This window comes from Vibrio rhizosphaerae, from assembly GCF_024347095.1.
GTDB lineage: Bacteria > Pseudomonadota > Gammaproteobacteria > Enterobacterales > Vibrionaceae > Vibrio > Vibrio rhizosphaerae.
Window position 1 is genome coordinate 980,416 of the sequence record NZ_AP024904.1, and the last position, 57,671, is coordinate 1,038,086.

The following is a 57,671-nucleotide window of genomic DNA, read 5'->3' on the forward strand; positions in this document are numbered from 1 at the left end:
GAAAACCATGTTTATTTCAGAGTCCTTCTGTGAGTCCTTCCAACAGAATCAGTTTTTTTTTAGTAACTATTGAGCAGAAAAACTCAATGTCATCAATAATTAAATTAGATGTGCTCGCTCTGATAGCAGCACGTCTCTTTAAAATGATGAAGATACGGACTGAAAGCAGGGCCTGACACATATGCCATCAAAGACTGAAAAGCCAATACTCGACGCAGATCATGAAACGGAAGAAATGAAATCCATTCACCCATTACGGAGCCGTCTGGGACGAAGAATCATTTTTATTTTGGTATTACTCAGTGGCACAATCACTTTTTTGGCGACCTTGGCACAACTCTATTTCGATTACAGCAAACAATTCAGCAATGTTGATCGACGCCATCAGGAAATCCGAAATATCCACACGCACCTGCTGGCTTCATCACTATGGAATTTTGATCTCACTATATTACAACAGCGGGTCAATGGACTGATTAATCTGCCTCATATCGATTATCTGGAAATACAGTCTGACAACTATAAAATCAGCGCAGGGAAACCGGTGACCGGCAAAGCCGTCAGCCATATCTATCCGCTGACATTTCAAGATCCAATCACCGGGAAATCAGAACAAATCGGGACGATTCGCGTTGAGTCGGATATTCAGCAAATCTATAACTCACTGTTGAATGACTTTCTGGTGATTCTGTCAATTAATACCATTAAGACAGCACTGGTCTGCTATTTGATTCTGATCGTGTTTCACCACAGTATCAATCAGCGAATTTACGCGATTGTCCGCTACCTGAGACAGTATAACCCCAGACACAGAGCGCATCCCCTGCGCGTCTACAACTATCCGGTGATTACGCAAAAAAATGACGAGCTATCACTTTTATGTAATGAAACCAATAAATTAACGAGAAATCTGACGGTTTTGTATCAGAATATTCGCTTCGAACAGACCCGTTTGGCGGATTTTGCCCACGTCTCTTCTGACTGGCTGTGGGAAACCGATTCAGCTTTGAAACTGGTGTATTGCTCAGAAGCCATGCTGACTGCACTTCACTTACCAGAAAACCATCGTTTGGCATTCCATGAAATTGAGCAATTTCAAACAGCGACTCAGTTACAGCAATTCTTAAACGGCAAGCAAAACTTCCACCATTGTGAAGTCGTTCTCAACCTGAACGGACATAAGATGTGGTTAATGTTTCAGGCCCAAGCGCGCTATGACAATGAATATAACAATTTCTTAGGATTTCGCGGCACAGCACTGAATATTACTGAACTCAAATCGGTCCAAGCGGAACTAGAGCAACTCAATCAAAGTCTGGAACACACCGTTCAGGAACGGACGCAGGATTTGGCTCAGAGTCTCAAACAACTCAAACAAGCACAGGCGCAACTGATCCAGTCGGAAAAGTTGGCCGCACTCGGTGGCTTGGTCGCCGGGGTTGCGCACGAGGTGAATACGCCGTTAGGTATCGCAGTCACTGCGACATCGATCATTGAGGAAGTGACGGAGGAGTTTGAACGGGCATTTCGCGATCAAACCTTAACAACCACTCAGTTTGTTGAACTGACCGAAAGAATGAAATCGGGCTCAGAATTACTGCAAAGTAATCTGAATCGGGCATCAAAGTTAATCCGGGACTTCAAACAAACTGCCGTCGATCAGGTTTCTGAAAACCGGAGCCAGTTTCATATTCATCAGGTACTCATGGCATTAATTACCAGCATGCATCCAGAAACCCGGAAAATTCCAGTGTCCCCCCAACTCGAAGGAGATGAAACACTGACGATGACGAGCCTGCCGGGGACATTAACCCAAATCATCTCGAACCTGATTATGAATAGTGTGATTCATGCGTTTGAAGGTGACCATCCATCTCCGGAAATTCGGATTAAATTCTATGCCCAAGATCAGCATATTATTTTTGAATATCAGGATAACGGCATTGGAGTACCCCATGAATTGCATGAGAAAATTTTTGAACCGTTTTATACCAGTAAAAGAGGTCATGGTGGCTCAGGGTTGGGGCTCAATTTAGTCTTTAATCTGGTGACACAAAAACTGAAAGGCCACTTAAACTTTACCTCAGAGCCGGGTCAAGGCGTTCTATATCGCATTCAGCTGCCGAAGACATTGGACTAATCACAATGCATCTCCTCAAGATGCACAATTGCCGGCTAGGGTTACAAGGATATGACAACAGGTAAATACAATACTGAATTGACTTCCCCGCTGCGGAGCCGTCTCGGACGACGCATGATTTTCATTCTGATTCTGATCAGTAGTGTGTTTACATTGATTTCTACAGGAACCCAGCTCTACTTCAATTACACACAGCATATGGATAATATCGAAAAACGCCATATGGAAATTCAAGACGTGCACACGCATGTACTGGCTTCGTTTATTTGGAACTTTAATCTGTCGCAACTACGACGGAGAATGGAGCATCTATTACTTTTATCCGATATTGACTATTTAGAGGTTGAATCCGGTAACTACAAAATTGCCGTTGGTCAACCGAACAAAGCCACAGTGATCAGACATATTTACCCCCTGACTGTCCGCGAACCGGTAAATGATGAAACAGAGTTGATCGGTACCCTTGTTGTTGAATCGAACCTCGATTATATCCACCACACACTGATTCGTGAGTTTTTGACGACATTAGCGATTAATACCATCAAGACTATCATCGTCTGTTACCTGATCCTCGTTATTTTTCATCGCAGTATCAACCAACGGATTTTTTCAATTGTTCGCTTCCTGCAACACTATAATCCCATGAAACCGGGACAGAAGCTTAAAGTCTATCAGGCTCCATGGATTACACAGCATGATGATGAGTTATCGTTATTGGTCAAAGAAACGAATAAATTAACTCAAAACCTCGTGTTTTTTTACCAGAGTAATCACTTTGAACGAACTCGCTCGAGACATTTTGCTCACATCTCATCGGACTGGCTGTGGGAAACAGACGACTCACTCCAACTGATTTATGCCTCAGAAGGGATGTTGAAAGCCTTACACCTCTCAGAAGCTCATCCGACTGCTTTCGAGCAAATCGAAGCGTTACAATCGGCAGAGGATTTACACCGTTTTCTCAGTTACAAACGGAGTTTTCAGCAGTGTGAAGTCACCATCATCTTAGATGGCATGCAGCAGTGGTTTGTATTTCAGGCTCTCGCTCGCTATAACGACGTACATGAATTTCTCGGATTTCGCGGAACAGCGCTGAATATCACGGATCTGAAATCCGGGCAGCAGGCCTTAAAACAGCTTAACCAGGCACTGGAATATAAAGTTCAGCAACGCACTGACGAGCTGGCTCAAAATATGGAGCAACTCAAACAAGCTCAGACCCAACTGATTCAGTCCGAAAAATTCACTGCACTCGGTGGACTGGTTGCCGGAGTTGCGCATGAAGTCAATACACCTCTAGGGATTGCTGTAACAGCGACATCCGTCGTTGCAGATATCAGAAAAACACTAGAAGAAAGCTTCCATAATCAGACCCTCACGACCCATCAGTTTAAAGAACTCACTCAGCGCTTGAATTTAAGTGTCGACTTGTTGAAAAGTAACCTCACCCGAGCATCGGGATTAATGCAGAACTTTAAACAGACCGCGGTCGATCAAATATCAGAGAGCCAAAGTCAATTTAACGTTTATCAGGTTTTGCAGGCTTTAATTGACAGTATCTCTCCGGAGACCAGAAAAGTCCCGGTGACTCCTGAGCTGGAGGGGGACAAGGATTTGATGATGAATAGTTTTCCGGGAGGATTAACTCAAGTCATTGCCAACCTCCTCATCAACAGTACACGCCATGCGTTCACAAACGGAAATCAGCAAACAGAGCCGCAAATTGTCATTCGTTTTTATACCGAGGAAGAATCAGTTATTTTTGAGTATCTCGATAATGGCGTCGGCATCCCCGAGGATCTACATCAAAAAATATTTGAACCATTCTACACCACCCAGAGAGGACACGGTGGCTCGGGGCTTGGCCTGAGTTTAGTGTTTAATCTGGTGACCCAACAACTGCAGGGAACCTTACAGTTTGCATCAACGCCCGGGCAGGGTCTGCACTACTGGCTCAAGCTCCCTAAGCAATTAACGATTCAAGAGGAAGAAACAGTATAGTTGCGATGCAACGTCAATCCGTTAATCAGGCAGACTGTCCCGAATCGCCACAAATTCATCCCAATGTGCAACAAACAAGTCAACCAGTTGCGGATCAAACTGCTTCCCCCGTTGCGCTAAAATTTCCTGTTTGATCTTGTCGTCTGGCCAACTTTCTTTATAACAACGCTTAGCACCTAAAGCATCGAACACATCAGCCAAGGCGGTAATTCTGCCACAAATCGGAATATCGTTTCCCGACAGCCCATGCGGATAACCGGTACCATCCCACCGTTCATGGTGATATTCAGCGATATTTTTCGCCATCACCATCAGCGGACGCGCAGACTGACTCAGAATCTCAACACCATACTCCACATGTTTTTGCATGATTTTCCATTCTTCTTCATCCAGCTTGCCATCTTTGTGCAAAATGCGATCAGGCACAGCGACTTTCCCGACATCATGTAATGGTGCGGCATGTTTGATCATTTTGACCTCAGTTTCAGACAAACCACACAACTGGGCCAACCGCTCACTATACAGAGAAACTCGCTGAACATGAGCACCGGTCTCTTTGCTGCGAGCCTCGACAGCATTGGAGAGGTTATAGACCAGCTCGACTGAGGTTTCCTGCAAATCAACAAACAAATTAATATTGTCGAATGTCATACAGATATTCTGCATGTATATTTCCAGCAACTGCTTATCAAGTAACGAAAGTTCACCGTTTAAATTGACATAGAGAAGATTGGTCACCCCCCGTTCATCACGGGTATGAAACACATAAGCGTCGCCGTAGTTGTGTGAAGCACCTTTGTCTAACACTTCCTGACACCGCTGGGACACAATGTCGGGTAACACACTAAAGCTACACTCTTTATAGAAGGAAACATATTTACCGGTCGCAGCAAGGGTAAGTGCTCGCTCACCCTCGCCGCCGTCATGGGGATACACGATGCAGTAGAAAGCAGAGGCTTCAAGCCCGAGAAGAGAGGTCAGTTGTTTCAATACCGTCGTAGCATAGGTTTGCAATGTTCTGGTATTTTGAACTTTAGCTGAGGCTTCAATGACTCTGCTTAATCCCTCCTTTTGTTCTTCAATAAGACATAAGTCCCGGTATGCTCGCAGCATTGAATAGAGTAATGTGCGTAACTTCTGTGTGGTGAGATCGGTTTTTTCTTTGTAGTCATCAATCTCATAATCCTGAATCACCTTCTCTTCCGGCGCCTGCCCGGCCTGTCCGGTCCTTAAGACCAACCGGATAATTCGATTGCGACAGGTCTCCCGGATGAACCGAACCAAATCCAGTCCCGCATGTTCCGTTTCCATCACCACATCGATCAGCGCCAGTGCAATATCATCTTCTTGTTTAAAGATTTCCTGAGCTTCACTTCCGGAATACGCAGAGATCAGTTTCAAAGGGCGTTTCTGAAAAACAAAGTTACTCAATGCCAGTTTGGTGATCTGGTGCATTTGAGCGTCATCATCCACCAGTAACACTTTCCAAGGTTCTAAACTTTGATCATTAGCCGATGAATGGCTATCTTTATTTTCTTCATGATCTGAAGGCGTTGAACGCATATCCGCAAATAATTCCATAATCACCTCTTTTTCATCGACCTAATTATAGTTTTAGCACACTCCCATCACTCTTACTGTTTTATTCTGACTTATCGGTGCGACATCAAAAAAGCCGCTGTGCGTTACAAACGTTGTTGCCAAAAATCAATGGATTATTAACACATACAGCACTGTGTGATTTTTTTGCAGAAGGTAGTTTGGTTCCATAACCATTCGAAGGCGGCAGATGTCGCGTGGCAAACGGAGCACGGCACACTGCGTGATACGGGTTTTAACCCATAACACGAAGGATGAATTGAACGGGATGACCGAACGATGAGAAATCAGTGATACAAAGACAGAGAATGGATCAATTGAGCAACAGATGGGGTGGTTAGGGTATCAATCGCTTTGCCTTGCTGCAGACCTTGACGAATATCTGTGCTGCGAACCGGTACTTTCTCCGGACAGGCCATCACATTAAACTGCTTGAGGATATCTTTGGCCCGAAAAAAACGGGCAAACTGAAACAAGTTATCCGGTCCCATCACAAATGTCAGTTCATCCTGAGGATAAATGTCCTGCAACGCGGTCAATACTGCATAAGTGGTAATATGTTTGCCGGGAAGATAGAGTTGTTCTTCAATTTCAGAACGTTGAATCTTATCACTATCTAAATCAGAGATCAGCGCATCAACCAAGCGACATCGCTGCTCGTAAGGGAGCATTTTCTTCCCCCATGCATGGGCGAGACTCGGAACCAATAAAATTTGATCAAAATGGCTTAATGAATCAATCACACTTTTGTGACCCAAACTTGGTGGGTTAAAAGCACTGCCAAATACAGCGATTTTCAACATATCCTTCCTTTCTGGCAATTATCCGGTTTTCTAATTTGATGAAATCGGTATGATACTAAAAAGTTGCGATATACCCAAGTGACCTCAAAATACGGGGTTCCACGGTTCTCCCGATCACGGTGACTTGAGCGTCATGCTATCAGTTTATTTATTATTCTTGTACGAAAAGGAATCTCAAAATGGAACAGCTTATTCGCGAGGAAATGCGCGTCCAACCCACCATCAATCCTGAGTATGAAATCGAGCGTCGTGTCGACTTTATCAAGCGCAAACTGACTGAATCCGGTTGTCAATCTCTGGTCCTCGGTATCAGTGGCGGGATTGACTCCGCAACGTGTGGGCGCTTGGCGCAGCTGGCAGTGAATCAACTCAATGAAGAACAGCCAAATACGCCGTATCAATTTATCGCGGTCAGACTGCCCTATGGTGAACAGAAAGATGAAGATGAGGCGCAACTTTCTATCGCCTTCATTGAACCGAGTCATGCTGTTGCTGTGAATATTAAAGCAGGTGTTGACGGACTCCATGCTGCATCTCATCAGGCGCTGGCAGGCACTGGCTTACTCCCGGAAGATCATGCGCAACTCGATTTCGTGAAAGGTAATGTCAAAGCCCGTGCGCGGATGATTGCCCAATACGAAATTGCAGGTTATGTGCGTGGTCTTGTGCTCGGCACCGACCACTCTGCCGAAAATATTACCGGTTTTTACACCAAGTTCGGTGACGGTGCATGTGACCTCGCCCCTCTGTTCGGATTAAACAAGCGTCAGGTTCGTCAGGTCGCTGCTACGCTGGGCGCACCTGATGTGTTGGTCAACAAAGTACCAACCGCGGACTTGGAAGAACTGGCACCACAAAAAGCCGATGAAGCGGCCCTGAATCTGACCTACGATCAAATTGATGATTTTCTGGAAGGAAAGCCTGTCCCTCAGAGTGTTGTCGATCGACTCGTCGCAATCTATCAGGCCACTCAGCACAAACGTCAGCCGATTCCGACAATTTACGACTAATCCTTTCCCCACGCTTCATGGTGGGAAACACTGAGGTTGTGGAAAATCAATGATGACTCGATTTTCCACAACCGATTAGCATATCCCGCTCATGAATTACCCACCAATCTGCACTGCGATCACATTCTTATCTCATAATGTGAGTTCTATCCTATCGCGTAACACTTCTGAAAAAACGACGAGTGAATATGATTATCGTCAATACTTTTTTTACCGTATCGATGATGATGAAGTAACGAATTGTTATAGGAGTTTGCAATATGTTGTATATGGAATTTTTGTTCCTATTATTAATGCTTTACATTGGCTCCCGGTACGGCGGTATCGGCTTAGGGGTCGTGTCCGGTATTGGTTTGGTGATTGAAGTCTTCATCTTCAAAATGCCACCGACCTCACCACCGATCACGGTGATGCTGATCATCTTAGCCGTGGTGACCTGTGCATCGATCCTTGAAGCTGCCGGCGGCTTGAAATACATGCTTCAGATTGCCGAACGGCTGCTACGGAAAAATCCTAAACGTGTCACACTCATCGCGCCGTTCGTCACTTATACCATGACGTTCATGCTGGGTACCGGCCATGCCGTCTACTCCATCATGCCAATCATTGGTGATGTCGCACTGAAAAATGGCATTCGGCCAGAACGCCCGATGGCGGCAGCATCAGTCGCGTCACAAGTGGCAATCACCGCATCTCCGATTTCAGCGGCAGTGGTTTATTATCTGGCCCAGCTAGTCAATGTTCAGTCCAATATCACGCTCCTTTCTATTTTGATGGTGACGGTGCCAGCCACACTTTGCGGAACACTTGCTATGTCGCTGTACAGCCTCAGACGCGGAAAAGAGCTGCAAGACGATCCTGACTATCAGGCCCGCCTGAAAGATCCGGTCTGGAAAGAAGAGATCCGCAATACGACCGCCACCACGCTCAACGAAACACTTCCTGCGAAAGCAAGAAACTCGGTATTACTCTTTATTGGAGCGATCCTGTGTATTGTTCTGATTGCGATGGTGCCTGAGATCAGAACCATCAGCGAAGGCGCAAAACCGATCAGTATGGCCGTCGTGATCCAGATGATGATGCTCTGCTTTGGCGGGATTATTCTGCTGGTGACGAAAACCAATCCGAAAAGTGTGCCTGACGGCGTGGTGTTTAAATCTGGGATGGTAGCCGCAATTGCGATCTTCGGGATTGCGTGGATGTCAGATACTTATTTCAAATACGCAATGCCGCAATTCAAATCGGGGATTGTTGAAATGGTTCAGTTATATCCCTGGACCTTCGCTCTGGCGCTCTTCATCGTTTCGGTCGTGGTCAATTCTCAAGCTGCAACCGCACGGATGATGCTGCCTGTCGGGCTGGCACTCGGTTTAAGCCCCGCCCTGTTAATCGGCCTGATGCCGGCAGTTTACGGCTACTTCTTTATCCCGAATTATCCGTCAGATATTGCCACCGTCAACTTTGATGTGTCTGGCACGACAAAAATCGGGAAATGGTACTTCAACCACTCGTTTATGTCGGTCGGCCTTATTGCTGTTGTGACTGGCTGTATTGTCGGCTATCTGCTCGCACAAGTGGTCATTGGCTAAATTCAGCCCCGCGTAAACAATCACCCTTCTTTTGGTGATGAGTTGCTAAAAATCAGCCCCTATCTCGAGGGGCTGATTGATGATGACAGCATTAATTCGATCGCACGATGACTGATCCCGCTATTTTTCATCCATGACTATACGGGCATTGCGTGCCTGAACAGGACGATTATTGTGCCCCATGACCGAAGTCAGCGCATTTTCCTGCCCAGTCGACAGCGTCTTTGACTGCTTCATTACAAACCAACGCACACCTTCACTACATGGTGGGGTGGTGAGCGATCCATTGAAACGATAATATTTTTGAGTGGTCGGCAATAAATCTTTCACAGGGAAAGAAACCGCCACCGTATCGCCTTTTTTCGGTAATCGCTGTGTCAACTGAGCTAACTCGTGATCGGCGGCCCCGAGGTCAAACATCACGGCAACGACAGCCAGATTGCCATCACGATCCTGATTGACAAAATGAGCTTCCAAGGGATATTGATGACTCTTAATTAAGTTTTCGGAAGGGGTATGAAAGTGGAATTGCTTCAGTTCAAACTGAGTCCCATCAACGGTCAGAGTATTATTGCCTGTCACAGTCGCCTGTAACGTATGACCATTGTTGGTTACAGCGGTCACTTGCCCCTGATACGCGATGGCCAAAGGCTTCAGATCGGATGTGACCGTATCCGTCAAATTAATCGGACTCTGGTTTTTCCCTGTCTCACAAATCTTAGACACATGTCCCCAGTGGTCCGGACCATTTTCCCCGGTATATCCCCATTCTGAAGCCTGTGTCATAGCGGAAAAGAAAGCACCCACTGACATTGCTAATATAATTTTTTTCATTGTCTCTCCATGTGATAACGGATATCGCTATTTTTTATTTATTGAGCAAATAATTGTTTAGTTATCAAAGACAAGACTGAAAGTGCCTTATCAGTTTTGAGTCTATCTCACCATACTCCGGTACTCAATCACGACTTGATTACCATCCACATAAACCGAATCAATATCACCATCGATGATCACTCGATTAACCAGTTTGACTTGTTGTTGGCCTTCTCGCTGTTGTTTGATGAGGCTGGGCATAAACAGGTAGGGATCGACATGAAGATGTCGACAGAATGATTGGACAAATTGCTGCGTCAGGGGTTCACGCCCCCGCAAAATGTTAGACAGTTGGATTTGGGTCAGCCCCAACTGCTTCGCCACTTCCATTTGTGTCAGATGCATCCTCGCTTTTTGCGACATCCAGACATGATAAAGTGCTTCAAGGTCGTCTTTTGTATAGGTCATGAAGGGATCTCCTCTAAGGACGTTATCAACCACCGGGGGTGGTCAACAACGACTGATATGATGAATCCCGACAACATGACAGATGTGTATGCGTGATGTGTCAACCAATCGTCATGATTGATTCACGAAACGACGCTTGAAGAAACTACTCCTGAGAAGGGGCAACCAATAAGCTATCAAACGTCTTATGCCCGTGTAGTCCTTCAAAGTCTGATTCTTCAGCAATAAATTCCCGGAGTGAAGGACTGAGATCGACGGCGAGCTGAAGATCAATAATCGCTTGTTCTTCCGCCCCCAAGCGGGCATAGGCACAAGCGCGTTGATAAAGTGCCGGACCGTTGGTTTCATCAAGCTCCAACACGCGGTTACATAAGCTCATCGCCCAGTGATATTCTTTCATTTCCATCACAGCGTCGGCTTTATAGGTCAACGCTTCTAAGTCTCCCGGACGGATTTTCAGAATTTCATCATAAACTTCCACGCGTTGTTCTGGTGTCTGCACACTCTGAGCTCTGAGCCACAAGTTGTGAATCTCATTGATAATCTCAATCTCACGGTTATTTTCGGTGATAATGCGCGTTTTACGCTTCAAATCACGCTCCAAGGCCAAGAATTTTTTCTCATAATCTTGGGCAATCTTATTTAAGCGCTTATCGGCCAGCTCCCGCGTGTTGGTCTTCACCTCTTTCAATGAATGCCAGCCAAATAAGGCGATCAATGACGCCGCAGCCGCAATGATGTAAAAGAAATAAGTGACCGTAACATTGGCATAATTCATTGATTTATCGGCAACGCTCAGTTCCCGATCTGTTATCTGAATCGTCAAACGGCGCTCCAGATCTTGCTGATCTTGTCTGAGCGATTTCAGCTCATCCAGAATATAACGCTCGATGAGCGGGCGATCCAAGATATCAGTTTGTGAGTATTTCTGTTCCGGCTCTGCAACGGCAGTTTTCAGAAAAAGAGACAGTATCATTGCAACCATCAGTATAATTTTTAACACAGCAGACCCCTTCTTTTAAATACCACTTCTGTTTCACACAACAAGCGTTCCCCATTGTCTAATGAAATACAGCACGAAACAATCCACAAGAGGTAAAAAAATAATTTATTTGTGTACAAACAAACCCACAAAAACATGAAAAATAACAAAAATATATATTCTTTAATAATCAATAAATTACAACAAATAAAAATACACAGATCACAGAAATGCTTGATTTATATCCAATAAATGTTTAGAGTACAAAACATAGAACAGTTAATTTTACAACAACGTAGGTCGTGATGAATGGAAGCTATATTAGAAGTAAAAGAGCTTTACAAAATATTCGGAGAGTCCGTTGACACAGCTTTTCCTTTAATGGAAAAGGGGCTGGATAAAGATCAAATTTTTGAAAAAACAGGCCTCACTGTCGGTGTCAAAAATGTTTCTCTCTCAATTCAAGAAGGTGAAATCTTCGTCATCATGGGGCTTTCCGGCTCTGGCAAATCAACACTGGTTCGGTTATTGAACCGGTTAATTGAACCCACCCAAGGCAGCGTCTTGCTCAAGGGCCGGGATATTGCTCGCATCTCCGCTAAGGATCTCTGTGAAGTCCGGCGTAAACAGATTTCAATGGTTTTCCAGAATTTTGCACTGATGCCACACATGACGGTGATCGACAATACTGCATTTGGCTTAGAGTTGGCGGGGATCGATAAACCAACCCGCTACCAACGTGCAAAAGAAGCTTTATCGCGTGTTGGACTGGAAGCATATGTAGACTCTTATCCGGATGAACTTTCAGGCGGGATGAAGCAACGGGTGGGGCTGGCCCGGGCACTCACCAATGATCCTGACATTCTCTTAATGGACGAAGCATTTTCAGCTCTTGACCCGCTGATTCGTACCGAGATGCAAGATGAACTGATCCGGCTACAAAACGACGATAAACGCACGATTGTCTTTATCTCTCATGATTTGGATGAAGCGATGCGTATCGGTGATCGGATTGCCATTATGCAAGATGGTGAAGTCGTTCAGGTCGGTACCCCGGATGACATTTTGCACAACCCGGCCAACGACTATGTCAGCTCTTTCTTCCGTGGGGTGAATGTTGCAAACATTCTCACTGCTAAAGATATTGCCCGCAGAAAAACGGCAACGGTTCTGAAAAAGCATGACAACGACGGACCGGCAGCGGCACTGCAACTGTTACTCGATAATGATAAAGAGTTCGGGATTGTGGTTGACCGCGGCAATACCTATGCAGGTGTCGTGTCTCTCGACTCGCTGAAAGAAGCTCAGAAACAGCGGAGTTCTCTCAACAGCGCTCTCTTACAAGACGCCATACATGTTCATGCCGATACGCCAATCAGTGAATTGATCGGTCAGGTTGCGACCATTCCTTACGCACTTCCCGTGATCGATGACAACAATTGCTATTTGGGCGTTATCAGTAAATCCCGATTACTTCAGACTTTAGACAGAGAATAATATTATGGCAATGGAATCCACACAAAGCGTTGACCCTTGGGCGACAAGCACCACAACGAATAGTGACTGGTTAAATGCCAGCACACCACCACCAGAAACCTTTCACTGGTTACATCCATTTAAAGATGCACTGATCCCGTTTGATCATTGGGTCGAAACCGCACTCAACTGGCTCGTGGCACATGGCCGCCCGCTGTTTCAGGCGATTCGCATTCCGATCGATCTGATTCTCAGTTCATTTCAAACCGCGCTGGTCTCGACACCGGCACCAATCATGTTAGTCCTGCTATTTCTGCTGGCTTGGCAGATGGCAGGGCTGCGCATGGGCATCATCTCACTGGTATCATTGATCGTCATCGGTCTGATCGGCGCTTGGAACGGCGCAATGGTAACGCTTGCATTGGTGATGACCTCGGTCTTTTTCTGCCTGCTGTTAGGGCTACCGCTCGGCATTTGGTTAGCCCGCAATCAGATGGCCGCGAAAGTGATTCGACCCGTTCTGGATGCCATGCAGACCACACCGGCATTTGTGTATCTGGTACCGATTGTGATGTTGTTCGGGATCGGGAATGTCCCCGGGGTTGTCGTGACCATCATCTTTGCGCTGCCACCGATTGTACGACTGACGATTCTCGGTATTCAACAAGTCCCCGATGATTTGATTGAGGCCGGCCACGCCTTCGGGGCAAGTCCGAAACAGATGCTATACCGCATTCAGTTACCTCTGGCAATGCCATCAATCATGGCTGGGGTGAACCAAACACTGATGCTCTCGCTGTCTATGGTCGTCATCGCATCCATGATTGCCGTTGGCGGACTGGGACAGACCGTATTACGGGGCATCGGCCGACTCGATATGGGTATGGCTGCGGTCGGTGGAATGGGGATCGTGATTCTTGCCATTTTGCTGGATCGCATCACTCAAACGATCGGTGTAACCACCCGGGATAACAAGACTCGCTGGTATCACGCAGGTCCTGCCGGTTTCATTTGGCGCCTAGTGGCGAAATAAGCGCACCACCGCAGGAAATTACAGCCAATCAGTCACAGGACACCAACGCGCCTGTTTCTGATTGGCCGACAATAGAACCGAACCTTCAAAATGAAGTGTATCGCATGGTTCTTTTCCTTAAAGCCCGAATTCGGGCATTGATAAGCTCACCTACATAAGGAAATCAGATATGAAATATACACGGAGAATGTTGATCACTGCCGGTATGGTATTATCAACGTGTCAGGCCTCACTGGCTTTTGCTGATGATTTACCCGGCAAAGGCATTACTGTTCAACCGGTTCAATCTACCGTCGCAGAGGAAACCTTTCAGACACTCATTGTCAACAAAGCGATGGAAGCATTAGGCTACAAGGTCTTACCGACCAAAGAAGTCGATTACAATGTCGGCTATACCTCCATTGCCAAAGGAGATGCAACCTACCTTGCTGTCGGTTGGTTCCCACTGCATAGCAACAAATATGAAAAAGCCGGGGGAGATGATGCCTTCTATGTTTCCGGTGACTACATTTCAGGTGCCGCACAAGGGTATCTCATTGATAAAAAAACCGCAGAGAAATATGGCATCACCAATATTGCGCAACTCAAAGATCCGAAACTGGCCAAACTGTTCGATACCAATGATGATGGTAAAGCGGATCTGACCGGATGTAATCCCGGCTGGGGATGTGAAAGCGTAGTTGAACACCAGATGGATGCATTTGGCTTACGTAAAACCGTCACCCACAATCAGGGGAAATATTCGGCACTGATCGCAGACACCATCGCTCGTTATCGCAAAGGTCAGCCCATTCTTTACTACACATGGACCCCTTATTGGGTCAGTGGTGTTTTGGTTCCGGGCAAAGATGTAGTCTGGCTTGAAGTTCCATTCTCATCACTCCCCGGAAATCGGAAAAATATCGATACCAGCCTGCCTAATGGTAAAAACTATGGGTTTGAGATGAACTCGATGCGCATTGTCGCTAACAAAAAGTTCGCTCACGATAACCCGGCGGCAGCTAAACTTTTCTCAGTGATGAAGCTCAACATCAATGACGTCAGTGCGGAAAATATGATGATGAGTAAAGGGAAAAACAGTCCGGCAGATATTGAAGCCCATGCCAATGGCTGGATCAAAGCACACCAGAAATTATTTAACTCTTGGATCGCACAAGCAAAAGCGGCTGCCAAATAACCACAGGCACGACGATTTAGTGATGAATCGTCGCTCATAACGAGCCGTTTCCAACCCTCGACCGGACATTCTCAAGACCTGTCGAGGGTTTTTTAATGGATTCTCCCAGAATCTCTGCACTTCCCTTTGATTTTTGTTTCTGCTGTTTTTATTCTTGAGTATCATAGACATCCAAATCACCGCAAGATGCCGGATTCAGCGTATCTTAAGACCACATATACAGGCAGCGTTTCGTCTCCATCGATATCTCATAACAACGCGACCTGATGCAGATCTTTTTTGATGCAATATGGTGTTCTGAATGCATTCTCGGAGTGAAAAAAATTGAGCGATCAAAAAGATTTATCCCTGTTTATTGAATCATTGACACAAGCCGATGATATTGACCAGTCGAAACAACTGACTTCATATCTGAATCAGGGAATGGATTCAGATACTGTCGCTCGCTTACTTGAGGCATTAAAAGTAGAACAACGGGTCAGGCTCTGGCGGGCTTTACCCCTTGAATTACATATTCCTGTTTTAACGGAAATGCGCTCAGAAGCCCGGATTTCGGTGATTGAGAGCCTGACACCGACTGAGCTGAAATTAATCCTCACAAAACTGGATAACCTCTCCCTGCTGGAATGGGAAGATTCACTGCCAGATGACATCATCAGTGAAGCACTGCAATTAATCAGCCGGGATGAATTAGAGCTTTATGATCAAGCCAACCAGTACGATGACAACCAGCTGGGTCACTGGGCTGATCGTAAAGTGTTTACCTTACCGTTCAATATTCGGGTCAGCCGGGCCCGAGTCTTGTTAGATAAATATCAGGATGGCCCGACACCTTATATTTATCTGATCAATAAGGATAAAAAGTTTCGCGGCCTGATCAGTTCTGCTGATTTACTGACCGCAGAACCTTCAGCGACCTTGAGTTCACTGAATAAAACCAATCTCACCCAGCTCAAAGCAACTTCACCGCTGTCAGAAGCCGTCAGTGCCCTTGAGCATTCAGAATATCCGACCCTCCCCGTTCTGGGTGACTACGGCATCTTAATCGGTGCGGTTGACTGGCAATTTACGCTCAGTGTTCAAAGAGAGATTTACGAAGCCCGCCTGATGGCAGGGACCGGTATTCATGAAGGGGATGACTTGTTTGCCCCCGTTTTCAAAGGGGCACAAAAGCGGGGGGTATGGCTGGGAATCAATCTGCTCACTGCGATTTTGGCTTCTATCACAATTGGATTATTTGAAAATGTCATCGCGCAGGTCGTTGCACTGGCTGTTTTGATGCCCATCGTTGCCTCGATGGGCGGCATTGCAGGCAGTCAAACCCTCACATTAATGGTCCGGGCGATGGCTTTAAACCAAATCACATCGGGCAACCGCTGGACTTTCCTGAAAAATGAATTGGGGATAGGCGCATTTAATGGCCTGTTTTGGGCATTGATTATCGGTGCGATCACTGGCCTGTGGTATCAGTCACCGGGATTGGGCATGACGATTGCCTTCGCCATTGTTGTCAATATTGCGACAGCCGGGTTGTGTGGGGTTTTAATCCCGATACTGCTGGACAAACTCAAGTTGGATCCGGCACTGGCAGGCTCAGTCATCCTGACAACTGTCACCGATGTGGTCGGCTTTTTTGCTTTTCTGGGAACAGCAGGGGCAATCTTACTCTAAGAGACCGTCTTCCCGAGGACGGTTTTCTCAAGGGCTGTGAACTCAACCCTCCTCCCGTTTGCATGGCATGGTTATGGCAGCACAGCGGCCCTAGGCAGAATCATTGTCCGGCGAATCGAGCTCAAAAGGCTGATGCAATGCGTGTTTGATCATTAACTGTTGTTCGATACCTTTCTGCTTGATGTCATCCAGAATCAGATTAACCCGATTTAGCAATCGCTGTTGCCCGAGAGGAAGCAGATAACTGAATTGATGCTGCCCCGGCGGCACCAGTACCCGAACTGCAATCAATGACAATTCGCTCTCCTGATAAAATCGTGCAAATGGTGTTTCAGTGATCATCACATCGATCTGTCCGGAAGATAAAGCCAGAGGGATATTCAAATAGTTCTCAAAAGACACAAGAGTGGCTGCCGGAAAATGCTGTTCAGCCAACATTTGATAGACCTGACCAACCGCCACCCCAATTTTCACCTCAGGACGGTTAATCTGCTCAAGTCGTCCGAAGCGGGCGAGATTGTCGGTCGTTGCCATCAGCACATGACCGAAAGTCAGATAACCTTGGGTCGGCTCAACATCATACTGCTCAGAGACTGAGCGCAGAATGCCCCCCATCGCTATATCAAATTGACCTGAATGCAACCCGGAGACCAATGCCTGCCTTTCAGCCAATACAAACTCAGCTTTAACGCCCAATTGTTCTGCCAAATAAGTAGCGATATCAATATCGTAACCAGAGAACATTTCGCCATCAAAGTATGATAACGCGTGATAATCTCCCGGTGTTCCGACCCGTAGGCAACCCTGTTTTCGAATATACTCTAATTGATCAGTCTGAGTCATAAAACGCAGACAACTGGCAATAAATATCATCAATTCAACCACTTATTTTTTGATGCACTCAACCGACTGAATCACACATCAGGACTTTTATCGCTTTTATAACAGCGTATTTCTCATCATATTCTGCTGCGGGGTAAGATAGGCTTGCTGCAAATATCCCCGAATCGCAAGCATCGCTTGTGTAAAAGTTTTTCCACGCTTCCAGGCTAAACCCACACTCATTGGATCAATGACATCATCCAGAGAACGTGTTTCAATCCGTCGCCCTTCTAAAGACCACGGCCGGTAAACAAGATCAGAAAGAATTGCCACCCCTAATCCATTGGCAACCATACTGCGAACTGATTCGACGGAGCTGGTACGAAGTATCACATTCGGTTGTAATGACTTGCGACGCCAATAACGCATGGCACTCACATCAGCTTCATCGACCGTCAGCATAATAAATGGTTCTTTTTCAATATCTTCCAAAGCCAATATGTGCTTCTGGCTTAATGCATGATGACTGGCCATCCAAAGTCTGCGTTCAGAACTGAATAATTTTTCAGAAACCACCTCTGATTCTATTAAGTTATCCGTCAATACAATCGCCATGTCAATTGAACCGTCTAATAATTTATCTTCAATTTCGATACGTTCAAACTCATACAAATCAATTGAGATATTGGGGAACCAATGTCTCAGCCGTTGTAAATGGTAAGGTAACAGATATCCCAGCGCCGTATACGTCGCTGCTAACCGAACTGAACCGATTGCTTTTTCATCTGTATGTGGAATATTCAACGCCTCATCGACACTTCTCAGTACCTGATAAGCATTATTCAAGAAGTGACGACCTTGTTCGGTCAGCGTCACGCCATGAGTGCTGCGCACAAATAGATTGACCCCAAGTAATGATTCCAATTCCCGGATTGCGGTTGTGACTGCTGACTGTGAGATATTCAACTGAATTGCAGCCTGAGAAACCTGCCCCAGTTCAGCCGCGGCAACAAAATATTTCAATTGTCGGATCGTCATTGACATACGTTTATTTCTCAAGGTATCTGATTTTTAGATACTACAGTATCTAAAAATAAATCTTTTTTACAGCACGCAAAAAACTATATATTGAATGCGTTGCATAAAGATATAAATATAAATAATGGTGGTAAGTGCGATGTTATCCGTGGATGTAAACTCTGATATCGGAGAAGGATTTGGGCATTGGTATGTCGGTGACAACGCAGACGCACAAATTATACCGCTTATCAGTTCTGCCAATATCGCAACCGGGTTTCATGCCGGTGATCCGTCAACCATGTATACAACCGTAGGGCTTGCCAAACAACATAGTGTATCCGTCGGGGCCCACCCCGGGTATCGTGATTTACTAGGTTTCGGTCGTCGTCATATTCATACTTCGGCCCGCGAACTCATTCACGATATCATCTATCAGGTCGGTGCATTGAGAGAAATCGCATGTGCTCACGAGGTTACTCTACAGCATGTCAAACCACACGGTGCACTCTACATGCATCTGGCACACGACTACGAAGCGGCAAACTTATTCGTTAATCAGATCCACCGCCTTGCTCCAGAACTTATTTTATATGTTATGCATGGTACAAAGCTCCACCAGCTTGCGTTAGATAAAGGCCACCCAGTCGTCTGCGAATTTTATGCAGATCGAGAATATGATCAGAGTGGCTCAATCGTTTTGACCCGGAAAACCGGTCTTTTGGCCCCGAATCAGGTTGCAAAAAAAATCCTCAAAGCATGTCGCGAAAATAAAGTCACGACCCTTGATCATCAGGAGATTTCTGTACAATTTGACTCAATTTGTATTCATAGCGACTCTCCCGGCGCGCTAGCGCTTGTCAAAGTCGTCAGACAAACGCTGGAACAAGCTGGTATTTCAGTTGAAGCGCCCAAGCGCATGAATCGTCAACATGTATATCACCAAGATTGAGGTAAAGAATGACAATAACACATCAAATCATCTCTCCATTGCCGGGTATTTTTTATCGGCGTCCCGCTCCGGACATTGCGGAATTTGTTGTTGAGGGGAGTGAAGTACATCGTGGTGAGGTGATTGGATTAATTGAAGTGATGAAACAATTTTCGGAAGTCACTGCCGATGTCGACGGCATACTAAGATCGTTTCATATTAAAAATGAAGACTTTATTGAACCCGGCCAAATCATTGCCAGCATTGAAACGTCCCAGCATTGAAACGTTAACGTACAATCATTCAGATGCAACACTGTCGGGAGCATCACAGACCGACAAGAGGAAGGAGAATTAGGACATGCCTGAACAACCCATCCGGTACTCTTTCGGAGGTGATGAGCATCTGTTTGCAGAGATCTCCGAGTCGATGTCTCTGCCTGCATTTTTCCGGGGTTTGGAAATAACCAACCGCTTAAAAGCGATGAATTTACCGGGCATTTTAGATATCTGTCTTGCCAATGCATCATTTCAGATTCGGTTTAATCCTGACCAAATATCGCCTCAGACCTTGTTGGACAAAGTTAAATCACTTGAAAGTGCCCGTAGCACTACACATTGTCTCAACACGCGGATCATTGAAATTCCGGTTTATTACAATGACCCTTGGACACATGAAACGCTGATGCGCTTTCGGGACAGACATCAGTCGCCTCAACAAACCGATTTAGAATACGCTGCGAGTTTAAACGGGTACGGCAACATTGAAGACTTTATTCGTGCACATAGCCACTCCCCCTGGTTTGTCTCGATGGTTGGATTTGTTGCCGGCCTCCCCTTTATGTTTCAAATGGTCGAACAAGCACAACAATTGGAAGTACCAAAATACCTGACGCCCAGAACAGATACCCCTAAGCAGACGATCGGTCACGGTGGATGTTTTGGCTGCATTTATTCCGTCAAAGGTGCCGGTGGCTATCAAATGTTTGGGATGACTCCCGTCCCGATCTACGACCCACAACACGCGATGCCTCACATGCAAAACTCGATTGTCTTCTTCCGTGCCGGTGACATCGTGAAGTTCCGTCCGATCGATCAGTCGGAATACCAGCAAATCACGCAAGCAGTCGAGTCAGGAAGCTACGAACTCCACATCCGCCCCTTCAGATTCGACTTACAGGCATACCTTGCCGATCCGGAAGACTATAAACGTCACATCATGGAGGCACTTTATGTCAATTAAAGTCATCAAACCCGGCCTTAATACGACCATCCAAGATGGTGGACGCGAAGGTTATTATCATCTGGGTATCCCTCCCTCTGGCGCATTGGACCAGTTCTCCATGAAAGCGGCTAATCTCCTCGTAGGAAATAAAGCTACCGAGGCGGTTCTTGAATGTACACTTCTGGGGCCGGAGCTGGAATTTCTCAATACCACGTTAATCGCGGCTTGCGGCGCAGAGATGCCACCGATGCTTGATGGCGAAGTGATGCCGATGAATACGACCCTCAAGGTTCAGGCGGGACAAACACTCAGTTTTGGCTATCCCCTGAAAGGTGCCCGGATCTATCTGGCCGTTGCCGGTGGTTTCAATTTAGAGCCAACCTTAGGCAGCCGTTCAACCTATATATTGGGCAATCTCGGCGGCATAAAAGGACGAACAATACAAAAAGATGACCTGCTGACGATCGGTTCCCCCACCGAGAAAGTCAGCAAAGGTCGCACGATTCCCAAACGTTTCCTGCGTACAATTCATAAGGAGACAACGATTCGGGTCGTTGAAGGGCTCTATGCACACAGACTGACGCTATCAAGTCTGAGCCGTTTTTATCAAGACGAATGGCTGGTTGGTAGCGAAGCTGATCGCATTGGTTACCGGTTTAAGGGCGGGCGTTCACTTGAATTCCAACCCAGAGTACAGCCGTTTGGTGCCGGTTCAGATCCGTCAAACATTGTCGATGCCTGTTATCCAGTCGGTTCGATACAAGTGCCGTCGGGTAAAGAGCCGATTGTGCTCCTGCGGGATGCCGTCTCAGGCGGCGGTTATGCCACCATCGGGACAGTAATCAGTTCAGACCTTGATCTGATCGGTCAAATGCAGCCCAACTACAAAGCTCGATTTGAGCCGGTCACGATCGAAATGGCACTACAAGTCAGAGCAGAAACGAATCTGCGATTACAACAACTCTATGAACATCTGATGCTGTAATATCAAATGGAATCGGATCTCGATGGCTTGATCCATATCGCCAGAATAAAAAAAGGCCATGCCTGTCGTCTGACAAGTCATGGTCTCTTTTGTGCCGACTGATGTTGCAATCATCGACATATCGCAGTCTCTTCCCAGACACTGCGTTTTAGCATCCTGCTCAACGCGCTAACCTTCAACCTTTAGCGGTTGATACGGAAATAAAGCGTTAACAAGACACCCGTGCATAACATGACCAATCCAACTTCGATAACCATCCTGCTTTCTCCATTCGATCAAACCATTACCGCATCATTTGCAACAATGAACATAGATGAATATAACTTTATTATAATTGTAATAATATGAATCACTATAAAATGATTAACTAATTTTATAGAACTCATCATCTCTGTTGTCAAAATGAATAGATTGGGTTCGACAATGGAAGCCATCATTGTCTCATTTATGAGATTTTTTACACCCGTATCTGACCCCAATCATGTTTATCAGCAAGTATAATGAGAAACAGCATAGTTATCGTTACAGCAGTAACATGTCTATAGCAGTAACACGGCGATGACCAAAATATGGTAATGGCCCCCGAAAATATAGTGATAACAAACGAATAGTGATCACAAGAAAGCTATGGTCGGCGAAAACCAGCCCGGGCCTGCGCCACTTTTTCCCGCATGACACAACCTTTTTCGTGGTCATTCACCAATCCCATCGCCTGCAAAAATGAATATATGGTCGTTGGTCCGACAAACTTCCACCCCATTTTCTTTAATTGCTTCGACAATGCTACAGATTCCGGTGACGTTGAAACCGATAGTGGCTCTGGTAAGGTCGCAGGATCGGGCTCATAGCGCCAGAAAAAAGTCGCTAACGAACCTTCCTGAGCAACCAGTTCCTGTGCACGTTTGGCATTGTTAATCACGGCCTCAATTTTACCACGATGCCGGATAATGCCTTTATCCTGTAATAAACGCTCGACATCCTGTTCGGTGAACTGAGCCATTTGGTTAAAATCAAAATTCACAAAAGCCCGACGAAAATTCTCACGTTTTGCCAGAATCGTTCGCCAGCTTAAACCCGACTGAAAGCTCTCCAGACATATTTTTTCAAACAAGGTGCGATCATCATCAACCGGAAATCCCCACTCCTGATCATGGTAATCAAGAAAATCGGCGGTCGTTCTGCACCACCGACATCGTTGCTGCCCGTCAGGGCCAAAATATTCATCATTCATACTTTTATCTCAAATAAATTAATGAAACCAATAACAAAGAAAAAATAGGCCATGAAAAACATAACCTTTCATCTTCGAACCAATTCGATATATTATGTGGAATTCAAGCAAATCTATTCACAATATAGAATAGACTTCCCAGAAACAAATAAGTTACAATTTATTAACAAACTGGGTGGTAAACACCGTCACAGAATCAAAATGATGTTACCTTTTTTGAATGTAAGATATCGCAGAAAATATCAGGAAGTATTTCAAATTACATACTTATTTGTTTTGTTCCTCACTTTATTTCCCTCAGAAGGATACGCAAATCCTGATGACCGTCTTTCATTTTCCGGGTTTGGGCGGATAACCGCCGGTTATCTGTCAACCTCGCAAGCAACCTATATCGGCTATTCGGAGCGTCTCTCTCTAAAACCGGAGACATTAGTCGGCTTACAAGCCTCCTATGCGTTGAATCCAGAGGTAAGTGCCACAGTTCAAGGCATTATCAGGACACAGCAAGCGGCTGACGATGACGTCATCAACTGGGCCTACCTGTCTTATCAACCGGGTGACAATTTCCTTTTAAAAGCCGGTCGGTTACAGACGCCTTTTTTCTTATTGAGTGACGTCCTGAATGTCGGCTATGCCTACCCTTGGATCTCTGCGCCTCAACAAGTCTATAGAAGCTGGCTGTTTCCGACCTATCACGGTATCGATGCCACCTGGGGCCATTCAAGCGATATGTTCGATTCGTCCCTTGAATTTTATATGGGCAACTACTCTGGCACACATGACTCCAATTACGGCGAAACCGAATATGATGTCAAAATCTTTGGTGGCGTGATTGCACGTTTTGATATTGATGACCTGACATTTCGAATTTCTCATCATCGTGGCAAAGCGACACTCAATAAGTTCGAGTTAAACCAACTACGGGCATTACTAGAAGGTGCCGGTTACAACAAAACGGCGCATGCATTCAATCAGATGCATTTAATTGATTTAGAAGAAGCCGCAATAAGCTATGAAACCATTGATTATTTTCTACGTGCGGAATGGACGATGATTAATGCACGGCAAGCCTATCTGATTCAAGATGTTCAAAGTTACTATATCTCCGCAGGCTATAACATTCAGCCAGTGACACTTTACGTTACATTCGCCCAAAGTAACGTCAGGTATCGAGAGAATGCACATGAAATCCCGGTCACCGACCGTGCGGCTCATCAAGCCATCAGAACAATCAAATCAAAAAGTCAGGATAATCTTACCACATGGACTTTCGGTGCCCGTTGGGATGTTCATCCACAGATTGCCCTGAAAGCAGAAATGACAGTTTTAGAAGGTAAACAAGGAGAGCAGGCATTTTTTCATTCAATTCAGGACGGATTTGACCGCAATGCAAATCTCTATCGGGTCAGTCTGGAATGGGTTTTTTGATGGGAAGCGCATTGCGGCAACATCGTTTCAGGCGCAGACTCAGCATTTGGCTGGGGCTGAATTTAATGATGATCTGTCCGCTCATTGATGCCAAGCCACAACCAGACATTTCCGTTATCGCTAATGCTACATCACATCTTTCTGCATTAACGCACCATGAGGTCAGGCAAATCTACATGGGCGGAACACTCAGTCGAAAATATCAGGCCGTTGCATTAAAGGCTGGCAGCCCCGCCCGGATACTATTCAATACCAAAATCATTGGCTTAACCGAAGGCCGGATTCAGTCCTACTGGGCACAATTGTTATTTACGGGGAGAAGCCATCCGCCACTGGAATACACTTCAGTACAGGATCTGCTTGACTATGTCGCCACAACAGATAATGCCATCGGTTATGTGCCCGCAGGGTTGACACTCCCTGACAATGTGGTTGTGGTGTATCAACGATAAGGGCTTGGCTGATTGTATCACGAACAATAGGATCGACTTCATGTTATCAGGGGTTCATAAAAAGTTGGGTATCCGGGGAAAGTTTCTCTTCATCAGCACATTGTCCATTGTGCTCTGTTCACTCGCCGTTTTTATGGTCTCTCTGAAAGAATACGAGACTATCTATATTGATTCGGTCAAAAACAATCTCGAAGCTTTAGTCGCCAATGTTGCCGATGACCTGCTTTTCACTTTTTCAGAAGATCCCGATAGCTTCATTCTCAAAAACAAACTGCTCACTTTCGAAAGGTATGAACACATTCTCTACGCCGATGTGTATGATGCAGACTGGAACTTACTTGAGCGTTACGCTAAAACACCAGCCAAAGCGATTCATCTGATTGAAAATCCTAAATATCAGTCACTGATTGCCCAAAAAGCACCATTTCCAGTGACACATATTGATGATGTGTTAGTCAGTATGGATGCAATTGGCAATCCCAAATTTCCGGTTGGCTATCTCGAAGTTATCCACGATTTCAATCAGCCCATCAGTAATAGTCGTCATGATTTGCTCATTAAATCGGTGCCTTTAGTCTTACTCATTCTGGTGATTTCTTTAATCATATCCTGGTCGATGTTCAAACGGATTGTCACACCTTTGATTCGCCTCTCTGCATTTACCCAACAGGTTAAACACTCGCGAAATTACACACTCCGGCACGCCTCCGAAGGGGTCAGTGAAGTGCTACATCTGAGTCAGGATATCAATGCGATGCTGGAGACGATCAATCAGGAACATCAACTGAATCAGGAACAGAATAAAAAGCTCCGCCAACAACAGATCTCCATGTTTCATCTCGCCAACTACGATCATTTAACCGACTTGCCAAACCGACGGTATGTGATGGAAACACTGAAACAATATCTACTCAGCGCACAGCGACATCACACCGATATGGCGATTTTTTTCCTCAATGTGGACCGTTTTAAAGATATTAACGATTTGATGGGCCACACGATCGGCGATGATCTGTTGCGGCATTTGAGTCAAATGATGGTAAGGTGTCTCCGGCCTAAAGATACGCTTGCCCGCCTCGGTGGGGATGACTTTCTGGTGGTATTGCCTGACCTGCCGGACTCAGGTACCGCCAAACAGGTGGCACAAGCAATTGTTGACCAACTGAAAACCCCCATCACTATCGGTCAATGGGAAATCCAGACCAGTGTCAGTATCGGAATTGCCATGGCCAAAGCGTCGGATTTCGACATCGATACGCTGATTTCTAACGCTGATATTGCGATGTCTCATAGTAAAACTGTTGGCAAAGGGTCATATCATCTGTTTAAACCACAGATGTTGCGTCAAAAACGGCGCACGCTGCAAATCATTAACCGAATTTCAACCGCCATCGATAATCATGAATTCTTTTTAGTTTATCAGCCCAAAGTTTCCCGGCAGGGGGCAGTCATTGGATTTGAGGCTCTGATTCGATGGAAAAGCCCTGATTTAGGAATGATTGCACCTTCGGAATTTATCCCGATTGCAGAAAACGGGGGCAAAATCGGAGAAATCACCAGTTGGATGCTCTGTCAGGCGATTCAGGATCTTGCGATCATTCAATCTATCTGTGCCCATCCGGTGATCGTCTCTGTCAATATTTCTTCAAAAGACTTAATGACCGCTCAGCTCGAAAGTGTGCTGCATCAAGCTTTATCGACCCATCAGCAAGAGATTTCCCATCTTCAGTTCGAGATTACCGAATCCAGCTATCTGGAAAAATTTGATTTGGCAAACCAGTTCTTCTCTCGAATGAGGGCACTCGGCAGTTCCATTGCCCTCGACGATTTCGGTACCGGTTATTCATCGCTGAGCTACCTGAACCGCATTGATATCGATACATTAAAAATCGACCGTCAGTTTGTCGTAAATTCATTTAAAAGCGATAAAGACGCCGCAGTACTCAATGCCATTCTGGCGCTCTCCCAGCAACTTGGGCTACACAGTTGTTGCGAAGGGGTGGAAACAGCAAAACACGCCCGTTATCTGATAGAACAAGGCTGCGATAGTCTGCAAGGATACTACTTCTCTGCCCCGGTTCCGCTGGAAAATTTAGCACAGGCCGTCCATACATCGGTCCAAAAATATTATCAATTATTCATCCATGAACGATACATTTAAGACCGAACCTCGACAGGCCATAGCCATGCCGCGCCACGCACACCACTTGAATCACCATGAACTGCCTGTCGGATTGGCGTCTGGCACTCCCGGCCAAAAATAAATTCGGGCAATAATTGAGGCACATTGTGATAGAGGCGCTGGATATTGCTCACCCCGCCGGCAAAGACCACCACATCCGGATCAAGAATATTGATATATGCTGCCAGCGATTTAGCCAGCCGACGCTCATAATCACCCAAGACCTGTTGGGCAAGCTCATCTCCCTGTGCTGCCAGTTCATCAATCTGACTACCGGTCAACGCGACACCACTGCGACTCTGATAGTCATCACAAAGCCCGGTGCCGGACACATACTGCTCAATACAGCCTTTTCGACCGCAATAACAAGGCCGATCAGCTACCAGACGCCGCTCGGCTTCATCAGGCCATGGGAGTGCATTATGCCCCCATTCTCCGCCAATACCATTGCCACCAATATGCGGTTTTCCGTCAATGGTAATGCCAGAGCCACAGCCAGTCCCCAGAATTAATGCCAAGACAATCCGCTGACCAGCGCCAGCCCCATCCACCGCTTCAGACACCGTCATACAGTTTGCATCATTCGCAATCCTGACGTCTCGCTGCAATCGTCTGACAAGATCATCCTGTAATGGCTGATCGTTTAACCATACCGAGTTCGCATTCTTCACCCGGCCGGTATACGGTGAAATTGTGCCCGGAATCCCAACCCCAACGGAGCCGGTCATGCCCGTTTTCGTTTCTGCAGTATGAACCAAATCCACAATCGTTTGCAGCGTCTGCTCATAGGATCCCCGCGGGGTTGATACGCGTTGACGAAATAACGTTTCGCCATCATCCGCCAGTGCAATCACTTCTATCTTGGTACCGCCTAAATCAATGCCAATACGCATGATGTTTCCTCTGCTTTTTCAAGATGACGTCTCTTTTATCGTTCTTAAGTAAATCTTAAGGCTTGCTCATTACGATAGCCCAATGTTTCAACCACATGTCAGATTTTTTACGACTGGATTCATATGAGGATGTTATGAAAGCAAGTCATCAAGGGCTCAAACGAGTCTATTTCGCCACCATTTATTCGATGAAAGGCCTCCGCGCAGTCTGGCGGCATGAAGCCGCTTTTCGTCAAGAGGTGGTAGTCTCCATGCCACTGATTGGGCTCACTTTTTGGCTTAACGTCACCTCAAGTGAGCAGGTGCTCATGATTGCATCATTGATCCTGATTTTAATCGCTGAACTGTTTAATTCTGCCGTCGAAGCAGTTGTTGACCGTATCAGCGACGAATTCCACGAATTAAGCGGCAGAGCCAAAGATATCGGCTCTGCGGCTGTTTTTATCACCATTTTACTGACTGTTTTTATCTGGACGTGGATTTTAGTATGAAAATCAACCGCACAATAACGTTTTACCCGTTCTCATACACCATCATGACGCTGATCCTTTCCGCTTACTTTGCCCTGTTTCTCAATCTGCCGATTTACTCAGATTTGAAGACGATTTTCAGCAAGCTTGAAACCGTTGATACCGGTTTTATCATCTCGATCCCAATATTTTTCTTCTGCGCCCTCAATGTGCTCTTTGCGCTGTTTACCTGGCCAAAAATCACCAAGGTTTTCTTTTCGATCCTGATCATCTCTTCAAGCATCGTCTGTTATGCCAGTTACAATTATGGAGCCATCTTTGACATCGATATGATTCGTAATATCGTCGAGACCAATACCGGAGAAGCCAGTTCATACCTGAGTATGAACTCGATCTTATGGGTGACCATTCTGGGGATCATTCCAACCATTTCACTCTGGCTATCCCCTATCCGCCCGGAACGTAGTGTGCTGCGCTTGCTCGGTAAAAAACTCCTGACGATCACGCTATCCCTGTTGGGGATCATCATCATTGCCATGTTCTATTATCAGGACTACGCCTCTGTCGGCAGAAATAACAGCTACTTGCGTAAACTGATTATTCCGACCTATTACGTTCACAGCCTTGACCGGTTTATCCGGGAAAATTATCTGACGGCACCGATGGATTATCAACAGATCGGTCTGGATGCGTATCAGCCCACCCCCACCGCAAGTAACGGGAAACCAACACTATTTGTCTTTGTGTTAGGAGAAACCGCCAGAAGCCAGAACTATCAGCTCAACGGTTATCCGCGGGAAACCAATCCATATACCAGCCAGTCCGATGTGATCGCTTTTCAACATGTCTCATCATGCGGTACGGCAACTGCGGTGTCTGTCCCTTGTATGTTCTCGCGACTGAATAAATCTGATTACAATGAAAGAGTGGCGCTACATCAGGACAATGTGCTGGACATTCTGAACCGGGCCGGAGTCGATGTCCTTTGGCGGGAAAATGACGGTGCTGATAAGCATGTGCCTGCCCGTCTCCGAGAAGAGAATCTTTCCCGGAGCAGCAGCAATCCATTGTGTAATGGTACCAGTTGCCTCGACATCAAACTGCTGGAAGATTTTCAGGAAAAAGTTGCCTCGATGAAAGGGAATCGCATCATCATTCTGCATCTGATCGGCAGTCACGGCCCCACCTATTATCAGCGCTATCCCAAAGAGTTTGCGGCATTCCAGCCCGACTGCCCGAGAGCAGATATTGAAAACTGTACTCAAGAACAGTTAATCAATACATATGATAATACGATCCGCTATACCGATTACGTTGTCGGCCAAGCTATCGGCCAGCTGAAATCACTGGAAGATCGTTACAACACCGCTTTAATCTATATGTCCGATCACGGTGAATCATTGGGTGAAGACGGGGTTTATCTGCATGGATTACCCTATAGCATCGCACCGAAATATCAGACCCGTGTGCCGCTGCTGCTCTGGATGTCTCCGGGATTTAAACAAACCAAATCCATCAATGAGACCTGTCTGAAAACAGAAGCTCAGCAAGCCCGAATCTCTCACGACTACCTGTTTGATACGTTGTTGGGTGCACTGGATGTCACCACGCAAGCTTATCGGCCACAACAAGATGTCTTTGCCAAATGCCGCACATCCAATCCGGCGATGGCGATAGCACAGCTTTCAAACCCGTCAGCCACTCAGCCATAACCATCGATAATGACGATTGAGAGTTGCTCTCAATAAAAGAACAAGAGCAGCGAATGCTGCTCTTGTTCGTTGGTTCGCCATATAGGATGGCAAAAGCGTTATTGCAGATGAATCTGATGTTCAGCGATTAACATACTCAACTGTTCATCCGCCCGTTTCTGAGCAACCTCAAATGCTTCATCAGGGATAATATCCGTCACCAGCTCGTAATAGCACTTCAGCTTAGGTTCCGTACCGGAAGGACGCACAATCACTCTGGCACCGCCGTCTAACTGATACACCAACACATCACTCACCGGTAAATCAATCGACTCGGTACGTCCGTCAGCCAAATAGCGTTGCGACGTTTTATAATCTTCGGTCATGATCACCTGACGTCCGGCAATGGTTCGCGGCGGCTCCGCTCGCAGGGCATCACCAATCGGCGGAGTTTCCGGTGATAAGGCGATACTTTTCTGAGCAGTGACATACAAGCCATGCTGACGATAGATCGCTTCCAAGCGATCCCAGACGGTCTGTCCGTCACGCTTGAGGGCGGTACACATCTGCACAAATGCAAGCAGGGTGGATAACCCGTCTTTATCCCAGACTTGGGTGCCGATGGTGTAACCCAGCGCTTCTTCATAGGCAAATAAGAACGGCAGATCATCACGCTGTTGTTGCATCGCGACATTGGTCAGCCATTTAAATCCTGTCAGCGTTTTAAAGTAAGTCGCACGATAATACCGGGCGATTTTCTCCAGTAAGCTGGAAGACACAATCGTATTACCGACCAGCGCTTGCTGTGTGTGGTTTTTACTTAATAAGTAATCACCAAGTAAGCTCCCGACCTGATCACCGGTCAGCATCCGAAACTCACCAGAAGGATGGCGCGCCGCAACTGCAAAGCGATCCGCATCCGGATCATTGGCACAAGCCAGATCCGCACCCACCTGCTCCGCCAGAGCAATCACGAGATCCATTGCGCCCGGCTCTTCAGGATTCGGAAACTTAACAGTCGGGAAATTACCATCCGGTTCCCGCTGTTCTGCCACGCTATGAACGTGTGGGAACCCAGCCTCTTTTAGCAACGCTTCAGCATAAGGCGCACCGACACCATGCATCGCCGTATAAGCGATCGTGATATCCCCGCCGCTTGTTTGCGCAGATTGTAATAATGGATGCTGATGCACTGACTGCCGATAAGCGGCGTAATAATCATCACTCAGCCAGACGAGACGATGCCCGGCTTCAGCCTCTGTCAGCGAAATGGTGTTCAGTGGCTGCTGGGCAGCCTGTTCAATCGCCTGTGCGATCCCTTGGTCATGGGGCGGAATAATTTGCGCACCGTTTTCCCAGTACACTTTAAATCCATTGTATTCCGGTGGATTATGACTGGCTGTCACCACCACGCCGGCAGCGGTATTCAGTTGACGAATCCCATAAGCAACCACTGGTGTTGGCGCAACGTGATCGGTCAGATAGACCTTAATCCCTAACGCCGTCAGCACTGAAGCGGTATCATAGGCAAAATCTCTCGAATCTAAGCGGCCATCATAACCAATGATCACACCGCGTTCTTTTGCCTGATCCACTTGTTGAATCAGATAATGACCTAATCCGGTTGCTGTTTCCTGAATGACCAAACGATTCATCCGGTTAGGGCCACAACCCACTTTGCCACGCAGGCCGGCTGTCCCAAAAGCTAAACGACCGTTAAATCGATCTTGCAGTTCTTCCTGATTACCTGCGTCAATCAACGCTTGTAACTCATCTTTCGTTGTCTGATCCGGGTCTCTGGCCAGCCAACGGGAAAATTGTTCATTCATCGAAGGTACCTTTCCACTATTTGTGTCACCCACAGTGTATGATAGATCACACCTTATTTGTGAGTCCGCAATCGATAAATAATAGAAATTCTTCATCTTATTTCAGCCACAATGAGATACTGCATGCAGTTTGCTGCTTTCTCAGTCAGGCCTTCCCGCGCAAGTGTACACTATTTTTTACAAATAACTTTTAATGTAAAGATAGGTTTAATATTGCATTCTAATTAAAAAAATGATTGCAACATAATATTGAACCCGATACCTTACGTAAGTTAAAGCATCTCAGGGCCAGATTCCCTGATAGGTGCGTCGTGATAAGAGAGGAAGAAGAACCGAATGTTTCAGACTGATGATGTAAAAATAAAACGAATTAAAGAACTACTCCCGCCGGTAGCGATTCTTGAAAAATTTCCGGCAACTGACGTGGCAGCTTCAACAACCTTTAACGCCCGTAAAGCCATTCATCATATTCTGAATGACAAAGATGACCGCCTCCTTGTGATTATCGGGCCATGTTCTATCCACGATCCGGAAGCCGCCATCGAATATGGCAAACGACTGAAAACGATGCGTGATGAATTAGGTGACAATCTGGAAATTGTCATGCGCGTCTATTTTGAAAAGCCACGGACGACCGTGGGCTGGAAAGGTCTCATCAATGACCCGTACATGAACGATACTTACAAAATCAACGAAGGCCTGAAAATCGGACGTAAGTTGTTGCTGGAGCTGACCAATCTGGGCATGCCGACCGCCAGTGAATTCCTCGACATGATCACACCGCAATACGTTGCCGATCTGATTAGCTGGGGCGCAATTGGCGCAAGAACCACCGAATCTCAGGTCCACCGCGAACTGGCTTCCGGTTTATCCTGCCCGGTCGGATTCAAAAACGGTACCGACGGCAATATCAAAATTGCAGCGGATGCCATTCGCTCGGCCCGGGCCTCTCACCACTTCCTCTCTGTGACAAAATTTGGTCACTCCGCGATTGTTGAAACCGCCGGAAACCCGGATTGCCACATCATTTTACGTGGTGGTAAAGAGCCCAATTACAGTGCCAAACATGTTCAGGAAGTCAAAGATAAACTGACCGCAACCGATCTGCCGCAAAAAGTGATGATTGATTTCAGCCATGCGAACAGCAGTAAGCAGTATCAGCGTCAAATGGTCGTTGCTGAAGATGTTTCAGTACAGCTTGCTAATGGTGAAGATCACATCTTCGGGGTGATGATTGAATCACACTTGGTTGAAGGCCGTCAGGATTTAGTTGACGGACAAGCACTGACTTATGGTCAGTCAATTACAGATGCATGTATTGGCTGGCAAGATACGGAGCAGGTGTTACGTCAGCTCTCAGCGGCCGTTGAAGCCCGGCGCAAAACCAAAGCCGCGCAAGCTTAATAATAGAAGTCGCTGGCGTTTTCGCTTGACAGACCGCGCTCGCAGAACAAAGCAAACCCCGCTGATAAGCGGGGTTTTTTCATAGCCAAAGCCGTCGGATCATCCCCCGAATACTCAGTCTTCACCGGTGACCGTTTGCGCAATCTGCCGTATCGTTCTCCGGTAGATTAACCAAGCACACAGGCCCGCCAGTATGTTGCCGACCATTGAACCGATGTAAATGCCTTTCAGTTCTGCTATCTGCGCCCCAATCCACAAGCAAGGGAGGAAAAACACAAACAGCCGCAACGCGGAAATCACAAGCGCAGTGTATGATTTTGCCAACGCATTTTGAATCGAGACCATGAGCATACAGATACCTAACGGACCAAGACTGATCGGCACAAAAATCAGATGCCAGCGAAGTAATTGCTGGATCATCTCGGCGTCCGCCATCCATACCACAATCGAACTCGCCAGAAAGAATACCAAGACAGCAAGCACTGTCTGAAAAATCAGCACAAACCTTACCGCAATTCCGACCAGATGCCGGATGTCCGTAATTTTGCGCTCCCCCAGCATTCTGGCCACCATTGGCGGCATCGCCATTGTGAGCGCCAGAACCGCCACCAGCGAGAAAAATTCAAACCGCGACCCGACCGCCCAGGCGGCAACGGGTTCATTACCGAACGATGCCAGAATATGGGTTGCCATCATCGAAGAGATCGGTGGCAGTAGCTGACTGATAGTTGCCGGCCCCATGACCTGTAAAATCGAGTTCACACTGGCCCGAATGTCCAAGCCTTCCCAGTGAAAGGTCATCCAGTGACGAGAAATAACTTTCACCGCGACCACGGCAACCCCGATGCCAAACGCACAGATCGTTGCTAGTGCCGCGCCATTAATCCCCAAGTCGAATGAGAAAATGAAAATCGGGTCCAGAATCAAGTTCACCACACTGGTGACCATCATCATGGTACCGGGGAGGATGGTATTACCATTGGCCCGACAGATGCTATACAGAAAATACAGGGTTGCACCGACCCAGGCACTGATCAGCCAGACAATCCAATATTGATCGATGATGGGAAAGACTTCTGGCGTTGCACCGAGTAGTGCCAGAATCGGATGACGTAACAGATAAATCAGCACCGTCAGAACCGCCACACTGATACTGCCAATGGTCAGAATCAAACCACCCAACTGTTTCGCGTCCTGTTGTTTACCTGCACCGAGGACACGGGCAATCACGGAGGTGGTCGCGATGCCCAACCCGACCTGCAAACCGATGATGACCATCTGCATTGGTAGAGTAAATCCTTGGGCAGCCAGCGGCAAAACGCCCAATTGCGCAATAAAAATACTGTCAACCAACTGGAATCCCATCAGAGAAAGCACACCAAAGACCATCGGCCAAGTCATGGTCAGAAGCTGGCGACCCAGTGATTTTGGAACATTTACAGTGTTCTGCATAAAAATAGAAGCTCTTCTTTTGTCAGATCAAATCAAACATTATTGACACATTTCACCCGAACATCAGTACGATAGAGCAACCCCTTGGGATTCACCGAATCGTACTTATCTTTAATTCTGATTTTGTTCGGTCAAAAGGAACGCTAGTCTACTGACTCCGTGATGATTATCAAAGTACTCTTTCCTGTTCACCATCATTTCATGATTCGGTTACATTTCACCATAAACTGCTGCTTATTTGTCCAATCAGATACGAATCAGCACTAAGTCACTAAAATTGCAAACAATTACATCTACACTGAATAAAAAAGGAAAGGGTGAGGAAATCATGGCAATCGAAAGACTACAAACACATCAGCTTTATCATGTCGCCAAACTGGAAAAACTTGCCAGTAAGTCTACAAAAGATTTACCCCCCATTGATGAGATCGTCGGGCAGGAGCGGGCACAAAAGGCGGTTGAATTCGCCATGTCGATCAAAGAGAAGGGATATAATATTTACGCCATCGGCAGAAACGGTCTTGGAAAAAGGACGATGGTGCTCCGCTATCTGAACCGTCACCAACACGAGCCGGATGCCCTGTTTGATTGGTGCTACGTCGCCAATTTTACCGAAAGTCGCACCCCGAAAGTCTTAAAGCTGCCACGCGGCCTCGGTAGCCAACTGCGTCAGGATATCGAGAAACTACTCGAAAAACTGGTGGGTGCCATTCCGCTGGCATTCGATAATGAGCTATATATTGGCCGGGCAGAACAGCTCAAAAATCAATTGGCTGCCAAGCAGCAAAGTGAATTAGAGCAAATTACCAAAGACGCAAAGGAAAAAGGCGTGAGCCTGACCATTACCCCGCAAGGTGATTATCAATTCATTGCCATGAATGGTGAGGAGATGCACACCGAATCAACCTTTGAGGCCCTAAGTAAAGAAGAACAAACCTATTTCAGTGAATCCATTGACGAACTGGAAGTCAAACTGCGCAATATGGTCCGTCAACTCTCAGAATGGGAAGAGAACTACAACGAAAAAATCAAAAAACTCAATGATGAAGTGACCGGTGAAGTACTCAATCACTTCATCAAAAAACTGAAAAAGGATTATTCCGGTTATCCGGAAATCAAAACTCATCTGGAAGATCTACGCAAAGACATCATTGATAATGTCGATATTTTTCTTGAGGAAAGTGGTGAGCAAGGTGAAATCTCGGCAGCCGCACTGGATAAAAAATTACCCCGCCGCTACAAAGTCAATGTATTGGTGAGTCATCCGGAGGATTGCTTCCCGATTGTGGTTGAAGAGAATCCAAACTATCACTCACTGTTCGGTTATATTGAAAACGCGACTTATAAAGGCACCGTCTTTACCGATTTCTCACTGATTCGCTCGGGCAGTTTACATCGCGCCAATGGCGGGGTGTTACTGATGGACGCCATAAAAGTGCTGGAGCGCCCCTATGTCTGGGACGGACTCAAACGAGCTCTGCGGTCACGTCAGATCAGCATGACATCGCTCGAACGAGAGGTGACGTTGAGTGGTGCTATCTCACTGGATCCCGAACCGATTCCGCTGAATGTGAAAATCATCCTGTTTGGTGACTATCGCACCTACCAACTGCTGACGCATTATGATCCGGAGTTTGGCGAACTGTTCCGGGTCACCGCTGATTTTGAAGATGAAATGCCTCGCAACGCGGATTCTGAGTTGCAATATGCGCGCTTTATTTCCAGCTTCGTGCACGATAACAATCTGCTGCACTGCGATCGTAAAGCGATTGGCCGCATCATTGAACACAGTTCTCGGATTGCCGGGGATCAGAATAAACTGTCATTACACTCGGCACATATTGCTAACTTGCTACGTGAATCGAACTATGTTGCCAAACAGGCCAACTCGAATATGATTCGTCTGGGCCATGTGGATGCCGCCCTGCACAACCAAGAGCTGCGAGTCAACCGGATCCAGCATAATGTCATGGAAGGGTTTACCAACGGTACGACGCTAATGCAAACCGAAGGGGATGCGATTGGTCAGGTGAACGCGCTGTCGGTACTCAGTACCACCGATCATATGTTCGGTGTGCCGAATCGCATCACGGCAACCACTTGTTATGGTGAAGGCGATATTATCGATATCGAACGCAGTGTGGATCTGGGTGGCAGTATTCACTCCAAAGGCGTGATGATCCTCACCGCATACCTCCATTCCGTATTGGGTAAAAATGCCAAACTCCCACTCACCACCACCCTGACGTTTGAGCAATCCTACGGTGGCGTTGATGGTGACAGTGCCAGTATGGCTGAGTTCTGTGCGATTCTCTCGGCGTTTTCAAAACAGCCAAACCGGCAGGATATCGCCATTACCGGTTCGATGAATCAGTTTGGAGAATCACAGCCGATTGGCGGTGTAAATGAAAAAATTGAGGGATTTTTTGATGTCTGTACAATCAAAGGCCGTCACCCGGAGCAAGGTGTGATAATTCCCCGCTCAAATGTGCACAACCTGATGCTCCGCCATGACATTGTCAATGCGATCGAGAAACAGGAATTCCATATCTGGGCGATTGACCATGTAACCGAGGCGATCGAAATCTTCACCGGTAAACCCGCCGGCACCGCGACTGAAGATGGCAGTTATCCGATCCATTCGGTCTTTGGCATTGCACAGGCAAAACTGAACGCAATGCGTAAATAAGCCCAGATACTATTGGCTATCTGCCGGAAACATCTTATCCGCAGGTTGTCTCCGCTCAGGTAGCCAAATAGTTTTGACCATCAATCAGACACGCGTTTAGCTTAATATATTGATAAAGACGACCATGAAGATACAACCATACTCCCCGAAATGGGCAAAAGAGATTGCCGACTTATTTTATCAATCGGTGCATGCCATTGATCCCTCGGTGTATACCCCTGAGCAGCAAGAAGCCTGGGCACCGACACGCATTGACTATGAACGCTGGTTCAAGCGGCTGAGTCACAAGCAACCTTGGGTCGCAATCATGGACAATCGGGTTGCCGGGTTTATTGAACTGGATGCCGATGGTCATATTGATTGCACCTATACACATCCAGATTTTCAGGGAATCGGTGTTGCCAGTTCACTTTATGAACATTTGCTTGCAAAAGCGACAGAAATGGGTCTTGAGCGTTTGTACGTTGAGGCCTCGCTCATTGCGAAACCTTTCTTCTCACGTCGTGGATTTTCAGTGATCAAACAGAATGAATTACAACGAAACGGTGCGTTTTTGATCAATTTTACAATGGAAAAATATCTCAGCCCGACGCACCACCATCACAAGCACAATACGTGATTCGTCTCATCAAAAAGGCAGCCAACCGACTGCCTCATGGTTTTACTGGCGCAATTCGCATTGACGATATAACGGATTCACTCAAATGGATGTCAGTTGCACTCTCATTTACCAATGCTGGCAGAGAAGCATGAAAGTGAGAGGACTCACACATCGTTGTCGTCCGGGCACTGGTATTTTAAAGCACTGTAAGTAACGACATGCATACCTAAATGGTGATCAGAATATGAATGAATTTGAAAAAATGAGTTCAGGTCTGGAATTTGATCCTACCAGTCCCGAATTCGCTGAATTGAGAAATAAAGCATTTGATTTATTGAAAGAGATTAATTCGCGCCAGTTTGAAGCAGCCAAGCCTTATGTTGCCCAGTTATTAAAGCATGTAGGAGAAAATACCGTCGTATGTCCGCCCTTCTTATGTGAATATGGAAAAAGCATTTCGATCGGTAGCCATACTTATATCAACATGGGAGTAACCATGCTAGATAATGCGCCAATCCATATCGGCAACCATGTTTTAATTGGTCCCAGTACACAATTTTATACGCCGACACACTCGTTGGATTACCGGCAACGCAAACATTGGGAATTTCAGTGTGCACCGATTGTCGTCGAAGATGATGTCTGGATCGGGGGGAACGTCGTGATTTGTCAGGGTGTGACGATTGGTGCCCGCTCGGTTGTCGCAGCAGGCGCAGTCGTGACTAAAGATGTTGCACCGGACACTTTAGTGGGTGGTGTACCGGCTCAATTCATCAAAGCGCTGGATAACCGTCACTAGTCGTCCCCTTCCCCAGCCTGCAATCCTCTGATTTATTCTTCTCATCGAAAATAGTGATTGACCTCAACTTAACTTGAGGTCTTATGTTGACCTCAATCTTGCCCTATCGGGTGTTATATCAACGTTCATTCATCCCCAACGTATATTGAGGTCATCATGAGAAATGATATTGGTTTTACCCATGTCGCACTGTCAGCGAAGGACATCGACAAAAGCATTCACTTTTACAGGACTTATGCAAATATGTCCGTGATGCATGAGCGAGTCGATGAAGACATCGACAAGCGCGTTGTCTGGTTATCCGATAAAACCCGACCATTCGTCTTAGTGCTTGTTCAAAACAACGATCCAACGCCGGTGCTTGGTCCGTTTGCCCATCTTGGTGTGGGTTGTCGTGATAAAAATACAGTCGATCGGTTATGTCATCAGGCAAAAAAAGAAGGTATCTTAGTGAAAGACGCTGTCGATTCTGGCTATCCGGTTGGATACTGGGCATTTATTCGTGATCCGGACGGCCACACCCTTGAGATTTCTTATGGGCAAGAAATTGGTTTGACGGTAGAAAAACATCAAGCATAACCAAATATTCAGCCGACTCTCAGATGTCGGCTGATCACGATTTGATACACGAGCGATGAATAAGGGGTTGATTGAGCATGTTTGAATTAGATCATCTGATGATCGAAGTTGATGACCCGCAACACGCAGCAAACCATGTTTCGAAAGCACTGGGATTACCTTTGGCATGGCCTTTGACAGAAAAGGATGAATACACCAGTATCGGCGTTAATTTTGGTGATATCAATATTGAGTTCATCCGCTTCCGGGTTCGGTTTGGCATTCAAGGCCAAAGATTCAACGGATTGAGTGGTGTGGCACTCAAAACTGAAGCCTCCGTCGAGACGGTGACAACGCAGCTCGATCAGTCAGGATTAAGTTATCGCATTGGCGAAACTTGTGAAGCACATACCACACTGCCAATCGAAGAGAATCAGTTATTCCCAACAGTATTTGTGGTCAAATATCATTTTAATACAAGCGGCTGGCTCCAACGTCTACAGAAAGATTTCACTGAATGTCAGGGGGGAAAATTTCATATCACGCGCCTTCAGTCACTCTCTATTTCCCCGCCAAAAACACCGCTTCATGCCGCAAATCTGTTACCACTCCACTTTGGCGAGAGTAACCGAATCACCTTTGAGTCACGCCATGATGAAGAGACCGTTATTGTTGACTTAATCGAGAACTTAGAGGTCGTCATCATGCCCCGTAAACAGCAGCAATAGCGACTTCAGAGACAGAATCACTTCCAATTTGAATAAGGATGTATCATATGAAAACGATTGGCCTGTTAGGCGGCATGAGCTGGGAATCGACACTCAGCTATTACAAAGCAATCAATGAGTCGGTACATCATCAACTCGGTGGCCTGCATTCAGCCAAAATCTGTTTATACAGTGTTGATTTTGACGAAATAGAGCAGTTACAACACCAAGGGAAATGGGACGAAACAGCCATCATACTATCCGATGCAGCTAAATCAGTGGCCTCGGGCGGTGCTGATTTTTTATTGATTTGTACCAACACCATGCACAAAGTTGCCCCGCAAATTGAATCATCAATCTCAATTCCCATTCTTCATATTGCAGATGCCACGGCAGAAAAATTACGCGCCGATGGTATGCAAAAAGTCGGACTGCTTGGGACTCGATTCACCATGGAACAAGACTTCTATAAAAATCGTTTAACCGAAAAATTCGGGATTGAAGTGATTGTGCCAAATTCGGATCAACAGACCGTGATTCATGACATCATTTATCAAGAGTTGTGTCTGGGTGTCATCCGTGATGATTCTCGGGCACAATATTTAAACGTCATTCAAAGTTTATCGGCACAGGGGGCTGAAGCCGTTATTTTAGGGTGTACGGAAATCGCCTTACTGGTCAAACAAGAACATACGGATGTGACTCTATATGACACCACAGCGATACATGCTGAAGCAGCAGTCTTGCTTGCTTTAAAACAATAGCTGAACCATAGCGAGGGAAAATATGAGTTTTATCGATCTATATACAGCGTCTTTCTGGGGGATTTTGGTCATGCTTCTCACATGGCTCATCCAAGGGCTGGTTGCCGCAACATCCAAAGCATCCCAAAAAGATGCCATCCCGGGGAAAATTGATCAATCACTGAGCCATGACTCTTTTGTTTTCAGGTCTCACCGTACTTTTATGAACTCGCTGGAAAATCTCCCGATCATGTTGGGGACATCGTTTTTAGCCATTCTGATGGGCACGGATGTATTTTGGACCGGCGTTTTTATCTGGATTTTTGCCGGCGCAAGAATTGTCCACATGGCCTTGTATTATGGGATTGCCACAGAAGTCAATCCTAGTCCGCGCTCCTATTTCTTCTTACTCGGTCTGTTGTCCAATATCTGCTTACTGGTCTTATGTGCGCTCACGCTTGCCTGACAAGGATAGGGATGAAACGGTACATTGACCCGAACCCACACCTCAGAAAATACTGAACCTTGAGTCACACAGTCCTCAAGGTTCAGGTTCAAGGTGAAGTCAGCTCACCTTGACGGATATCATCTTCTTATTCAGAAACTATTCAGAAACGAACGTTTGCACTGACAAAGGATCCGCATAAGCCGTAAATCGGTTGTTACTGACTGCATATTTACCGGCGTAACCTACATTCTGAGATGCTGAAGTCACATATTTTGTCATTGAACCCACAGTGCCATTTTGTAACGTAAAGTCTAGCTTCTTATGTGAGTTCGTTTTGTTAACAACTGCAATGACAAGCTTACCGGAACGGTTTTTATAAGCGGTCACATAAACATTACTCTCAGGAACTTCCGTTGCGGCAATACGTACATCTCCCGGACGGATGAATTTAGAGAATTGTGACATGATATAACCACGTTTACTGATGTTACCATCTTCAGTTAACATGCCGTAGCTACGACGGAGATACCACCAGATATACGCACTATAGTTAGAAACCATGCTTTGGTGCAGCTCTAAACCAACGTTCATTGCTTTATCCCAAATATTGGCATTGTCAGTATCGGTATAGTGCTCGGTCATCCACAATTTTTTGCCTTTCTGCAGTGCCAGCGGATAGTTTCTGGGTTGAACACCATATAAATGTCCGCCAATGATATCAATATGACTACTTGCAACAGAGTCTTTTAAAATTGGATCAGAAAGAGCTGGATTAAAGCCTAATGATTCCGGTGCTAAAATTTTAAGCGAAGAATCCAATCGCCAGCCTTGATCATTTAAATAATTGACAAAGTCTGCACCCGACCAGTCGCAAGACTCATAATTAGGATGCCAATCCGGTTCATTTTGGATTGATAAGGCATAAATAGGCGCATTTTTACCAGCCATATAATTGGTAAAATCCATTAAATGGTCGGTATATCCCCAATAATGCTCTTTTTTAAGTTTCCCACCATTATTCACATTATTGTTGGTCTTCATATAAGCAGGTGGTGACCAAGGCGTTGCCAATAGTTTTGCACCATAAGAATAAGCAATCTGAGCTGTTGGTACTTGTCTGTACCATTGATTTGAATCAGGATCGATTCGCATACGCATAATGGATAAACCCATTTGGCCGTCACCATTGCCAAATGCTTTGGTCGCTTGTGCAGAGGTTAGATCATTGACCCACCCCGGCGCATTCATCGCACCAAACCCATCAATTTCTTGATATTCAGTATTGAAATTAATGTATACAGAACCTGCAACAGCATTTAAACTCATTGAACTGAGTAATAAAGCTGTTGAAATCCCTAGTAATTTTTTCATTTCCATATTTACCCAACCTTGTTTGTTAGTGTTCAATATTGTCTGGCAGAGATCGCTGCCAATTGATTGACTCAACCACACAGAAATCATCTGGTGAGTGAAATTTAACGAAAACAACCTAGTAAAGAAAATAATTTGAAGTTCATTCCAATCTCTATATTAGGCAGCTCTGCTCACTATGCCACGCTGTACAATAAGTGCAACCTACAAAAGTCAGAATATATGACTAACGCCTAGTAATTAGGTATTCATAAAATATATTTAATTCAATAAAAACCTGGTTTGTTGTGACGTACGCCGTACTGATTTAAATACAATTTAAATTATAAAAAATTTAAATTAAATGAGAGAGATTCGAATATAAAAACACATTGACCAACGAATAATCATGAAAAAAAACCACTAGTTCTTTATTTATTGATGACTATTTAAAAATATATATCATAAAATTCAAACCTGTATTTTCATATGATTTTACATGATTTATTCATCTTATGTTGATGACTGAGCTATCAGTTATGAGATATGTAATTTGACCCGGTTTTATGAAGATGCCTGCAAGGAAGAGAGACGCCCCGGCGAGGTGTCTCTCTGATGTTTATTCCTACCCATGATTACCGTTCATGCTCAGGTAGTAATGGGGGAATTTCTGGTAATTGCAACGCATTATCGATATCTGCCTGCGTCATTTTAAATTTATCAGGGTAATGCTCACGACTTGTTCGTCTGAGCGGCTCTGTAGAACGCCAGGTATAGAGGCATCGTTGACATTGATAGACCGTCCATACATCGGGAACCGGGGATTGCGCAAGTGACACAATCTCTTCATGAGCACAGCGTGGACAAATCATTGTTTACCTCCCTTTGCTTCGTCAAGCATTCGGGTCAATTTGACGACCCATTCTTTCGTCTCGGGCAGATCTTTCACGGGCATCCCGTAGTTGCCTCGATTATCCGGTGCTACCGGCGTTGTCGCATCAATAATCAATTTATCCGTGATACCCGCTGGAGATGAGCCGGGATCCAGTTCAAGGACCGACATATTGTGCAGTTGCACTAAATCACCAGCCGGGTTCACTTTTGATGACATCGCCCACATCACTTGTTTTAAATCGAAAGGATCAACATCTTCATCGACCATAATGACCATTTTGACATAGCCAAGGCCATGCGGTGTGGTCATGGCACGCATCCCGACAGATCTGGCAAACCCGCCAAAACGTTTCTTCGTCGAAATAATCACAAGTAACCCATGGGTATACATGGCATTCACTGCCTGAACTTCAGGAAACTCGGCTTTGAGTTGTTGATATAAAGGAACACAAGTTGCGGGCCCAATCAAATAATCAACTTCTGTCCATGGCATGCCGAGGTATAAGGATTCGAAAATTGGATTCGTCCGGTAAGAGACCTTATCAATTCTGACCACCGTCATTCTTCGTCCGCCCGAATAATGTCCGGTAAACTCACCGAAGGGTCCTTCGATCTCACGGACACCACATTCAATGACCCCTTCGAGCACAACTTCTGATCCCCAAGGCACATCAAATCCGGTCAGCGGCGCTTTCACAATCGGATAAGGCGATTCTCTGAGTGCACCCGCCATATCGTACTCAGACTGATCGTATTTGAGCGGTGTCGCGCCCATCAGCGTAATGATCGGATCATTACCAAGCACAATAGCAACGGGCAGATCTTCTCCCCTTTCCTCTGCTTTATGTAAATGAATCGCAATGTCATGCATCGGAATCGGTTGCAAACCCAGCTTCCTTTTGCCTTTGACTTCCAGCCGATAAATCCCGACATTCTGCTTGTCAAAACTTTCCGGATCAGTCGGATCCCGGGAAATCGTACACGCCTTATCAAGATAGAAGCCACCATCCCCGTCGTTGAGCCGGAACAACGGCAAAATATCAAACAGATTGATCGCGTCACCATCGACGGTATTTTCTGCCCAAGGCGGATGATCCCGGTATACCGGCGCCACCGGGAAATTCTCCCAACGGCGAATGAATTCGTCGATCTGCGCTTTGACTGGCGTATTCGGTGGTAACCCAATCGATATTGCATGATTTGGCCATGATCCAACGGTATTCATCGCCACTCTGGCATTAGTAAATCCCTCAATATTGTCGAACCAAAGCGCCGGCGCGCCATCACCGATTCTGCCGGCAGCATTGGCTGCAGCCGCGATATCCGGTTCGGCTTTGACCTGCTCGGTAACTCTCAGCAGCTGGCCTTGCGCTTCTAACGCATCTAAATAACTTCTTAAATCATCAAAAATCATTCACGATTTCCCCATCATGTCTATTGGTTCCTTGAGAAAGACCTTGCCAGCGCTTCGCAAACGGTGCATCCAGACCAAACTGGTCCAGCACCCTCGTCACAATATGCTGTTTAATATCCTCGACAGACTCAGGTCGGTTGTACCACGCAGGCATCGGGGGCACCATTGCAACCCCCATTCTGGCAAGCGCCAGCATATTCTCTAAGTGAATCGGATTGAGCGGCATTTCCCGCGGAACAAGCACCAATCGACGTTGCTCTTTTAAGATCACATCCGCAGCCCGGCCAATTAACCCCTCCGCATATCCGGAGCGGATACCGGCCAGCGTTTTCATACTGCAAGGAATAATAATCATCCCGTCAGTCCTGAATGAACCGGATGAAATTGCAGCCGCCTGATCCGCAGAGTGATGCGTCACATCGGCCAGAAGACTGACTTCTCTGGCCGTCATCGACGTCTCAAGTTCAATGGTCGTTTTTGCCCAACGCGACATCACAAAATGTGTTTCTACATCCGGGATTTGCTGTAAAGCCTGCAACAGCGTGACCGCCAGGGGTGCTCCGGTAGCACCCGTCATTCCAACAATTAGCCTCATACACCCTCAAAACTGTGTTTAACCACATTGTTCGTACACGAACAATGTGGTTAAACTAAATCTTATATACCCAAAAAGCAATCTTAATATTTCAAATCAGTGAGACTGACGTTTCCTTGAGATAACTTACGTATATAATTAATAATATACGTAATGAATGGATATTTTGAATGACCCGGCGCCCTCCTTTCTTCATCAATCTCAAGGATGATCTGAACAGATGACTGACACATTAGATTCGGCTGTATTTCACTTAATGCGGAAACTATTTCAAGCACATACGTCCTGTTGGCAGGAAGCACTACCCCATGTCACAAAACCACAGTTTTCCGTTTTACATGCGATCGCCCAATCACCGGGAATTGAACAAGTTGACTTGGTGGAAGCCGCCATTACCACCAAAGCAACATTGGCAGAACTACTGGGCCGAATGGAAAAACGGGGGCTGATTAACCGACAGCATGGTACCCAAGACAAAAGACGCCGTTTTGTCTATTTAACCGAGGAAGGGGAACAACTTTACCATGCGTCAATGCAAGTTGTTCAAGCGCTCGATATGAAATTTCTGAGTCGTATCTCAGCCGCAGATCAACAGCAGTTACTGCGTATTCTGAGTACATTATCAGTCAACCCGTAACCGACATCGATATGCTTATCCAGAGATAAGCCCCCACAACGTCAAAAGCACCGAGATGAGTCGGTGCTTTTACATAGGTCGGTTCTTTGTATGCAGTATCAGCCCCCGGCAACCCACTGGCGCTTGGTTTTGATACTGGAAAACAGCATATAAAGACAGGTACTGAGAGAAATCACAAATAAATAACCAAGCAGTCCCTGACGGCCTTGCATGAACCAGTCAGCCATGATCGGCCCCACAACAGAACCAACGCTATAGCTAAACAACATGACCTGTGTGGCAGACACAATGTAGTTGGCATCCAACTTGTCACATCCCAGATTAATCGCAATCGGATAAAGGGCAAACGTTGCCATACCCAACAGAAATAATCCAATCACCAACGTCTCCATTCCGGCATAAAGCACAGGCAAGACTGACGCGCCAGCCCCGACCAGACAAAACATGGCCATCAGGAGTTTACGTCCCATCAATTTTGAGAACCAGGGAATCATCGGTTGTACCGCCATAGCCCCGAGAATCACTAACGCCAACAAACTGCCAAGGTGCGTGGTCGCGATCCCACGATTTGCCAGCTCAACCGGCATCAGACCATAAATCGCCCCAAGCAGCAGTCCCGAAACCAAGCAACCAATCAGGGCCGCATGATCCAGCTTCGCCATCTGTTTCCAGGACAAACTTGTTGCTTGCTGTGCCGGCGGTTGATCCGTTTTCCCATAGATTAATACGGCAGAGGCCAACACTAACAGCACAATAATGATCGCAAATGGTATGTCCCCGGAGACACCTAAACCGATCCCAAGCTGACCAACCGCAGTACCACCATACAAGGCCACCATGTAAATCCCTAAACGCTTGGCCCGTTGAGACGCTTCACCATGTAACAACCAGGATTCGACCACCACAAAGACTCCGGCAACCGCAATCCCGGCGACAAAACGTGCAACAAGCCAGACCGAGGCATCAGGCAAAAATGGTAATACCACAATCGAAAGGAGTAAGATCACCAGACACCAGATGAACGCAATACGATGCCCGTAACGATTCACAAAAGGTTCCATCATCATCGCCCCCAGCAATAAACCTGCATAAAAAACACTGGCAAGCCAGCTCGCAAGTGATTCATCAAGCTCATAGTGAGTCAGGATCAGCGGGATCAGGCTCATCAGATAGCCGGACGCAATCGCATACAGAGCCAAAGCGATCACGGGTACCGCGATACGCTGAGTCGCAACAGGGGAAGTATTCAACTGAATAGCCTCGAAATCAGGTGGAACAATAAGGAACAGGAGATTTTCGCGGCGAATATCGCGCTAACACATGGAAAGATAAAATGAAAAATTGTGGTCTTAACGATTAATAATTTTTATCAAACAGAGAAATTGGTATTTTTGATTAAATAACGAGAAATATATGGTTAAAAAAACTAATCACTCGACTTTAAATCAGTGTTTCATAGCATGATCTTCATCACACTAAAAACGATCTTTCACTCAAATAGTTTCATCGTGTCAGATCACACTGTCGCTGTTTGTTGGTGGTCAATCAGTTGACGAGCCAGAGTATCAACCATCTGAGGAATTGTGGATAGATGGTCGGGTGTTGCCTGATCGATATGAATGCCACAACTGACAGAAACCACACAATTCAGTGCAGAAGCAATCATCTGAGCGATATGATGTGCCAACAAGTCTTCTTTGTGGCCCATAACACACAGCACCGAGGTCGATGCACTCCCCTTCGATGCATCTTGTAAGCTTGCCCGCGGTTGTGCCAAAGCAACCGCACCGATATGTGCAGCATCTCCACCATGGATGGTCACGAGCAAATCCCGCCCGACGCGAACAGCGACTAATTCAATCACAATATCAGCAGATTTGAGCGCTAACCGCACAATGTCATCTGACGGATGAGATGGTGTCATGCTTTTCTCCCTATTTCAGTGATTGATAATCGCCGCCCGTATTGCTGGTGCGGTCTGCATCGTAGTCGCAATGAGGCAGCGTGTAAAGCCTCATGATTGGTAGCGACTGAGACTAAATGACGCCTGAAGGTCATGAAAAATAAATCATGATTCGCGGAGGATGTTTGTTTTTGTGGTGAAGATGTTACCCTGATAGTCACAATGCAATCCGAGCAAGCTGATTGCTTTGGTCAGCTCAATCAATCTATGAACTCAATCAACCCATTCAATTATCGCACAATGGAGGCTTAGTGATTAATCAAACACAGACCAAACTGGACATCAATATCGGTAGTGAACATCTGGTTATCCGGCAACGTTATGAAGCACTGAGTGCCTTCAATGATCTGCTCATTGCGATCTGGTTTCTGATCGGTAGCTTCTTTTTCTTAAACAATTCGTTGGTTGAGAGCGGGACTTGGCTATTTATCGTCGGCAGTGCTCAACTCCTGATTAAACCCTTCATCAAACTCACCAGTCTGGTTCATCTTTATCGGATCCAAAATCGCTGCAACGATTGATACGACATCGGCTCCCACGTCTACCTTTGATACACGTGGGAGCCGATGAGGCAGGATGGACAATAAATCAATGGCGAGCGTTATTTCGCTTGATGCTTATCATTACCAGCATCAGGCGTTTCTCCGACCACACCCTGACTCATTTCAGGGGCTTCACCCATCATCTCTTGATCTGTCTTCGGTGCGCTTTGATCAAGTGAGTTTTGGCCATTATCCATGGTCTGAACACCATCCATTGTCGCAGGATCGACTGGCACTTGGCCTGCATCCATTGTTGCCGGGTCGGTTTGTTCGCTGCTGCTGGTGGTTTTCTCAGTAGTTGCGTTATCATCGTTACATGCCGTTAGGCCAAAAGCAATTGCGGTTGTCAGTAGCATCATGGCAATCGGGTTGGATAGTTTAGACATACTTCTCTCCTGTTTTTCGAACGGCTGATGCGTTCACATTAAATCGACTGAAGCTAGTGTAGTGAATTACGCAGCGACAATTTCAAATTTCAGGTCAGGAATTCGTACTAATTATGTAAGAAATCAATCATTTCCCTGACCGAAAAAACAAACTGTGCAGCAAACAACAGATCGAAAGATTCAAAAACAGCTATATTGATGATTCATGAATCCCATTATAAAAAGTCAAATAGGTCACATCATGCAACGTCAGTCTTCATCGAATCCGTCTTTAGAACTATCAGCACCATACCAACACCTGGTCACCCGCTTATCAGCCCGGCTCGATCCTGAATGTATTATCACGCAACCGGAACAACGGTTAGCTTACGGCACGGATGCCAGTTTTTACCGCCTGATTCCGCAAGTGGTGTTACGATTGAAAAATATCGATGAGGTCATTTTTACGTTGCGCGTTTGTCATGAACTCGATATTCACCTGACCTTCCGGGCCGCCGGCACCAGCCTGTCCGGTCAGGCAGTCTCCGATTCAGTCTTACTCACCCTGACCGACGACTGGCGCAACTATCAGATTGCAGATCAGGGCCGAAAAATCAGCTTACAGCCCGGAGTAATCGGGGCGGATGCCAATCGTTATCTGGCACCCTATCAACGCAAAATCGGACCGGATCCCGCCTCCATCAACGCATGTAAAATCGGGGGAATCGCGGCCAACAATGCCAGCGGGATGTGCTGTGGAACAGCACAGAACTCATATCAGACCGTTGCAGACATCCACATTATTCTGGCCAACGGAAGTGAACTCAATACCGCCGATCCGGCGAGCATTCAGGCATTCAAACAACACAACCCCACGTTGATCGACGGAATTCAAACGCTCTGCGAGCAAACACGAGCGAACCGGCAACTGACGGATTTGATTCGGCATAAATACCGCCTGAAAAACACCACCGGCTATGCCCTCAATGCCTTGATTGACTACACCGATCCAATAGACGTGATTAAACATTTGATGATTGGCTCTGAGGGCACGTTAGGATTTATTGCCGAAATCACCTACCACACCGTGGCAGAACATCCGTTTAAAGCATCAGCACTGCTGGTCTTTTCTGACATAGACCAAGCCAGTCAGGCTGTCACCACACTCAAACAGACCCCGGTAGCAGCCGTGGAAATGATGGATGGGCGTTCACTGCGGGCCATTGCCGACAAACCGGGTATGCCGGGTTTTATTGCGACACTGGATGAACACGCAACGGCGTTGCTGATTGAGTCTCATGCTCACAATGATTTGCAACTCACAACGCAATGTGAGCAGATCATGCAGCAACTCGCGACTTATTCAATTCTGGAGTCCGTCCCATTTACCACGGATCAGCAAACGGTGACCACACTCTGGGGAATCCGTAAAGGCCTGTTCCCGGCGGTAGGCGCGGTCCGTGAAACCGGAACAACGGTCATTATTGAAGATGTAGCCTTTCCGGTTGAACATCTGGCAGGCGGTGTGCGTGACTTGCAAATGCTGTTTCACAAACATCACTACCATGAGGCGATTATTTTCGGTCATGCGCTGGAGGGCAATTTACACTTTGTCTTTACCCAAGGCTTTGAAGCGCCGGAGGAAATCGAACGGTATCGTGCATTTATGGATGATGTCGCGCAACTGGTCGCGGTCAAATATGGCGGCTCGCTGAAAGCAGAACACGGCACAGGCAGAAACATGGCCCCCTATGTTGAACTGGAGTGGGGGGAAGCAGGCTATGCACTGATGCAACACATTAAAACGCTGTTTGACCCGCATGGCAGACTCAACCCCGGAGTAATTCTCAATTCAGACCCACAAGCGCATGTTCAACATCTCAAACCCATGCCACCAGCCAACCCACTGGTTGATCACTGTATTGAATGTGGCTTTTGCGAAGCGGTATGTCCCTCCCGCACCCTGACCCTCACCCCGCGCCAACGGATTGTATTGTATCGGGAATTACAACATCGTCGAACCCCTGAAGACCATGCAGATGTTCAGGCGTTAGAACAAGCCTTTGAATATCAGGGCATCGATACTTGTGCGGCAACAGGCTTGTGTGCCACGCGCTGCCCGGTCGGGATTAATACCGGTGATTTAGTGAAACAGCTGAGAACCGAGAAATATCGGCGCTATGATGCAATTGCCCGCTGGACCGCGAACCATTTCGCCACCACAACGCAACTTGCCAGAACCGGACTCAAACTCAATGCATCAACAACACGTCTGCTCGGTGCAAAGCGGATGCAACACTGGAATCAGCGCTTACGTCACCATATAAAGATACCGCAGTGGTTGCCAGAAATCCCGACACCAAACCATGATCGTGACGTGCTGACAAAACATCGCGAGTGCAACGCCCAGAAGAAAGTCGTCTATTTTCCTTCCTGCGCGAGCCGGGCAATGGGGGTCACACCACAAGGTCAAGATCAGCGCTCGCTCACCGAAGTCACACGCCGACTTCTGGATAAAGCAGGATTTGCAGTCATTATTCCTGACCATTTAAACGAACAGTGCTGTGGCATGCCTTATGACAGCAAAGGGATGACATCAAACGCACAATACAAGGCACAACAGTTAGAGCAAACCTTACTCGACGCCTCTAAGCAGGGCCGTTATCCAGTTCTGATCGATACCAGCCCGTGTGTGCAACGGCTGAAAACGGAATTGAGTTCCGACATACAAATTTATGAACCCGCAGAATTTGTCAGCCGCTACCTGTTAGAATCGCTGACCATAACCCCGACGGAAGAAACGATTCTGCTGCACATTACCTGTAGTGCACGCAAAATGGGCTTAGAAAATGTGATGTTAAAACTGGCACGAGCCTGTGCCCGTGAAGTGATCGTCCCCGAGCATATTCAGTGTTGCGGCTGGGCCGGAGATAAAGGTTTCACCACACCAGAGTTGAATCAGGCAGCGTTACAACCACTGAAAAATCAGATTCCACCGGAGTGTAAACGCGGTTTCAGTCATAGCCTGACCTGTGAAATTGGTCTTTCACACCACAGCGGCATTCCTTATCAATCGATTTTATATCTGGTGGATGAAGTATCCGCTCAGAGCAACGCTTGAAAAAACGACAGCCCGATTTACATTGTAAATTGGGCTGTCGCTTTTCAACACGTCCGGACTACGGTTCTAATTTATAATAAACCGTCGCCAATGGCGGTATCCGTAACAACAACGAATGTGTCAGTCCCTGACTCGCCACCGGTTCCGTTTGAGCGGCACTGACCACCCGATAACCACTGCCGTGATATTCCTCATCATCTGAGTTAAAAATCAGTCGGTAATGGCCCTGTACCGGCATTCCCAACCGGAAATCATCATGAGGGACGGGCGTAAAATTACTAATCACCAGAATCCGCTCGCCGGATTCACTGATACGTTCATGCGCCAAAAGACTGATTTCCGCAGCATCAGCAAGACGCCATTCAAATCCTTCTGGCACCGAGTCAGTCTCATATAATGCTTTTTCCTGACGATACAGGGCATTCAAATCTTGTGTCAGTTTCAACACCCCTTGATGACGTTCATATTCCAGCAAAAACCATTGCAGCTGACTTTCATGTTGCCACTCTCCGGTTTGCCCGAATTCTGCCCCCATGAAATTGAGCTTCTTGCCCGGCTGACCATACATATAACCGAGGTAAGCTCTGAGATTAGCGGTCTGTTGCCATTCGTCTCCCGGCATTTTATTGTGCAGTGACCGCTTCCCGTAAACCACTTCATCGTGAGACAGCGATAAAATATAGTTTTCACTAAACGCATACAGTAACGGGAAAGTCACTACATTATGGTGATATTTTCGGTGCACCGGGTCATGCTGAATATACTCAAGGCTGTCATGCATCCAGCCCATATTCCATTTGAAACCGAATCCCAATCCACCGAGAAATGTCGGCATGGAAACTCCGGGGAATGCCGTCGATTCTTCAGCAATAGTCATCGCATTGGGGAAATGTTTATACACTTCCTCATTCATCCATTTTAATGTCGCGATCGCATCATAATTTTCCCGTCCCCCGTCAACATTCGGGATCCACTGATCATGGCTGCGCGAATAATCGAGATAAAGCATCGAAGCCACCGCATCAACGCGGATGCCGTCAATGTGGAACCGGTCAAACCAGAACAACGCGTTGGATACCAAAAAACGGCGCACATGTTCGCGGCCCATATCATAAATATAAGAATTCCAATCCTGATGCCAGCCACGACGCGGGTCGGGATCGTGATAAAGCGGCGTCCCGTCAAAATTATTCAGGCCATGGCCATCGGCCGGGAAATGAGCGGGGACCCAATCTAAGACCACACCAATATTGGCTTGATGACACTGATCGACAAAATACTTGAAATCATCCGGTGAACCATAACGGCTGGTTGGTGCAAACAGACCAATCGGCTGATACCCCCATGAACCATAAAAAGGATGTTCGGCAATCGGCATCAGTTCAACATGGGTATACCCCATATCGATCAGATAAGGCACCAGTAGATCGGCCAATTCCCGATAGTTGAGAAACTCTCCGTCGGCCCCGAGCTTCCATGAACCGATATGTAATTCATAAAATGACAATGGCTCTTTGCGTTTTTCGGTAATTGGCCGATGTTGCCATGCCGTATCCTGCCAGTCATAACGAGTATGATCATAAGTCACAGAAGACAATGACGGGAACTGTTCCGCGTAGAAGCCCCACGGATCCGCTTTATGCGGTAGTCCTTCACCATTCGGGCCTTTGATCTCAAATTTGTACTGTGTGCCTTCCGTCATTTCCGGAATAAAGATCCCCCAGATACCATAATCCAGCCGTTGCATCGGGTGACGGCGCCCATCCCACTGATTGAAGTTGCCAATCAGCGCGCAGGATGACGCATGAGGTGCGTAAACGAGAAAACGAATCCCCTCGATCTGCTTGCCACCGCGTTCCAGAGTAACGAACTGCGCGCCAAGATGTCGATACATAGAGATCGGCGTATGTAAGTCATCATATTCCGCATAGATAGCATGATACTGGTACGGGTCATCTAAGATCTGCTCTCCCCCTTTCCAGCGTACCAATAAACGGTAGTGGGTCAGACGCAACCCCATGTCCGACTGAAGAATAAAACCGCCACTTTCTTCTGGCGACATTTCTATCGGATCCTGTTCATCAAGTAACACGAAGACCTGAAGTGCGCCGGGCATCCATACCCTAAGAACACCTTGCTCGGGAGAAATAAATGGCCCTAAAAAGGCAAATGGATCAGCAAATGATGCCTGCGCCAACTTTTGATAAGTCTGCTGCTTTTTTGTCAGCTTCTGCTTCTGAACGGTTTTCAATATCCTTACTCCTAACCTAACGAACCTATCTTTACCCGCAATCAGACCTATACCCTATCCTGACACGGTCAAATCCCCGGATGCCATCAACCTGTTGCTCAAATAACTCAACCTGTAGTTTACAAAACCATCGGATCCGGTTGAGTGACGTCCATTCAACTCTGGGATCACCCATCTGTCGTAACCTGATGCTGACAAGCTCTCGTCGCCGATATTCGTGCTGCCAAATGTTGTATCGATGGCAGTGAGAATAATGTTTCTAACGGCACACACAGCTTACGCCGCCAATTGGGATATTCCTCAACCGTTCCGGGAATGTTGACGGGATTGTCCATTTGTAACCAGTCTTCGAGTTGAATACTCATCAGTGCTGATGAACCGGCAGCCATATGTAAATGCATCGCTTCACACAACGCTTCATTCATCGGCACGGTCATCGCATCCCGCCCGACACCGTCAGGCAACAGCCCATGCCAGGCAATCGAATCCAAAATAGCTTGTTTCTGATGCAAACGAACATCCATTCTGTATTTAAGCTGTGCTTCATCAGGATAAAGCCCGATGTCACGCCCCATGTTCAAATCCAGACAGTGCCAGAATCCCCGTAGCGTCGGCATGTCATGAGTACACAATGCCGACATCGACTGCACGGTATAATGTGCCGGAGAAAAATAGCCGCCATCTTCAGCCGTTTGAAAAAAGAAGACTTTATAAGAATAGATGCCGGCATCTGCGAGCAGAGTAACGATCTCTTTCGGGACCGTACCTAAGTCTTCACCAATGACACTACACTGATGGCGATGCGATTCCAGCGCTAGGATGGCAAGCAATTCATGCACACGATAATACAGATAAGCCCCTTGAGTCGCCGGTTCTTCCCGGGGGATCCACCAGAGCCGCAACAGCCCCAGAATGTGGTCGATCCGCAAGGCGCCGCAATATTTCATATTGGCGCGCAGGAGCTGAATAAAAGGTTCATAAGCGAGTGTTCTCAGTGTCAATGGATTGAGCGGCGGCAATCCCCAGTTCTGCCCGAGCGGACCCAGTTCATCGGGCGGCGCACCAATACTGACATCAAGTAATAAGTTGCCCTGATCCGCCCACACTTCCGCACCGGACTCAGCAACACCAACGGCGAGATCGCGATACAGTCCGATTACCATCCCTTGTGCTTCCGCAGTATGCTGGACGGCCTGAATTTGTTCATCGGCGATCCATTGCAAGTAGAGATACAAATTGATGCGATCCTGATTTTCACGCAGATAATCTTGTACCGCAGCACTGTGAAAATGCTGATAATGCTCGGGGAAAACCTGCCATCCCCAAAGACGGGCATCTTGCTCACACAGGTCAGCATGAATCGCGTCAAAGGCGGCCTGAGAGAGTAAAGACTCACCGCCTTGCGCAACAAAATCATGAAATGCCTGTCCGCGTTCAGTCAATATGTCCAAATGCTGATGTTTAAAAGTCTCATAGAGCAGCGGCAGAATTTCCATTTTCAGTGCGGCAACATCGGTATACTGAACCCATTCACTGGCTCTTACTGCACTCAGGCGTTGACAGAAATCGGGGCTCGCGATCTGTTGCTGGGCCTGTGGGCAGCCACTCAATTCAGGAATCGCATTCACATCAATGTATAAAAGATTAATCCAACGGCGAGAAGAAGGGCTGTAAGGGCTGGCACTTTCAGGATAAGCAGGAAACAAGGCATGGATCGGATTTAAGCCGACAAAATTTGCGCCCAATTCAGCCATCTTGATCACAAGTTGTTTCAAGTCACCAAAATCACCGATCCCCCAGTTCTGTTGCGAACGCAAGGTATACAACTGCACGCTGGGGCCCCATAATTTCTCACCCTGCTGCAATGCCGGTTGCTTGAAACAGGCAGGTGGTGCCACAATAATTCTGGTCTGATAAGGCGTCTGACGTCCTTTCCGTAATACCGATAAAGTGTGATAGCCAAGAGGCAGTACCGTCGATAAAGAAAACACCAGCGGCCCGCCTTCATCCCGCTCATCTCTGACAATCTGGGACTGAAGATACCCTTCGTAGCGTTCTCCCTGCTCGGTTTCCAGCGTCCACTGAAACTCACTTTCTCTTGCACTACTGCCGAGATACAACGGCACTTCAATCACCTGATCAGCCTGACCAAACAAAACCGGCTCCAGAATCGGCTGTTTATGAATTCTCTCAGCTGAGTGAAGTAATGCCTCCTGTGACTGCGTGTCATAACCCAACGCATTGAGTAAATATTCAATCGTTTGGCGACTGACAACGGCTTCTTTCCCTAAATTACTGGTATAGCGATCAGCAATCCCCGCCTGATGGGCGACCGCCAATAAGCGGTCTTGTTCAATTTCCATGACAGCCCTCCTGATATAGAAGTGGTGACATGCTGAGTCACCGTCCGCGTCCGATGGTCAGCCGTTCGTTAACGTCACAACAGCCACCGGCATCCCACACCATCGCCTTAGCGTGGAACCGATTGAAGCTTCCATATCTGATCAACATAATCACGAATACTTCGATCAGAACTGAATTTGCCAACCAGGGCGGTATTCAATATGGCTTTTTTCGCCCACCCCGCCACATCGCGATACTGCACATCAATCTGACGATGAGCCTCAATATAAGCGGCAAAATCAGCAAGTACCAAATAAGGGTCTCCGCCATCTAAAAGGCTTTCATAGGTGGCTCTGAGCTTTCTCGGCTCTCCGGGGGTAAATTCTTCACCGATCAATAAATCAAGCGAAGCTTTCAGCAACGGATCAGCATTGTAGTAGTCAAACGGGTTGTATCCACTGGCTCTGAGGCGATTCACGTCTTCAACTTCCAGCCCGAAAATATAGATATTCTCATCACCAACTTCTTCACGGATTTCAACGTTGGCCCCATCCATCGTGCCGATGGTCAACGCACCATTGAGCGCCATTTTCATATTCCCGGTCCCGGACGCTTCTTTCCCTGCCGTTGAGATCTGTTCGGAAACATCCGCTGCCGGAATGATAATCTCAGCCATACTGACCCGATAATCAGGAATGAACACCACTTTTAATTTGTCGTTCACCCGTTCATCATGGTTGATCTTTTCTGCGATCTTATTAATTGCGTAGATAATTTCTTTGGCAAGGTAATAACCCGGTGCCGCTTTGGCGGCAAAAATAAACACCCGGGGCACCATGTCAAAATCAGGCTGATTCAGTAAACGGTGATAAAGC

Annotated in this window: 49 protein-coding genes (1 of these 49 running past the window's edge); 28 read left to right on the forward strand and 21 right to left on the reverse strand. The window is 46.6% G+C overall.

All coding sequences use genetic code 11. From position 1 onward, the window contains the following. The first annotated feature begins 181 nt into the window (after positions 1 to 181). Complete coding sequence (locus OCV37_RS19455) at positions 182 to 2,140, forward strand: PAS domain-containing sensor histidine kinase (RefSeq protein ID WP_051680784.1); 1,959 nt, start codon at positions 182 to 184, stop codon at positions 2,138 to 2,140. A gap of 51 nt (positions 2,141 to 2,191) precedes the next feature. Next, entirely contained in the window at positions 2,192 to 4,141 is a 1,950-nt protein-coding gene (locus OCV37_RS19460) for a sensor histidine kinase (protein ID WP_038184596.1), read from the forward strand. 21 nt (positions 4,142 to 4,162) lie between these two features. Here the strand turns inward: OCV37_RS19460 and OCV37_RS19465 are convergent, their stop codons facing one another. After that, positions 4,163 to 5,722, reverse strand: coding sequence for a DUF3369 domain-containing protein (locus OCV37_RS19465; protein WP_038184594.1), 1,560 nt, complete (start codon positions 5,720 to 5,722; stop codon positions 4,163 to 4,165). A gap of 305 nt (positions 5,723 to 6,027) precedes the next feature. Further along, a complete protein-coding gene (locus OCV37_RS19470; protein ID WP_038184592.1) occupies positions 6,028 to 6,543 on the reverse strand; it encodes a nicotinate-nicotinamide nucleotide adenylyltransferase in 516 nt (171 codons plus the stop codon). Positions 6,544 to 6,722: 179 nt separating this feature from the next. Here OCV37_RS19470 and nadE point away from each other — a divergent pair, with 179 nt between their 5' ends. Further along, the gene (nadE, locus tag OCV37_RS19475; RefSeq protein ID WP_038184590.1) at positions 6,723 to 7,553 is read left to right on the forward strand and encodes an ammonia-dependent NAD(+) synthetase; all 831 of its coding nucleotides are present in this window, start codon (positions 6,723 to 6,725) and stop codon (positions 7,551 to 7,553) included. Between the two features lie 260 nt (positions 7,554 to 7,813). Then, complete coding sequence (locus tag OCV37_RS19480) at positions 7,814 to 9,142, forward strand: anaerobic C4-dicarboxylate transporter (protein WP_038184588.1); 1,329 nt, start codon at positions 7,814 to 7,816, stop codon at positions 9,140 to 9,142. 120 nt (positions 9,143 to 9,262) lie between these two features. Here the strand turns inward: OCV37_RS19480 and OCV37_RS19485 are convergent, their stop codons facing one another. The 3 genes from OCV37_RS19485 to OCV37_RS19495 form a co-directional block, all read right to left on the reverse strand. Next, the gene (locus tag OCV37_RS19485) at positions 9,263 to 9,976 is read right to left on the reverse strand and encodes a carbonic anhydrase (RefSeq protein ID WP_038184586.1); all 714 of its coding nucleotides are present in this window, start codon (positions 9,974 to 9,976) and stop codon (positions 9,263 to 9,265) included. Positions 9,977 to 10,078: 102 nt separating this feature from the next. Then, positions 10,079 to 10,426 carry a helix-turn-helix domain-containing protein gene (locus OCV37_RS19490; protein ID WP_038184585.1) on the reverse strand — a complete coding sequence of 116 codons (348 nt, stop codon included), beginning with the start codon at positions 10,424 to 10,426 and terminating at the stop codon, positions 10,079 to 10,081. Between the two features lie 145 nt (positions 10,427 to 10,571). Continuing rightward, entirely contained in the window at positions 10,572 to 11,402 is an 831-nt protein-coding gene (locus tag OCV37_RS19495) for a tetratricopeptide repeat protein (RefSeq protein ID WP_390902308.1), read from the reverse strand. A 315-nt stretch (positions 11,403 to 11,717) separates the two neighbouring features. Here OCV37_RS19495 and proV point away from each other — a divergent pair, with 315 nt between their 5' ends. The 4 genes from proV to OCV37_RS19515 all read left to right on the forward strand — a co-directional run bounded on the left by proV (position 11,718) and on the right by OCV37_RS19515 (position 16,765). Continuing rightward, positions 11,718 to 12,905, forward strand: a complete 1,188-nt coding sequence (proV, locus tag OCV37_RS19500) for a glycine betaine/L-proline ABC transporter ATP-binding protein ProV (protein ID WP_038184579.1) — start codon at positions 11,718 to 11,720, stop codon at positions 12,903 to 12,905. A gap of 4 nt (positions 12,906 to 12,909) precedes the next feature. After that, the gene (proW, locus tag OCV37_RS19505) at positions 12,910 to 13,917 is read left to right on the forward strand and encodes a glycine betaine/L-proline ABC transporter permease ProW (protein ID WP_038184576.1); all 1,008 of its coding nucleotides are present in this window, start codon (positions 12,910 to 12,912) and stop codon (positions 13,915 to 13,917) included. Positions 13,918 to 14,104: 187 nt separating this feature from the next. Next, positions 14,105 to 15,094, forward strand: coding sequence for a glycine betaine/L-proline ABC transporter substrate-binding protein ProX (gene proX, locus OCV37_RS19510; protein ID WP_245609151.1), 990 nt, complete (start codon positions 14,105 to 14,107; stop codon positions 15,092 to 15,094). A gap of 381 nt (positions 15,095 to 15,475) precedes the next feature. After that, a complete protein-coding gene (locus OCV37_RS19515; RefSeq protein ID WP_390902309.1) occupies positions 15,476 to 16,765 on the forward strand; it encodes a magnesium transporter in 1,290 nt (429 codons plus the stop codon). A 90-nt stretch (positions 16,766 to 16,855) separates the two neighbouring features. On the opposite strand, the gene OCV37_RS19520 is transcribed toward OCV37_RS19515, so the two are convergent. Both OCV37_RS19520 and OCV37_RS19525 read right to left on the reverse strand, forming a co-directional pair. Continuing rightward, positions 16,856 to 17,638 (reverse strand): transporter substrate-binding domain-containing protein, encoded by a 783-nt coding sequence (locus OCV37_RS19520; RefSeq protein ID WP_245609150.1) that lies wholly within the window; start codon positions 17,636 to 17,638, stop codon positions 16,856 to 16,858. A 66-nt stretch (positions 17,639 to 17,704) separates the two neighbouring features. After that, positions 17,705 to 18,631 (reverse strand): LysR family transcriptional regulator, encoded by a 927-nt coding sequence (locus tag OCV37_RS19525; protein ID WP_038184567.1) that lies wholly within the window; start codon positions 18,629 to 18,631, stop codon positions 17,705 to 17,707. Positions 18,632 to 18,773: 142 nt separating this feature from the next. Here OCV37_RS19525 and OCV37_RS19530 point away from each other — a divergent pair, with 142 nt between their 5' ends. The 4 genes from OCV37_RS19530 (at position 18,774) to OCV37_RS19545 (ending at position 21,744) form a co-directional block, all read left to right on the forward strand. Beyond that, entirely contained in the window at positions 18,774 to 19,556 is a 783-nt protein-coding gene (locus OCV37_RS19530) for a 5-oxoprolinase subunit PxpA (protein ID WP_261888156.1), read from the forward strand. A gap of 8 nt (positions 19,557 to 19,564) precedes the next feature. Then, entirely contained in the window at positions 19,565 to 19,819 is a 255-nt protein-coding gene (locus OCV37_RS19535; RefSeq protein WP_038184565.1) for an acetyl-CoA carboxylase, read from the forward strand. 76 nt (positions 19,820 to 19,895) lie between these two features. Beyond that, positions 19,896 to 20,777, forward strand: coding sequence for a 5-oxoprolinase subunit B family protein (locus tag OCV37_RS19540; protein WP_038184563.1), 882 nt, complete (start codon positions 19,896 to 19,898; stop codon positions 20,775 to 20,777). Next, positions 20,767 to 21,744, forward strand: coding sequence for a 5-oxoprolinase subunit C family protein (locus OCV37_RS19545; protein ID WP_038184561.1), 978 nt, complete (start codon positions 20,767 to 20,769; stop codon positions 21,742 to 21,744). Before OCV37_RS19540 ends, OCV37_RS19545 begins: the two co-directional genes overlap by 11 nt. A 625-nt stretch (positions 21,745 to 22,369) precedes the next feature. Here OCV37_RS19545 and OCV37_RS19550 read toward each other — a convergent pair. Beyond that, positions 22,370 to 22,975 (reverse strand): DNA-3-methyladenine glycosylase I, encoded by a 606-nt coding sequence (locus OCV37_RS19550; RefSeq protein WP_038184560.1) that lies wholly within the window; start codon positions 22,973 to 22,975, stop codon positions 22,370 to 22,372. 201 nt (positions 22,976 to 23,176) lie between these two features. Between OCV37_RS19550 and OCV37_RS19555 the strand changes: the two genes are divergently transcribed. From OCV37_RS19555 to OCV37_RS19565, 3 genes are read left to right on the forward strand one after another with little or no spacing between them, the layout of a single operon-like run. Beyond that, positions 23,177 to 24,403 carry a porin gene (locus tag OCV37_RS19555; RefSeq protein ID WP_169739377.1) on the forward strand — a complete coding sequence of 409 codons (1,227 nt, stop codon included), beginning with the start codon at positions 23,177 to 23,179 and terminating at the stop codon, positions 24,401 to 24,403. Next, entirely contained in the window at positions 24,403 to 24,855 is a 453-nt protein-coding gene (locus tag OCV37_RS19560) for a type 2 periplasmic-binding domain-containing protein (RefSeq protein ID WP_051680780.1), read from the forward strand. The genes OCV37_RS19555 and OCV37_RS19560 overlap by 1 nt, the downstream gene beginning before the upstream one ends. A 40-nt stretch (positions 24,856 to 24,895) precedes the next feature. Continuing rightward, on the forward strand, positions 24,896 to 27,016 hold the full coding sequence (locus OCV37_RS19565; RefSeq protein WP_051680779.1) for a putative bifunctional diguanylate cyclase/phosphodiesterase: 2,121 nt from the start codon (positions 24,896 to 24,898) through the stop codon (positions 27,014 to 27,016). On the opposite strand, the gene mak is transcribed toward OCV37_RS19565, so the two are convergent. After that, positions 27,013 to 27,930 (reverse strand): fructokinase, encoded by a 918-nt coding sequence (gene mak, locus OCV37_RS19570; protein WP_038184557.1) that lies wholly within the window; start codon positions 27,928 to 27,930, stop codon positions 27,013 to 27,015. The two genes, OCV37_RS19565 and mak, sit on opposite strands and share 4 nt — an antisense overlap. A 134-nt stretch (positions 27,931 to 28,064) precedes the next feature. On the opposite strand from mak, the gene OCV37_RS19575 reads away from it, so the two are divergent. Further along, the gene (locus OCV37_RS19575; RefSeq protein WP_038184553.1) at positions 28,065 to 28,421 is read left to right on the forward strand and encodes a diacylglycerol kinase; all 357 of its coding nucleotides are present in this window, start codon (positions 28,065 to 28,067) and stop codon (positions 28,419 to 28,421) included. Further along, positions 28,418 to 30,112 (forward strand): phosphoethanolamine transferase, encoded by a 1,695-nt coding sequence (locus OCV37_RS19580; RefSeq protein WP_051680777.1) that lies wholly within the window; start codon positions 28,418 to 28,420, stop codon positions 30,110 to 30,112. The genes OCV37_RS19575 and OCV37_RS19580 overlap by 4 nt, the downstream gene beginning before the upstream one ends. Before the next feature lie 98 nt (positions 30,113 to 30,210). Here OCV37_RS19580 and OCV37_RS19585 read toward each other — a convergent pair whose 3' ends face one another. Then, the gene (locus tag OCV37_RS19585) at positions 30,211 to 31,920 is read right to left on the reverse strand and encodes a phospho-sugar mutase (protein WP_038184550.1); all 1,710 of its coding nucleotides are present in this window, start codon (positions 31,918 to 31,920) and stop codon (positions 30,211 to 30,213) included. Between the two features lie 336 nt (positions 31,921 to 32,256). On the opposite strand from OCV37_RS19585, the gene aroG reads away from it, so the two are divergent. Further along, positions 32,257 to 33,324: a 3-deoxy-7-phosphoheptulonate synthase AroG gene (gene aroG / locus OCV37_RS19590; protein ID WP_038184547.1), complete on the forward strand. Its 1,068-nt coding sequence runs from the start codon at positions 32,257 to 32,259 to the stop codon at positions 33,322 to 33,324. 114 nt (positions 33,325 to 33,438) lie between these two features. Here the strand turns inward: aroG and OCV37_RS19595 are convergent, their stop codons facing one another. Next, complete coding sequence (locus OCV37_RS19595; RefSeq protein ID WP_038184544.1) at positions 33,439 to 34,776, reverse strand: MATE family efflux transporter; 1,338 nt, start codon at positions 34,774 to 34,776, stop codon at positions 33,439 to 33,441. Between the two features lie 328 nt (positions 34,777 to 35,104). Between OCV37_RS19595 and OCV37_RS19600 the strand changes: the two genes are divergently transcribed. The 7 genes from OCV37_RS19600 to OCV37_RS19630 all read left to right on the forward strand — a co-directional run bounded on the left by OCV37_RS19600 (position 35,105) and on the right by OCV37_RS19630 (position 41,339). After that, entirely contained in the window at positions 35,105 to 37,465 is a 2,361-nt protein-coding gene (locus OCV37_RS19600) for a Lon protease family protein (RefSeq protein ID WP_038184541.1), read from the forward strand. A gap of 124 nt (positions 37,466 to 37,589) precedes the next feature. After that, entirely contained in the window at positions 37,590 to 38,084 is a 495-nt protein-coding gene (locus tag OCV37_RS19605) for a GNAT family N-acetyltransferase (RefSeq protein ID WP_038184539.1), read from the forward strand. Positions 38,085 to 38,310: 226 nt separating this feature from the next. Further along, positions 38,311 to 38,865, forward strand: coding sequence for a sugar O-acetyltransferase (locus tag OCV37_RS19610; RefSeq protein ID WP_038184537.1), 555 nt, complete (start codon positions 38,311 to 38,313; stop codon positions 38,863 to 38,865). Between the two features lie 156 nt (positions 38,866 to 39,021). Beyond that, positions 39,022 to 39,444, forward strand: a complete 423-nt coding sequence (locus OCV37_RS19615) for a VOC family protein (protein WP_038184535.1) — start codon at positions 39,022 to 39,024, stop codon at positions 39,442 to 39,444. A 77-nt stretch (positions 39,445 to 39,521) separates the two neighbouring features. Next, positions 39,522 to 40,151: a hypothetical protein gene (locus OCV37_RS19620; protein WP_038184532.1), complete on the forward strand. Its 630-nt coding sequence runs from the start codon at positions 39,522 to 39,524 to the stop codon at positions 40,149 to 40,151. A 47-nt stretch (positions 40,152 to 40,198) separates the two neighbouring features. Continuing rightward, the gene (locus OCV37_RS19625) at positions 40,199 to 40,894 is read left to right on the forward strand and encodes an aspartate/glutamate racemase family protein (protein ID WP_038184529.1); all 696 of its coding nucleotides are present in this window, start codon (positions 40,199 to 40,201) and stop codon (positions 40,892 to 40,894) included. A 22-nt stretch (positions 40,895 to 40,916) separates the two neighbouring features. Next, positions 40,917 to 41,339, forward strand: coding sequence for an MAPEG family protein (locus tag OCV37_RS19630; protein WP_038184526.1), 423 nt, complete (start codon positions 40,917 to 40,919; stop codon positions 41,337 to 41,339). A 138-nt stretch (positions 41,340 to 41,477) separates the two neighbouring features. Here OCV37_RS19630 and OCV37_RS19635 read toward each other — a convergent pair whose 3' ends face one another. From OCV37_RS19635 to OCV37_RS19650, 4 genes are all read right to left on the reverse strand, one after another. Further along, entirely contained in the window at positions 41,478 to 42,698 is a 1,221-nt protein-coding gene (locus OCV37_RS19635; RefSeq protein ID WP_038184524.1) for a glycoside hydrolase family 30 beta sandwich domain-containing protein, read from the reverse strand. A 608-nt stretch (positions 42,699 to 43,306) separates the two neighbouring features. Next, positions 43,307 to 43,543 (reverse strand): non-oxidative hydroxyarylic acid decarboxylases subunit D, encoded by a 237-nt coding sequence (locus OCV37_RS19640; protein ID WP_038184523.1) that lies wholly within the window; start codon positions 43,541 to 43,543, stop codon positions 43,307 to 43,309. Then, the gene (locus OCV37_RS19645) at positions 43,540 to 44,979 is read right to left on the reverse strand and encodes a non-oxidative hydroxyarylic acid decarboxylases subunit C (RefSeq protein WP_038184521.1); all 1,440 of its coding nucleotides are present in this window, start codon (positions 44,977 to 44,979) and stop codon (positions 43,540 to 43,542) included. The genes OCV37_RS19640 and OCV37_RS19645 overlap by 4 nt, the downstream gene beginning before the upstream one ends. Continuing rightward, the gene (locus tag OCV37_RS19650) at positions 44,969 to 45,574 is read right to left on the reverse strand and encodes a non-oxidative hydroxyarylic acid decarboxylases subunit B (RefSeq protein WP_038184519.1); all 606 of its coding nucleotides are present in this window, start codon (positions 45,572 to 45,574) and stop codon (positions 44,969 to 44,971) included. Before OCV37_RS19650 ends, OCV37_RS19645 begins: the two co-directional genes overlap by 11 nt. 220 nt (positions 45,575 to 45,794) lie before the next feature. Here OCV37_RS19650 and OCV37_RS19655 point away from each other — a divergent pair, with 220 nt between their 5' ends. Then, a complete protein-coding gene (locus OCV37_RS19655; protein ID WP_038184517.1) occupies positions 45,795 to 46,211 on the forward strand; it encodes a MarR family winged helix-turn-helix transcriptional regulator in 417 nt (138 codons plus the stop codon). Positions 46,212 to 46,309: 98 nt separating this feature from the next. On the opposite strand, the gene OCV37_RS19660 is transcribed toward OCV37_RS19655, so the two are convergent. Together OCV37_RS19660 and lpdD are read right to left on the reverse strand one after the other, a co-directional pair. Next, positions 46,310 to 47,461, reverse strand: coding sequence for an MFS transporter (locus tag OCV37_RS19660; RefSeq protein ID WP_084717519.1), 1,152 nt, complete (start codon positions 47,459 to 47,461; stop codon positions 46,310 to 46,312). 266 nt (positions 47,462 to 47,727) lie between these two features. Next, positions 47,728 to 48,135, reverse strand: coding sequence for a prenylated flavin chaperone LpdD (lpdD, locus tag OCV37_RS19665; protein ID WP_051680775.1), 408 nt, complete (start codon positions 48,133 to 48,135; stop codon positions 47,728 to 47,730). Between the two features lie 293 nt (positions 48,136 to 48,428). Between lpdD and OCV37_RS19670 the strand changes: the two genes are divergently transcribed. Continuing rightward, positions 48,429 to 48,695 carry a YrhK family protein gene (locus OCV37_RS19670; RefSeq protein ID WP_038184707.1) on the forward strand — a complete coding sequence of 89 codons (267 nt, stop codon included), beginning with the start codon at positions 48,429 to 48,431 and terminating at the stop codon, positions 48,693 to 48,695. Between the two features lie 80 nt (positions 48,696 to 48,775). Here the strand turns inward: OCV37_RS19670 and OCV37_RS19675 are convergent, their stop codons facing one another. Further along, positions 48,776 to 49,102 (reverse strand): hypothetical protein, encoded by a 327-nt coding sequence (locus OCV37_RS19675; protein WP_038184513.1) that lies wholly within the window; start codon positions 49,100 to 49,102, stop codon positions 48,776 to 48,778. 241 nt (positions 49,103 to 49,343) lie between these two features. On the opposite strand from OCV37_RS19675, the gene OCV37_RS19680 reads away from it, so the two are divergent. Then, entirely contained in the window at positions 49,344 to 52,202 is a 2,859-nt protein-coding gene (locus OCV37_RS19680) for an FAD-binding and (Fe-S)-binding domain-containing protein (protein WP_038184509.1), read from the forward strand. Between the two features lie 58 nt (positions 52,203 to 52,260). Here the strand turns inward: OCV37_RS19680 and glgB are convergent, their stop codons facing one another. From glgB to OCV37_RS19695, 3 genes are all read right to left on the reverse strand, one after another. Further along, positions 52,261 to 54,453 carry a 1,4-alpha-glucan branching protein GlgB gene (gene glgB / locus OCV37_RS19685; protein ID WP_038184508.1) on the reverse strand — a complete coding sequence of 731 codons (2,193 nt, stop codon included), beginning with the start codon at positions 54,451 to 54,453 and terminating at the stop codon, positions 52,261 to 52,263. A gap of 167 nt (positions 54,454 to 54,620) precedes the next feature. Beyond that, the gene (gene malQ, locus OCV37_RS19690) at positions 54,621 to 56,810 is read right to left on the reverse strand and encodes a 4-alpha-glucanotransferase (RefSeq protein ID WP_390902310.1); all 2,190 of its coding nucleotides are present in this window, start codon (positions 56,808 to 56,810) and stop codon (positions 54,621 to 54,623) included. 113 nt (positions 56,811 to 56,923) lie between these two features. Then, positions 56,924 to 57,671, reverse strand: the 3' end of a protein-coding gene (locus OCV37_RS19695; RefSeq protein ID WP_038184504.1) for a glycogen/starch/alpha-glucan phosphorylase. Its footprint extends 1,706 nt past the window's final position; the window shows 748 of its 2,454 coding nt (coding positions 1,707-2,454); its start codon lies off the right edge, out of view; its stop codon occupies positions 56,924 to 56,926.

Coding starts and splice junctions, on each gene's coding strand:
- lpdD (WP_051680775.1), bottom strand. CDS start 48,135: ATGACACCATCTCATCCGTCAGATGACATTGTGCGGTTAGCGCTCAAA.
- OCV37_RS19550 (WP_038184560.1), bottom strand. CDS start 22,975: ATGAATGATGAATATTTTGGCCCTGACGGGCAGCAACGATGTCGGTGG.
- OCV37_RS19615 (WP_038184535.1), top strand. CDS start 39,022: ATGAGAAATGATATTGGTTTTACCCATGTCGCACTGTCAGCGAAGGAC.
- OCV37_RS19545 (WP_038184561.1), top strand. CDS start 20,767: ATGTCAATTAAAGTCATCAAACCCGGCCTTAATACGACCATCCAAGAT.
- OCV37_RS19655 (WP_038184517.1), top strand. CDS start 45,795: ATGACTGACACATTAGATTCGGCTGTATTTCACTTAATGCGGAAACTA.
- OCV37_RS19560 (WP_051680780.1), top strand. CDS start 24,403: ATGGGAAGCGCATTGCGGCAACATCGTTTCAGGCGCAGACTCAGCATT.
- OCV37_RS19645 (WP_038184521.1), bottom strand. CDS start 44,979: ATGATTTTTGATGATTTAAGAAGTTATTTAGATGCGTTAGAAGCGCAA.
- OCV37_RS19555 (WP_169739377.1), top strand. CDS start 23,177: ATGATGTTACCTTTTTTGAATGTAAGATATCGCAGAAAATATCAGGAA.
- OCV37_RS19680 (WP_038184509.1), top strand. CDS start 49,344: ATGCAACGTCAGTCTTCATCGAATCCGTCTTTAGAACTATCAGCACCA.
- OCV37_RS19580 (WP_051680777.1), top strand. CDS start 28,418: ATGAAAATCAACCGCACAATAACGTTTTACCCGTTCTCATACACCATC.
- OCV37_RS19595 (WP_038184544.1), bottom strand. CDS start 34,776: ATGCAGAACACTGTAAATGTTCCAAAATCACTGGGTCGCCAGCTTCTG.
- OCV37_RS19610 (WP_038184537.1), top strand. CDS start 38,311: ATGAATGAATTTGAAAAAATGAGTTCAGGTCTGGAATTTGATCCTACC.
- OCV37_RS19630 (WP_038184526.1), top strand. CDS start 40,917: ATGAGTTTTATCGATCTATATACAGCGTCTTTCTGGGGGATTTTGGTC.
- OCV37_RS19605 (WP_038184539.1), top strand. CDS start 37,590: ATGAAGATACAACCATACTCCCCGAAATGGGCAAAAGAGATTGCCGAC.
- OCV37_RS19520 (WP_245609150.1), bottom strand. CDS start 17,638: ATGATATTTATTGCCAGTTGTCTGCGTTTTATGACTCAGACTGATCAA.
- OCV37_RS19455 (WP_051680784.1), top strand. CDS start 182: ATGCCATCAAAGACTGAAAAGCCAATACTCGACGCAGATCATGAAACG.
- OCV37_RS19525 (WP_038184567.1), bottom strand. CDS start 18,631: ATGTCAATGACGATCCGACAATTGAAATATTTTGTTGCCGCGGCTGAA.
- OCV37_RS19635 (WP_038184524.1), bottom strand. CDS start 42,698: ATGGAAATGAAAAAATTACTAGGGATTTCAACAGCTTTATTACTCAGT.
- OCV37_RS19535 (WP_038184565.1), top strand. CDS start 19,565: ATGACAATAACACATCAAATCATCTCTCCATTGCCGGGTATTTTTTAT.
- OCV37_RS19470 (WP_038184592.1), bottom strand. CDS start 6,543: ATGTTGAAAATCGCTGTATTTGGCAGTGCTTTTAACCCACCAAGTTTG.
- OCV37_RS19480 (WP_038184588.1), top strand. CDS start 7,814: ATGTTGTATATGGAATTTTTGTTCCTATTATTAATGCTTTACATTGGC.
- OCV37_RS19675 (WP_038184513.1), bottom strand. CDS start 49,102: ATGTCTAAACTATCCAACCCGATTGCCATGATGCTACTGACAACCGCA.
- mak (WP_038184557.1), bottom strand. CDS start 27,930: ATGCGTATTGGCATTGATTTAGGCGGTACCAAGATAGAAGTGATTGCA.
- OCV37_RS19640 (WP_038184523.1), bottom strand. CDS start 43,543: ATGATTTGTCCACGCTGTGCTCATGAAGAGATTGTGTCACTTGCGCAA.
- aroG (WP_038184547.1), top strand. CDS start 32,257: ATGTTTCAGACTGATGATGTAAAAATAAAACGAATTAAAGAACTACTC.
- OCV37_RS19460 (WP_038184596.1), top strand. CDS start 2,192: ATGACAACAGGTAAATACAATACTGAATTGACTTCCCCGCTGCGGAGC.
- nadE (WP_038184590.1), top strand. CDS start 6,723: ATGGAACAGCTTATTCGCGAGGAAATGCGCGTCCAACCCACCATCAAT.
- OCV37_RS19495 (WP_390902308.1), bottom strand. CDS start 11,402: ATGATACTGTCTCTTTTTCTGAAAACTGCCGTTGCAGAGCCGGAACAG.
- OCV37_RS19575 (WP_038184553.1), top strand. CDS start 28,065: ATGAAAGCAAGTCATCAAGGGCTCAAACGAGTCTATTTCGCCACCATT.
- OCV37_RS19585 (WP_038184550.1), bottom strand. CDS start 31,920: ATGAATGAACAATTTTCCCGTTGGCTGGCCAGAGACCCGGATCAGACA.
- OCV37_RS19565 (WP_051680779.1), top strand. CDS start 24,896: ATGTTATCAGGGGTTCATAAAAAGTTGGGTATCCGGGGAAAGTTTCTC.
- OCV37_RS19620 (WP_038184532.1), top strand. CDS start 39,522: ATGTTTGAATTAGATCATCTGATGATCGAAGTTGATGACCCGCAACAC.
- proV (WP_038184579.1), top strand. CDS start 11,718: ATGGAAGCTATATTAGAAGTAAAAGAGCTTTACAAAATATTCGGAGAG.
- proW (WP_038184576.1), top strand. CDS start 12,910: ATGGCAATGGAATCCACACAAAGCGTTGACCCTTGGGCGACAAGCACC.
- OCV37_RS19465 (WP_038184594.1), bottom strand. CDS start 5,722: ATGGAATTATTTGCGGATATGCGTTCAACGCCTTCAGATCATGAAGAA.
- OCV37_RS19490 (WP_038184585.1), bottom strand. CDS start 10,426: ATGACCTATACAAAAGACGACCTTGAAGCACTTTATCATGTCTGGATG.
- OCV37_RS19600 (WP_038184541.1), top strand. CDS start 35,105: ATGGCAATCGAAAGACTACAAACACATCAGCTTTATCATGTCGCCAAA.
- OCV37_RS19540 (WP_038184563.1), top strand. CDS start 19,896: ATGCCTGAACAACCCATCCGGTACTCTTTCGGAGGTGATGAGCATCTG.
- OCV37_RS19625 (WP_038184529.1), top strand. CDS start 40,199: ATGAAAACGATTGGCCTGTTAGGCGGCATGAGCTGGGAATCGACACTC.
- proX (WP_245609151.1), top strand. CDS start 14,105: ATGTTGATCACTGCCGGTATGGTATTATCAACGTGTCAGGCCTCACTG.
- OCV37_RS19485 (WP_038184586.1), bottom strand. CDS start 9,976: ATGAAAAAAATTATATTAGCAATGTCAGTGGGTGCTTTCTTTTCCGCT.
- OCV37_RS19650 (WP_038184519.1), bottom strand. CDS start 45,574: ATGAGGCTAATTGTTGGAATGACGGGTGCTACCGGAGCACCCCTGGCG.